Raw genomic sequence first — 55,642 nt, 5'->3', positions numbered from 1 at the left:
ACCGCTGCGGTTGTGTGACCCGAGTGAGTGAAGCAAACAATAGTTGACCAACTACCTCATATGTGACGAAGTGGGCTGGAGGGCGAGGTGCGGACACCCACCGGGACCTTCGTCACGGCCTGCGCGCTCTCCGCGGCGCTCCTCCTCTCGGGCTGCGGCGGCAGCGGTGGCGACGGCGACGCCGCGGGCGCCGACGGGGCACTCTTCCTCCAATCGGCCGCGGCCCAGGGGCCGAACCCCTTCACGGACTCCACGGCCACCACGACGGCTACCCCGTCCCCCACCTCCCGAACGCCGGAGACGGCCGCCCGGGCGGCGCCGTCCGGGTCTCCGCCGGCCTGAGCGGCCTGCGCTCGCTCTCCGGCGGAACACCCGGCCTGTACGGCGGCATCGAGTGAGCCGGCAGCCGCGACGTCGCCCGGCGGATCGGCCACCTCACCCGTGACGGGGCCAGGACGCGCGCCTTCGCCCGGTTCGCGGGCGTCTCCCCGGCGTCCGTCCCGGACCATCCGCGTGGACTGACCCCGGTCGTGCTGAGCGCCGACACCAGGGTCACCAACCACGGCTACCGGGTCGGCCGGGCGCCGGCTATCAGGCCGTCCTCCAGGCGGGCACCGCCGTCCTGGTCGACGACGGGGGCGTGCCGCGCGTCCGGTGCGCCTGCGGCAACCCGCTTCGCCCGCCGGTGGCGATGCTCGGCACGTCGGCCGTCAAGGGCACCCCTTGGCCCGGCCGCCGGCCCGGCCAGGTCGTCGTCGTTGCCCTCGCCGCGCAGGCGATCACCGGCTTCACGATGGTCGACGTCGCCACCCGCACCTGGATCGAACGGCGCACCGGCCACGACGTACACCGCGACCGGGCCCTGCCGCCACCGGTCTGGGCGACGTCCCCTCGGTGCCGACGCCGGAGCCGCGTCCGAGCCGCCGCCCTCGTCCCGCGAGAGTCCGGCGTCTCCGCGGACCTGGACAGCAGGTCCCCCTGGAGAGTGAGCTCCCCGAGTGACATGAGCCCCCCCGGTCACCGTCACGGACGCACCGCCGGCCGGCGGCACCGGCCCGCTGCCCGACGAACCGTCCCCCGAAGACCCCCGCGGCCCCGAGGTCGGCCCCGACACCGTGCCGGACCGTCCCGATCTGCCCGACGGAGCCGGGCTGATTCCCGACGACCCGGCCGCCGACAGCATCCTCGGCAGCCCCACGGACGTCTTAGGTGACTGCGGGCCGGTTCGGCGGAGCGGCCCGTAGACTCAGCACATCCGGTCGAAGAACCGGACGAATCCTGGCAAGGTGGGCCCATGGCTGATCGGGGAGCGAGCGCCCTGTCACTCCCGGACGACTGGCCCGCCCACCCGGACCGGATCCTCGCGCTCAACCGGATGGGCAGCTTCGACTGGGATCTGGACACCGGCCTGATGCAGATGGACGCCCAGGCCCACGAGGTCTTCGACGTGCGCCCCGACGAGTACGACGACCACCCCGAGACCCTCTCCGAGCGCGTCCCGCCCGGCGAGGCCCGGCGCCTGGACACCGCGGTCACCCAGGCCCTCAAGGACGGCAGCGAGAACTACGGCACCTACTTCCGCATCCGCCGCCGCGACGGCTCCCTGCGCTGGACCCACACCCAGGGCTATATCCGGCGCGACGACACCGGACGGCCCCGCCGCATCATCGGCATCGTCCGGGACGCCACCCAGGAACTCGCCGAGAGCGAGGCCCGCAGCGACCAGGCCGCCCAGGACGCGGCCCGCCGGCAGCAGACCAGCGTCGTCGAACTCACCACGGCCGCCCTCGCCCACGCCCGCACCGTCCAGGACGTCATCGACGTCCTCAAGGACACCCACGGCCTCACCCACCTGGGCGCCACCAGCCTCGTCATGGGCCTGGTCGAGGCCGGCCGCATCCGCCTGGTCGCCGAGGGCCCCTCGGACAGCTTCGTGCCCGGCACCCGCATCACCCGGATCGACGAGCCCTACCCGATGAGCGAGGTCGTACGGACTCTCGGCCCCTGCTTCATCGAGTCGCCGGAGGAGTTCGCCGAGCGCTACCCGATCCTCTGGCCGCACATCACCGACCTGAACATCACCTCGGCCGCCTATCTGCCGCTCATCGTCCAGGCCCGGCCGATCGGCGCGATGGGCCTGCTCTACAGCGACCGGCGCGGCTTCACCCCCGAGGAGCGCAACATCCTCGTCGCCCTCGGCAGCAGCATCGCGCAGAGCCTCCAGCGGGCCATGTTCTACGAGCAGGAGATGGACCTCGCGCAGGGCCTCCAGCAGGCCATGCTGCCCCGGACCATCCCGAGCGTGCCCGGGGCCGACGTCGCCGTCCGCTACCGCGCCGCCACACTCGGCGGCTCCGTCGGCCGTGACATCGGCGGCGACTGGTACGACCTGATCCCGCTGCCCGGCGGCCGGGTCGGCGCCGTCATCGGCGACGTCCAGGGCCACGACACGCACGCGGCCGCCGTCATGGGCCAGTTGCGCATCGTGCTGCGCGCCTACGCCGCCGAGGGACACCCCCCGGCGACCGTGATGGCCCGGGCCTCCGTCTTCCTGCACGAACTCGACACCGACCGCTCCGCGACCTGCCTCTACGCGGAGGCCGATCTGTCCACCGGCGTGCTCCAGATGGTCCGGGCCGGCCACCTCGATCCGCTCGTGCGGCACACCGACGGCTCCTGCCGCCGCGTCACCGTCCCGGGCGGTCTGCCGCTCGGCCTGTCCGCCGAGTTCGGCCGCCTCGACTACCCGGTGGGCACCGTGGAGCTGGACCCGGGCGAGACCCTGCTGCTGTGCACCGACGGCCTGGTGGAGCAGCCCGGCGCCGACCTCGACGACGGTATGCGCACCCTCACCGCGCTCGTCACCACCGGCCCCGACGACGTGCGGGACCTCGCCGACCGGCTCATCGACGTGGCCGCCGAACGCGGCGGCGACGACGACGTGGCGCTGCTCCTGCTGCGCCGGCGCGGCCCGGACGGCCCGCGGTCCGGCCTCCGCCTCCAACGGCATGTCGCGCCCGGCGATCCGGCGGCCCTGGCCGACGCCCGGCACATGATCCGCACCGCGGTCGGCGTCTGGGGAGCCGGGGACCGCGCCGACGAGATCGAACTGGTCGCCGACGAGCTGATCACCAACGTCCTGATGCACACCGAGGGCTCCGCGATCGTCACCCTGCGGGCCCTCACCGGCTCCGATCTCCGGCTGCGCGTCGAGGTCGAGGACTCCTCCAGTGCCCTGCCGCGCCGCCGCGAGGCGGGCGAGTCGGGCGTCTCCGGCCGGGGCCTGCTGCTGGTCGAGCTGCTCACCGACGTGTGGGGCGTGGAGGCACGCGGCGGCGGCAAGGCCGTGTGGTGCGAGTTCGTGGTGCCCGGCCCCGACTAGGGTCCTTCTGGTGGATCTCCGCAGCGTCGCGCCGCCCGGCACGCACGCTCGCCGCACGGTGTGCAGGGCCAGGTGGCTCCGCCACATGACCCTGCACACCGCACGCCGATCGCACGCACCGAACGCCGCTCCTTCTCCTGCGGAGATCCACCAGAAGGACCCTGACCCCACGTGGCACTCTGGACCTATGCCGGAACTCCCCGAGGTCGAGGCGCTCAAGGACTTCCTCACCGAGCACCTCGTCGGCCACGAGATCGTACGGGTGCTGCCCGTCGCGATCAGCGTCCTGAAGACGTACGACCCGCCCCTGTCCGCGCTGGAGGGCCACGAGGTCGCCGCCGTACGCCGGTACGGCAAGTTCCTCGACGTCGGGACCGCGGACGGTCCGCACTTCGTGACGCATCTGGCCCGTGCCGGCTGGCTGCACTGGAAGGACCGCCTCCCCGACGGCCCGCCCCGCCCCGGCAAGGGCCCCCTCGCGCTGCGCGTCGCCCTGGAGACCGGCGCCGGCTTCGACCTGACCGAGGCCGGAACCCAAAAGCGGCTCGCGGTGTACGTCGTCCGGGACCCGCAGGAGGTCCAGGGCATCGAGCGGCTCGGCCCGGACCCGCTGGCCGACGACTTCGACGAGCGGCGCTTCACGGAACTGCTGGCCGGTGAACGGCGGCAGCTCAAGGGCGCGTTGCGCGACCAGAGTCTGATCGCGGGCGTGGGCAACGCCTACAGCGACGAGATCCTGCACGCGGCGAAGATGTCGCCCTTCAAACTGGCCGCCTCGCTGAGCGAGGAGGAGACCGGGCGGTTGTACGCGGCTCTGCGCGACACGCTCACCGAGGCGGTCGAACGCTCCCGGGGCGTGGCGGCCGGCCGGCTGAAGGCCGAGAAGAGGAGCGGCCTGCGCGTGCACGGCCGCACCGGCGAGCCCTGCCCGGTGTGCGGCGACACCGTCCGCGAGGTGTCCTTCAGCGACTCATCGCTCCAGTACTGCCCGACCTGCCAGACGGGCGGCAAACCGCTGGCGGACCGCAGGATGTCCCGGCTGCTGAAGTGACCCGTGCTCGCCCTCACCGGAGCGGACGCGACGGGTGGGATGCTGTTGCTCCACCGCGGCATCCCGGAGGCCAGGTCCAGCTGGGCCGGCACGCCCGTGCGGAACTGGCCGGGCAGCCGGCGCTGCTGGATGCCGGCGGGACAGACGGGGCGCACGGGGCGCCCGGCGACAGGGGGGACGGACGACACGCCCTTCGCGGACCGGCCTATTGCGGCTGGAGTCTCACCAGGACCTCTCCGGACGCCGCGCGGACCTCGTAGCGGGCGGTCTCGTCGGGATGCATGGAGGAACTGGCCATCATCGTGCTGGGGTGGGTGTCGTGCCCGGGCCCGTGCCAGCTGGTCGCGGTCTCCTCGGTGCCGTCACGGCCGACGATGACCAGGTGGCAGGGGCGGGGACCGGCGGCGTCCTTCACCTTCAGTTCGACCTGGCTGCCCGAGGCCTTGTCCTCGACCGTGACCTGGGCCCAGACACCCGACCGCGCGTCGGTCGCCGCGATCCGCACCTGCTCCTCGGCGCTGCCCTGCGCCATCATCGCGACGCCGGGTACCGACACGGCGAGCGCCACCGACGCGGCCAGGGCGAACAGCATCCGCCTGCGCCCGGCCCGGCGCCGCGTCGCCACCTCGGCCAGCAGCCGGTCCAGCATGCGCGGACCGGGCTGCGCCATCGGATGCACGAACCGCGGCGTCGCCCGCCGGTACAGCATCAACTGCCGTGTCGTCGGGCCGAATTCCGTCACCTCTGCGGCGCACCGAGGGCACTCCATGAGGTGGTCCTCGAAGCGGAAGGCCTCCGCCTCGTCCAGCACGCCGAGCGCGTAGGCGCCGACGTCGCGATGCCTTTCCAGGGACCTCATGCCGAATCCTCGTGCCGTTGGGTGCGGGTGGGGTTACTCCTTGCTCCCACCGGTACGGACCAGGCAGCGGAATCACTCAAGCCGGTGACACAATCGCAACCAAAGGATTCGGAGCGCTCCGGCCCGCGGATTGGTCCGGGGCCGCAGAAATCTAAAAAAGATGGATGGCGAGGTGTCCCAGCGGCAGTCCGAGCTGCCAGGCGGGCGTCCAGACCTTCGGCCCCTCGTCCTCCCCGACCACCGGAGCGCCGCCCGGCACCGCGTTCAGGTCGGGCGCGAGCAGCTCCGTCTCCTGGAGCCAGCGCCACGCCTCCTCCGCCAGGTCCAGGTCCGGCGCGGGCCGGCCCGACTCCGCGGCCCCGGCGGCGAGCTCGGCCAGCCGAACGCGCACCCACTCCTGCCACGGCTGGTCGTACGCCGTCAGTGACAGCCACGTCTCCAGCTGCGTGACGACCCGGATGCCGGACAGCTCCCCCTCGGTGTCGGAGAGGAAGATGGTCAGCGCCAGGGCGTCCCGCCCCGCGCGGAACTCGAAGGACGTCGGCGGCATCAGATCGCCGGTCCGCAGCAGTTCGTCGGCGATGTACTCGGCGTACAACCACGCCATGGGGACGGTCAGTTCGCCGCCGCCGTCCGTGCTCTCGTGACCTCTGTGCAGCATCCCTTCCTGCCTTCCTCCGGTACGTGCGCGTTGCCCGACACCGGGCCCCGGGGCGCTGACGGCCCCATCCGGAACACGGATGGGAACAGCCGATTACTCAACCGGGGTCTTCAGCAAGGCGCTTTACGGAGGCTTGACTCAGCCATTGGTTTCAGCGCAGGTCGGTGGCGTATCCCGGAAGCACCCGGCGCAGGGCGCGCAGCGCGTAGTACGCGCGGGACTTCACGGTACCGGGCGGGATGCCGAGGGTCGCCGCGGCTTCCGCCACACTCGCCCCCTGGAAGTACACGAGCACCAGGACTTCACGGTGTTCCGGAGTGAGTGTCTTCACAGCCTGGCGGACATCGAGCATCGCCGCGGCCCGCTCGGCGTGGTCGGAGATGACCCGCGCGTTCTCCAGCACCGCGTCGCCGACCTCGGCCGGTCGGGCCTGCCGGGCTCGCCGGGCGTCGATCGCGAGCCGCCGCGCGACGGTCATCAGCCAGGGCCGTACGGACTCGAAGTCGTCGGCGCGCAGCGCCTCGGGGTGCTGCCAGGCACGCACCAGCGTCTCCTGGACCAGGTCCTCCGCGCGCTGCCGGTCCCCGTCGCAGAGTCGGAGCAGGAGCGCGAAGAGGGGCCGGCCGTGCTCCCGCTGCAGTGCGGCGAGCTCGTGCTCGGCGGTCGTCCCGTTCGTGAGAGTGGATCCGGCCGTCATGGCCGTATGCCACCGCAGGGCGCAGCCGGGGGGACAGGGCACGTACACGCCTGTGCGGCGGACGGTCGATCGCGTCGACGAACGGTTCGACGAACGGTCACGGCCGCCCGCCGGCCGCCCGCCGGACGGGCTAATGAGCGTGTCGGAGCCGCGTGGGGCGCGGCGAGCCTTCTTTCCTGTTTGTGCGTAAATACGACAACAACGCCCACAGTGGGGTGAATGCATGATCGCACGCAGTCGACAGGTGGCCCTGGCCCTGACCGTCGCCCTCGCCGCAGGTGCCGCCTGCCAGGCCCGCAGCCACGAACCGACCGGCCACGGACGCCCGGCCCCGTCCGCGGTCGGACCCCGCGGCTTCACACTGGTCGCCTCCGGTGACGTCATCCCGCACAGCTCGATCATCGACCGGGCCCGCTTCGACGCCGGCGGCACCGGCTACGACTTCCGGCCGATGCTCGCGGGGATCCGCTCCGTCGTCTCCCGCGCCGACGTGGCCCTGTGCCACATGGAGACCGTGTACGGCGCGGACGGCGACTACACCGGCTACCCCACCTTCAAGTCCCCGCCGGAGGTGGCCCGGGCCCTCGCCGCAACCGGCTACGACGGCTGCTCCACCGCCTCCAACCACACCCTCGACGACGGCGCCGACGGCATCAGCCGCACCCTCGACGCCCTGGACCGCGCGGGCGTACGGCACGCCGGCTCGGCACGCGCCGAGGAGGAGGCGCGCGCGGTGACGATCCTCCAGGCGGGACCGGCCAAGATCGCGCACCTCGCCTACACCTACGGCACCAACGGCGTCCCGTTCCCGGACGGACAGCCCTGGGCCGTGAACCTCATCGACGAGGCCAAGATCCTCGCGGACGCCCGGGCCGCGCGCCGGGCCGGCGCCGACGTGGTCGTCGTCTCCCTGCACTGGGGCACCGAGTGGCAGGACGCCCCCGATGAACAGCAGCTGACCCTGGCCCGGAGGCTCACCGCCGCACGCGGCGAGGGACGCCCCGACATCGACCTGATCCTCGGCACCCACGCGCACGTCCCGCAGGCCTACGAGAAGGTCAACGGCACCTGGGTGATCTACGGCATGGGCGACCAGATCGCCGCCGAGATGACCAACCACCAGGGCGCCCGGGACCCGCGCGGCAACCAGTCCACCCTCGGCCGCTTCACCTTCGCCCCGCCCGCACGGCCGGGTGGCCGCTGGGAGGTGACGAAGGCCGAGTTCGTCCCGCAGCTGTTCGACGTCGACGCCGGCCGGGTCGTCAACCTCAACCGGGCGATCGCCCAGGGCGCCGGCGTACAGGCCGACCGCGACCGCATCCGCGACGTCGTGCTCAGCCGGGGCGCGGCCGAGGACGGCCTGGTGATGGGGGAGTAGGCCCGGAGAGCCGGCCGGTCAGCGCCGCGCCAGCTCCGAGCGCCGGTAGGAGTACGCGAAGTAGACCACGAGCCCCAGCGCGAACCAGACGGCGAACCGCGCCCAGGTCTGCCACTGGAGGAAGGTGATGAGCCAGATCGAGAAGACGATGCCCACCGCCGGCACGACCGGCATCCACGGCGTACGGAACGTGCGCGGCAGGTCCGGCTGCCGGTGGCGCAGCACGATCACCGCCGCGCAGACCACCACGAACGCCAGCAGGATCCCGATGTTCGTCAGCTCGGCCGCCTCGCCGATCGGCAGGAACCCGGCGATGGCGGCCGACGCGAACCCCACGATCCAGGTGACACGCGTGGGCACGTGCCGCGTCGGGTGCGTCTTCGCGAACCACTTGGGCAGCAGCCCGTCACGGGACATCGAGAACCAGACACGGGTCACGCCCAGCATGAACGTGAACATGACAGTGAGGATGCCGATGATCGCGCCCACCGCGATGATGTCCGCCAGCCCGCCCAGCCCCACCGACTTGAACGCCGTCGAGAAGCCGCTCTCCTTGTCGATGTCCTTGTAGTCCTGCATGCCCGTCAGCACCAGGCAGGCCGCCACGTACAGGACCATCGAGATGACGAGCGAGTAGATGATCGCCTTCGGCATGTGCCGCTGCGCGTCCTTGGACTCCTCGGCAGCCGTCGACATGGCGTCGTAGCCGAAGACCGCGAAGAACACCGTCGCCGCGCCTGTGAACGCCCCGCCGACCCCGTACGGGAAGAACGGGTTGTAGTTCGCCGTGTCGATGTGGAACACGCCGACCCCGATCACCAGCAGCACGACCAGGACCTTCAGCACCACCACGACCGTCTCGAAGCGGGCCGCGTTCTTGATGCCGAGGTTCAGCAGGTAGGCGATCAGCAGGCACAGCAGCGCCGCGAACAGATCGACTCTGTGCCCGTCGCCGGTGCCGGGCGCGCCCAGCATCCAGTTCGGCAGGTCGGCGCCCATCTCGCCGACCAGGAAGCTGAAGTAGCCGGAGATGCCGATCGCGACCACCGCCACGATCGCCGTGTACTCCAGCAGCAGGTCCCAGCCGATGAACCAGCCCGCGAGCTCGCCGAGCACCGCGTAGCCGTAGGTGTAGGCGGAACCGGCCTTCGGGATGAGCCCGGCGAACTCGGCGTAGGACAGGGCGGCCGCGGCACTCGCGACGCCCGCGATGAGGAAGGAGACGAGCACGGCCGGACCCGCCGTACCGTTGGCCACGGTTCCCGCGAGGGTGAAGATGCCCGCGCCGATGATGCCGCCCACCCCGATGGCGGTCAGCTGCCACAGCCCCAGGGACCGTTCCAGCTGGGTGCCCTTGCCGGCTTCCGTCTCCTCGATCTGCTCGATGGATTTGCGACGGAGAATCCCCTGACCCATCCGGAGCCCGGCCATGCGCCTCACCTCTTCGCGATCGGCAAACGGCTGATGGCGGATCATGATGGCCCAGGTGTCCCAGCGACGGAAGACGCCGCGCAAGGTCCCGGTCGCCTCACGGGGCCACGGCGTAGCTCAGGTCGTGCGCGACGAGGGACACGGGCTTCAGACGCAGCCACACCGTTCCGCGCTGCGCCGGATCGTCGTACAGGTAGTGCACGAAGCGCTCGTCCCACCGCTCCTCGTCCGCGCCCAGATAGCGGACGAGCTTGCGCCGGCCCCGCTCGACGTCGAACGGCAGGAGCTCGACCCGGCCCCGCGCGATCACCTGCCGGACCAGCCCGGTCGCCAGATCGCACTCGTCCACGACCAGCGCGACCCCGGGATCGGCCCGCACCCGGTCGAAGAGGCGGGCCCAGGGCCCGGTCAGCACCCAGAAGGCGCCCTCCTCCCACAGGAACCAGACGGGCCGGACCGTCGGCCCGTTGGTGGCGAGGCGCGCGGTGAGCGGCTTGCACAGAAAGGCGTCCACGTCGAAGGCAACAGAAGTCACCGCAGCATCCTCCGGCCCACCTGAACTCGTGTACACCGACCAGAGTCCTAGGTCCCGGTCCCTGATATGCCGGCAAGGGCCTAGGGAACCACGGTCACAGGCCACCGCCCCGCCTTCACCAGCCGCACCGCCACCGACCCCACGATCCGGTGGCCCGCCTGTTCGGACGCGCCCACGACCACCGCGTCCGCCGTGAGTTCGTCCGCCGCCTTCACCAGGCCGTTGTACGGGTCGCCGCGGAAGGTGTGGAACTCCCAGCGGACCTCGAACAGCCCCTTGAGCCGCTCGGCCGCGTCCCGGATCTGCGCCACCAGGTCCTCGGCGATCTCATCGGTCGTCTCGGCCACCGGCGCCCCGAGCGCCGCGCCCGCCGCCAGTACCGGCTGCACGTACACCGCGGCGAGCAGGGCATGCTGGCGCCGGGCCAGGCCGGCGGCGTAGGCCGCGGCGCGCAGGGACGAGTCGGAGCCGTCCACTCCGACCACGATCACCTTCGGGCCGTCCGTGCCCCGTTCGAACTGATGGGAGTGCTGTTCCGTCACCCTGCGAGGCTATCGAAGGCCACGGGTGAGGACCTGAGGAGGGAGCGCGGCTTCCTGAGCCGGGTCCCGAGGGCTTCGCGGTCCTCTTCGGCACCCCTGGGCAAGGCCGCCGTCACCTACCGCGTCGAGGCCGGCGTGTGCCAGGCCGGCGGCGACCCGGTGGGCGACCGGGAGGCCGGGCCGCACGCGATCGCCCTCCGGCAGGACGTGGCCCGCCGGCACGCCTGGGTGCCCGCCGTGACGGGCACCTCCGAGGAAGGCGCCCGCGCCTTCGTCCGCGCCGGGCTCGGTGCGCTCCAGCTCGGTGACGAGGCGATGCTGCACATCCTCGACTTCGACCTCGACGGCGGCGGCATGCGCGTCACCCGCCAGGCCGCCGACCGCGTCCGCCGCACGGCGCCACCTGCCGCGTCCGCCGCCACTCCACCCTGAGCGAGGAGGAGATGCGGCAGATCGTCGAACGGGCCGACGCCTGGCGGGGCACCGAGACCGAACGGCTTCTCCATGGCCCTGGACCGGCTCGGCGACCCGGCTGCCTCCTCGTTTCGCCAGTCCTTGGTGCCTGGGGCAGGGACTGCGTCTCCCTGGACCTGATGCGCCGCGACCGCACCGCCTCCCACGGCGTCATGGAGTTCATGGTCGCCGAACTGAGCCACGCCGCACTGAAACTGGGCGTGCGCAGCATCTCGCTGAACTTCGCCGTCTTCCGCTCCGGCAAGTTGTGGGGAAGAGGAAGAGGGCACTCGAAGGGCGGACAGCGGCCCGCCACCACGGAGGGGCTGCCGTCACTGGCGGTGCTCGGCCTCGTCGGAGGGGACGGGACCGAGCCCGCCGACCTGTCCGGCCTGGTCGGCGTCCGGCACCGCGAGCTCGACCGGTTGACCGCCGCCGGCACCGACCCCTGCCCGGTGGGCGTACCGGCCCGCACCCACACCCTCGCCGAGGTCGGGCAAGGCCAACAGCGACATCGGCGACCACATCACCGCCACCGGCCAGGCCGGCGTCAGCGGCAAGAGCGAGCAGGCCGTCTTCGTCACCTCCTGGCAGTTCACCGGCACGTGCCTGCGCTCCTCTGTCCGGCAAACGGGACTGACGACCCGACAGACCTGCCGTTCCCCCTGGCGCGCCGCCGCTGACCCTTCTGCTTGGGCCGTTCGAGGGAAAACGTGCCGCCGCACCGGTGTTGTACCGGTGCGTCGGCCTTCCACCGGGCGACTGATGAGTCATGAAGAAGGATCAGTTGCTCACCCGGCGCGGGCTGTTGATCGCGGGCACCGGCGCCGTGGGAGCGGCCGCCACGGCCGGTGTGCTCACTGCGGTCACCGGGACCGGACCAGACGGCTCCGTCCCGGCCGCGGGCGCCCAGGCCCGCCGCCCGCCCAGTGGCTCCTACCGCCTCCAGCCCATCACCGGTTACGGCCCGCCACGCGCCGCGCCCCGCCGGACGCTGGTACGCCGCGAACCGCTGCTGAGCTTCTCCGGCCGCGGCCGCACCATGGTGCTGACCTTCGACGACGGCCCCGACCCCCGCTACACCCCGGACATCCTGGACATCCTGGCCGAGTACGACGTGCGCGCCATGTTCTTCGTGTGCGGGGAAAAGGCCGCAGACAGCAAGGGGTTGCTGGCCCGGATGGCCGACGAGGGTCATGTCGTCGGAAACCACACCTGGTCCCACCCGCTGCTCACCCGTCTCACCCGCCGGCAGATCCGCTCCCAGATGGCACGCACATGCGACGTCATCGAGGAGGCCTACGGCGAGCGCCCCGAGTGGTTCCGTGCCCCCTACGGCGTCTGGAACCGCGCCGCCTTCCAACTGGGCGCCGAACTCGGCATGGAACCCCTCGCCTGGACGCTCGACACCCTCGACTGGACCGCCCCCGGCACCCGGTCCATCGTCAATCGGGTCGAGAACGGCGCCGCCCCCGGTGTCGTGCTGCTCGCGCACGACGCCGGGGGCGACCGCTCGCAGAGCGTGTGGGCCCTGCGGCGCTATCTGCCCGAACTGCTGGACTCCGGCTACCACGTCACCGTGCCCCGGCGGCACTACGCGTGAGACATGCCGTCGGGCCTTCGCCCGCCCGGCCGGGAGCGCTCAGCGCACCTCGACCAGGCGGGCGAAGGCGACGACGTTGCCCTCGTAGCCGTTCTGCTGGGAGAAACCGCCGCCGCAGGTGATGACCCGCAGCTCCGCCGCGCCCTTGGAGGCGTAGACACGGTCGCCGGGGAAGTTGTTCTTCTCGAACACCTCGACGCCGTAGATCTCGAACACGACGGTCTTTCCGTCCTGCCGGGCGACCTCGACGCGGTTTCCCTTCTTCAGGGCCCCGAGCCCGTAGAACACGGCGGGGCCCTGCTGGTTGTCGACATGGCCGACGACGACCGCGGTGCCCTTCTCGCCGGGAGTGACGGCACCGGTGAACCAGCCGGCCAGGTTCGGGTCCTCCGGGGGCGGTGCGCCGACCCAGCCGTCCGCGTCCAGGCCCACGGGAATGATCGGCGCGTCGACCTGGATCGCCGGGATCCTGACCCGGTCCGGGAGGGCATAGGGGAGGGGCTTGTCGGCCCCGGCGAAGCTCCCACCGGGCACGCGGCTGTCCGCCGCGGCCGCGGTCGCCGGCTGCGGCGGGCCCTCGTCGAATTCCCCCGAACCATTCCGGATGAGCGCGAGGCCTGTCAGCAGAACCAGCGCTATCACGCCCCACGGGGCGCGCTTCTTCCGCCGCGCCTCCTCTTCCGCCTCGGCCAGCTCGGACGCAGACATGGGCCATCCCCTCTCGACGCGGCCGTCGCCGTGTCGTTCGCGCATATCAGAACGCTAAGTGCGGCGCGCGAAAGAGGCGACGGGGCAGGAGCGAACGGGTGGCCCCGGAGTTGTGGGGGGTGGTCCAGGGCTGTCAGGGGTGGTGGTCCGGGGCCATGAGGTGCGCCATCCGAGTTGCCGCCGCGAGGAATTTTCTGACGGCCTGTGACCTGCGGCGATATCCGGTTCCGCGGTCATCCCGCGGTGCCTTCTCTCACCAGGACGGACCATTCCCGAAATGCGCGGCCGGGCAAGGCAACTGACTGTCTTTCTGGGAGGCGCTTTCTCGCCGATCGACCGGGGACGGGTCCCGGGGCGTCTTCCGCGGAGGTTCACATGCGTAACACTCGTGCCCTGGCGGTCGCCGGCGCCGCGGTCGCCGCCCTCGGCCTCTCCGCCCCCGCGGCCGCTGCCTGGGACACACCCAGCAACATCGTCGCCCAGCCCAGCATGATCGCCCGCGGCGGCCAGCTGACCATCACGGTCGACGGCTGCCGCAACGGTGGCACGGCAACGTCCAACGCCTTCTCGCCGACCAGGCTCTCGCCCGTCCACGGCACACGGGAGACGGCGAAGGGCACCGCCACCATCAACAGCAACGCCCGCCCGGGGCCGTACGACATCACGGTCACGTGCGACGGCCGGAGCCTGACCAAGCCCCAGGCCTTCACCGTCATCGGCGGTGTCCGCGGCGGTATCGGCGGCAGCAGCACGACCGGTGCGACCCCGACCGACATGGCCATCGGCGGTGGGCTCGTGGCCGCGGCGCTCGTCGGCGGCGGGGTGTTCTGGATGCGCCGCCGCGCCGAGCGGCGCGTCTGACGCCTCGTTCCCCGCCCCTTCGACGAGCCGCCTCGCACGTGAACGGTCTTCGCCCCGGATCCCTCGACGGATCCGGGGCGAAGACCTGCGCGATGCGTCGGGCCGGTCAGGTGGCGTCCTCGTCGGTACGGCGGCGCGCGAAGTGGTACGCCGTGCCCAGCGCGCCGGCGATGAGCGCCGCGCCGAGGCCGATCTCCTTGAGGTCGAAACCGGCGAGGGTGCCGCCCTCTCCCGCGTGCACGCCCTTCGACGGGTGTCGGTGGTGGTCCCCCGGGTAATGCGTGGGGTGGTGCGTCGGGCGGCCGCCGGCGATGGTCAGGCGCGCGGTGCCGCTCGACTCGTCACAGACGAACTCCACGTCGTACACGGCGCCGGGCTTGGCGTCCCAGTCGACCCTGGCCGTCGCCGACGACTTCTCCCGCGGGATGGCGACCAAGTCGAAGACCGGTGACGAGACCGCCGCCTCCCCCCGGCACGCCTTGTTGCGCTCCACCCACAGCGTGACCTGGTCGCCCGCCGCGACGGTGGAGGGCTCGACGCTGAAGCCGAAGTCGGTCTGGAGGGCCGCGTCGGCGGCCGGCACGCAGGAGGTGAGGGCGCCGGCGCCCAGCAGTACGGCCGAGGCCGAAGCGACGCATATCGCGCGCATGGTGAATCCTCCGGGTCCCCGAGGAGCAGCCGCGGACCTGTTCCGCTCACGTCACAAATGCACCTCGATGCCCGAAACGCTAAGAACGGGCGCGCGGCGGCGCGATCGCAGTAGCGCGAATGGGGCACGCGTGTGGGCCGTCAGGGGGAACCTCGTTGACGCGGACGGGGGACAGCGACGGTGTGTCGCTCGCCCCCGGCCCGGTTCCGTGGTGCGGGTGCCGTCAGCCCCCGGCGCCCGGGAAGAGGTTCAGGAACGGGTCCGCCGAGGCGGTCACGCCCCTGCTGTAGGGCGAGTCGAAGTCCCAGATCAGGAACAGCAGGAAGGCGATCAGTGCCGAGAACAGCCCGGCGAGCACCAGTTCACGCGTCGTCCTGCGGATCTGCAGGGCGAAGATCATCCCGATGGTGACGACGGCTCCGGCGATCAGCCCGAACCACACCACGCCCGGCATGGTCTCCCCGGTCGACTCCGCCCGGGCGATCCGGGCCTGGCTGGCCGCGGTCACCTGGTCGAGGAGCGGCTGGTAGGCCTGGGCCTCGAAGTCCGTCTTCGGTTCGTAGTCGGTGACGTCCTGGCGGACGCGCTCGAAGAGCTCAGCGCCGCGCTCGGTGACCTGGCCCTTGTCGGCCATGGTGTCCCACTCGGTGGTGACGACGTGGCTCACATACGTGTGGATGTCGTCCCGGATGCGGTCGCGTTCGTCGTCCGGGTAGACCCGGACCCGCTCCGAGATCTCGTACAGCGCGGTGGCCTCCGCCTGGACGTGGTCCTGGGCGGCGCTGCGCCCCTCCCACACACCGGCGATCGCCAGACCCAGGACGATGGCGTACACCACGCCGATCCACATCGTCATGTACTCGATGACGTCCGGGGTCTCGCTGGGGTCCTCGTCGTCGGACGCCGTGCGGTGGCGTACGAAGGTGATGACGACCACCACGACACATGCGGCCAGCATCGCGAGGGTGAGAACAAGCCATTCCGGCAAGAGATGCCTCCAGAGCTTCAGGGATCAGCGCGCGCGCAGCGCGGCGACGGCGACCACCGCGGGCACCGTGACGAGCAGGACGAAGGTGAGCGGCGACATGCTGTTGCTCGCCGGTCGTGGCCGAGGCGCGGCGCGGTACCGCGGGTAGCGCACGGGCGTCGCGGACGGACGCGGGGTGGGCTTCGCCGACGGCTTCGGCGCCGGGGCAGGGGGCGGGGGAGGCACCGGCCTGGGGGCCGGGCGGGGCGGTGGCGCCGGGCGTTGAGCGGGAGGCGGAGGCGGAGGCGGAGGTGGCGGCTCCGGTCTGGCCGTGGGGGTCGGTTTCGGGGGCGAGGGCGAGGGCGGCGGTGGTGTCGGCGTCGGGGGCGTCGGAGTCGGCTTCGGCGGCGGTGGTGTCGGCGTCGGTGGTGTCGGCGTCGGTGTGGGCGTGGGGGGCGGTGTGGGTGTCGGGCACGGCGGCTTGGTCGGACAGGTCCTGATTCCGGCGATCGCCACCGCCTCCGTTCCGTCCGGCCCCGTCGAGGCGTACGCACAGGCGTCGGCCACCGCCACTCCGGCCGGTGCGCCGACCAGCGCCCAGGTCAGCGTCGCCACCGCCAAGGCCCTTGCGGCGAGGGCGGATTGAGTCGATAGGGGTCCATGCACGACGAAGATCATGAGCCTTGTCCCGCCGGGACGCGCCGAAGCGCAAGGGGATTGCCCCGAAAGAGGGATATCCGGGTGCTTCAGGTTTGCCGGGCGGCCTTGATGGTGGCGCCCGCAAGCTTTCGACGCGTACCCGTGTGCGGTGGCGAGCGGCGGCCGTCACAGGTTCCGGAAAGAAATTTGGCCGGTCGTTGAACACAATCAGGGCTCCGGTGCGTACTCATGGCCGTGCGGCGGCGCAGCAGGGCGCTGCAACACCCTTGCGATTATGGGGAGTTGACGATGAAGACCTCCTGGCGGAGCGCCTCACTCGTGGCGAGCGCCGCGGCGGTCCTGGCGCTGACGACGGCGTGCGGTCAGGACAGCCCTCCGGCGGCCAGCCAGAACGTGGGTGCCACGGCGGCGCCCGGGGACTACGGAAGCATCGGCACCGGGAACGGAGTGGGCGGCACCGCGGGCGGCCAGCAGGCCTCGCCGAGCCCCTCCAGCCCGTCAAACCCCGCGGGCAAGCTGTCCGTCGCCACCGCCGAGGAGGTCGGCAAGGTGGTGACCGACAGTCTGGGGCTCACTCTGTACCGGTTCGACCAGGACACCGAGCAGCCGCCCAAGTCGAACTGCGACGGCGACTGCGCCAAGACCTGGCCGCCCGTGCCCGCGGACGACGCGGAGGCCGGCGAGGGCATCGACAAGTCGCTGCTCGGCTCGGTCACCCGGGCCGACGGCACCAAGCAGCTGACCGTCGGCGGCTGGCCGGCCTACCGCTACGCCAAGGACGTCAACGCCGGTGACGTCAAGGGCCAGGGCGTCGGCGGCAAGTGGTACGCGCTGGCCCCCGACGGCAAGAAGGCGCAGGGGGGCGGGGCCGGCGGCGCGGGGGCTGAGGGGGCCGAGGCGCTGCCCGGGCTGTCCACCCGCAACGACCCCAAGCTCGGCGAGATCGTCGTCGACAAGAACGGCATGACCGTCTACCGGTTCAAGAAGGACGAGGCCTGGCCCAAGCCCGTCTCCAACTGCACCGGCGAGTGCCTGGTGAAGTGGCCGCTCGTGGAGCCCGTCGACTACGCCGACACCAAGGGCATCCAGGAGAAGGGCTACATGATCTTCGACCGGACCGACGGCGAGGGCAAGCAGCAGACGATCAACTGCTCGCCGATCTACACCTTCGCCGGTGACAAGGCTCCCGGCGACACCAACGGCCAGGGCGTCGGCGGCACCTGGTACGCCGTGCGGCCCGACGGGAAGCTGGTCGGCGCGTCGGAGAAGTAGAGAAACCTCCCCAGGGTTGATCGTCTCGTCCACCCGACGGAGCCGACCCGGTCCGCCCCTCCGTGGCTCACGGAGGGGCGGACCGTTTTGCCGTCCTTCACCTGAACTCATCGAATTCTGACGCTCTTCCCCTTCCGCTCCGGAACTCTCCGGAATGCCTCGGACACTGTTCGTCATATGTTCGAAGGGCATGCGCGCGGGTATCAATTCGGCACGTGCCGCAGGCAGTGACCGGGAACGGATGGTCAATTTCCGTTTCGGGTCGCTCCATTGGCGGGCGATCAGTAGCCTCTGCTCGAACACCGGATCGCCTACGCCTTGGAGAGATAGATGGAGCGTCCCGCCTGGGCCCCACGGAGCATCGACATCTCGGTGCCCAGCGTCTCCCGGATGTACGACTACTACCTGGGCGGATCGCACAACTTCGAGGTCGACCGGGAAGCGGCCCGCAGGGCCATGGAGTTCATGCCGGGGCTCCCCAAGATCATGCAGGCGAACCGGGCGTTCATGCGCCGCGCGGTGCGCTACGCGGCCGAGCAGGGCATCAGCCAGTTCCTGGACATCGGTTCCGGTATCCCCACCTTCGGCAATGTGCACGAGGCGGCCCGGGCCGCCCGCCCCGGCGCGCGCGTGGTGTACGTCGACCACGACCCGGTGGCCGTGGCGCACAGCCAGGCGGTCCTCGAGGGCGACGACGACGCGGACATCGTGGCCGCGGACCTCCGCAAGCCCCAGGAGATCCTGCGCAGCCCCGAGGTGGAGCGGCTGATCGACCTGAATCAGCCAGTGGCGTTGCTCCTCGTTGCCATACTGCACTTCGTGGAAGACGAGGACGACCCGTACGGGGCGGTGGCCGAGCTGGGCGAGGCGCTGGCGCCCGGCAGCCTGCTCGTGCTCACCCACGCCTCGTACGAGGGGATACCGCTGCCGCCGGAGCGGGCCGGTGGTGCGGTGAACGTGTATCAGGACATCCGCAACCCGCTGATCATGCGCTCGCGCGAGGAGATCGCGCGGTTCTTCAAGGGGTACGACATGGTGGAACCCGGACTGGTGGCGATGCCGCGCTGGCGGCCCGACACCGCACCGGAGGACGAGGATCCGTATGCGTTCTCCGGTTTCGCGGGCGTGGGGCGTACGGCGTGATCGCGGAACCGGACGGGCCGGAGGACAGACTCCGCCGGTTCGCGACGATCTGGAGCCGGGCCGTCTTCCCGGTGACCTCGACGTCGTCGACCCGGCCGGAGTTCGAGGAGCAACTGCTGCCGCTGGCACGGCGGTTGAGTGAGGCATTGCTGGCCCGGGCCTTCGACGCCGACGAGGGCAGGGCGGTGGGCACCGCCCTCGTGGACGCGCACTGCACCGACCCGGAGGCGCTCAGCCGCACGCTGGACTGCGTGGACGCCTACCTGGTCCTGTACTGCGGCGGCGACGGCGACCAGGAGGGCCTGCGGGCGCGTTCCGCACGCCTCCAGCACGCGATGGCCGCCGGCTTCGCGCGGGCGCTGCGCGAACGGACCCTGGCCGAGCAGGAGGCCATCGCCCAGGCCGCCCTCCAGGCGCAGGGCGTGGTGGCGCAGGCCCTGCACGCGACCGAGGCCCGTTTCCGCGCGGTCTTCGAGGGCGCGGCCATAGGCATCGGCATGGCCGACCTCGAGGGCAACATTCTCCAGGTCAACGGCGCGTTGCTGCGCATGTTCGGGGTCTCCGAGCAGACGATGCGCGGCCGCAACGTCATGGAGTGGACCCACCCCGACGACGCGCCGCAGACCTGGCGGCTCTACGACGAACTCGTGAGCGGCGAGCGTGAGCACTACCACGTGGAGAAGGCGTTCTACCGCCCTGACGGAACGGTCCTGTGGACCAATCTGACGGTCTCCCTGCTGCGGGACGCCGACGGCAGTCCGCAGTACCAGCTCGCGCTCATGGAGGACACCACCGAGCGGCGGCTGCTCAATCTGAGGCTGCGTTACGAGGCCACGCACGACGCGCTGACCGGGCTGCCGAACCGCACCTTCTTCTTCGAGCGCCTGGAGAAGGCACTGGGCGCAGGGAAAGGCCAGCGGTTCGGCCTCTGCTACCTGGATCTGGACGGCTTCAAGACCGTGAACGACAGCCTCGGCCACGCGGCCGGCGACCGGCTGCTGGTGGAGGTCGCCGACCGGCTCCAGTCCTGCGCCACCGCACCCGGCGAGATGGTCGCCCGGCTCGGTGGCGACGAGTTCGTGGCCCTGACCACGGGCCCCGACACCCAGCGCGAGGTCGACGAACTCGCCACGCGCATCATGAACGCGCTGCTCGCCCCGATCAGCGTCGACGGCCGGGAGCTGACCGTGCGCGGCAGCATCGGCATCGTCGAGGGCCCGGCCGGGGAGCGCAGCCCGGCGGAGGTGCTGCGCAGCGCCGACATCACCATGTACCGGGCCAAGTCGGCGGGCGGCAACCGCTTCGAACTCGCCGACCCGGAGGCGGACGCCCGCGCCATCACCCGGCACGGGCTGACCACGGCGCTGCCGACGGCCCTGGAGCGGGGCGAGTTCTTCATCGAGTACCAGCCGCTGGTCCATCTCGGCGACGGCAGTGTGCGCGGTGCGGAGGCCCTGGTGCGCTGGCTGCACCCGCAGCACGGTGTGCTCGGCCCGGACCGGTTCATCCCGCTCGCCGAACACACGGGGCTGATCGTGCCGCTGGGCCGCTGGGTCCTGGAGCAGTCGGTACGTCAGGCCCGCGAGTGGCGGGAACTGCACGGTGGTGTGGAGGCCGTGGGCCCGCTGCGGATCAACGTCAACCTCTCGCCCTGCCAGCTGACCCACCCCGGCCTGGTCCAGGACACCGTCGACATCCTGGAACGCACGGGCGTCGAACCGGACGCGCTCTGCCTGGAAGTCACGGAGTCGGCGCTGATCGGCGCGGACGACGACCTGCTGAAGCCGCTGCGCCGCTTGGCGGAGATGGGCGTCGACATCGCCCTCGACGACTTCGGTACCGGCTACTCCAACCTCGCCAACCTGCGCCGCCTGCCGGTCAGCATCCTCAAGCTGGACCGCTCCTTCACGCAGAGCATGCAGCAGTTCCCGGCCGACCCCGTGGACCTCAAGATCGTCGAGGGGATCGTCTCACTCGCCCACAGCCTGGACCTCGCGGTCACCGTGGAGGGCGTCGAGACGGGGGCCCAGGCCGAACAACTCCGCATACTGGGCTGCGACACCGCCCAGGGCTGGTACTACGCCCGCCCGGGCCCGCCGGAGAGGCTGCACGAACTGGCACTGGCGGACGCGACGGGCTGACGCTCCCGGATGGCCGCTGCGCGGAGCCGGGTCAGGTGCCCAACCCGCGCAGCAGCAGCGCGAGACCGCCCAGGAACTCCCGGTCCGCACTGACCTTCCGGGCGTGGCGGGCGGTCTCGGTCATGTGGGGAAAGGCGTCGGGCGGCAGCTCGGTGATGGCGACCGTGCCCTCGCCGGACAGGGGCCCGAGGTGCTCCAGCTGGATGGCGCCGATGACGTACCCGAGCAGGCCCCGCAGCGCGACCACCCGCCGGTCGCCGTCGAATCCCGCCTCCGTGAGCACGCCGAGCACGGATTCCGACCAGCGCAGCCCGGCAAGGGACCGGTGCCGGTGGGCGACGGTCAGGGGCACGATCTCCGGATGGGCGGCGACGGCGTCGCGCAGCCGCCGCACCAGCACCTCGACGCGGTCGTGCCAGGGCGCCTCGGGGCCGGGCGGCACGGTGTCCACGGTCCCGAGCACCAGGTCGACGACGAGCCTTTCCAATTCCTCCCGGTCGTCCACGTACCGGTAGAGCGCCATCGTGCTCATACCGAGTTCCTTCGCGACCGAGCGCATGGACAACCCGGCAAGCCCGTCGCGGTCGATCACGGCGAGGGCGGCCGAGGCGAGCTGGGCCTGGCTGAGAGAGCGAGGGCGTGGCATGACGACGTTCAGCGTACGTCATACGCCTACCTTGTTAGGTGTACGGCATACGCCTACACTCGATAGGAGTACGCCGTACACCTAAGGAGGAGCACGCTCATGCTCATGCGCATGCCCGCGCGGCCGATACGGTCGGGCTCCACCGTCGCCGACCGCCACCTGGTCACCGTCTCCGGCGACCCCGTCGCCGTCCCGGATCCCGAGCGCCTGGTCCACCTCCAGTTCCGGCGGTTCGCCGGGTGCCCGGTGTGTCATCTGCACCTGCGGTCGGTGGTCCGCAGACACGCGGAGATCGAGGCCGCCGGCATCCGTGAGGTCGTGGTCTTCCACTCGCCCGCCGAGGAGTTGCGCCGGCACACCGCCGACCTGCCCTTCGCGGTCGTCGCCGACCCCGACAAGCGGCTGTACGTCGAGTTCGGCGTCGAGTCGGCTCCCCGTGCGCTGCTGAGCCCGCGCGCCTGGGGGCCGGTCGTCCGGGCGGTGCTGCGCGGCGGGTGGGAGGTCCTCCGCGGCCGGGAGCGGCTCCCCGCGACCAGCCAGCCCGGCGGCCGGCTCGGTCTGCCCGCCGACTTCCTGATCGGCCCCGGCGGCCGTGTCCTCGCGGCCAAGTACGGCGAGCACGTCTACGACCAGTGGCCGGTCGACGAACTCCTGCACCTGGCGTCCTCCCACGGGCCGACCGCCGACCACCCCCCGGCCCAGTAGCCCAGCCGCACGCCAGGCGGCCCCGCAGGCGCCGGCCTGCCACGGGCACCTCACCGCTCCAGCAGCATCCGCTGCAACTCCCGCGCCGCCCGGGGCGGAGCCACGTCGCTGCGGTGGGCCAGTGCGATGGTCCGGTGCAGACCGGGGCGGGCCAGGGGAGTCACCCGCAGCCCGCGGCCGGACCGCGCGGCCACCATGCGCGGTACGACGGCCAGGCCCAGCCCGGCCCGCACGAACCCCAGCACCGCGTCCATCTCCCCGCCCTCCACCGCGAAGTCCGGCTCGAACCCCTCCGCGCGGCATGCCGCCACGGTCAGTTCGCGCAGGTCGTAGCCGTGCCGGAACATCACCAGGCGCTCGCCCTCCAGGTCGGCGACGCGTACGGTGCGCCGGCCCCGGCCGGGTCGCGGCGCGTCCGGGGAGGAGACCACGACCAGGTCCTCGCGCAGCAGTTCCACCGTGGTCAGCGCCGGGGACGGCGTCGGCAGGGGCAGCACGACCAGGGCGAGATCCAGGGCGCCGCGTGCCAGCTCCCGCACCAGGTCGTGCGAACCGCCCTCCTCGATCAGCAGCTGGATGCCCGGGTAGCGGTCGTGGAAGGCGCGCAGCACGTCCGGCAGCAGGCCCGTGCACAGGCTGGGCGTGGCACCGAGCCGCACTCGCCCCCGCCGCAGCTGCACCAGCTCCAGCACCTCGTGCCGGGCCGTGTCCGCGTCCGCCAGGATGCGCCGGGCCAGGGGGAGCAGGGCCTCCCCGGCGTCCGTGAGCGTGATGTTGCCGCGTGCCCGCAGGAACAGATCCGCGCCCAGCTCCCGCTCCAGCGCCTTGATCTGCTGCGACAGTGACGGCTGCGCGACATGGACCAGATCGGCGGCCCGGGTGAAGTGCCGGGTCTCGGCGACGGCCACGAAGTACTGGAGCTGCTGGAACTGCATACTCGTACGATAGCCCCGGCCTATGGAATCAAGCTGGACCATGTCTTGGACCGATCGGCTCGGCGTCCGTAGCGTGCTGTGCCATGGCTCTGGCAACGCGGACGGAACGACGGCCGTCCATGGCACGCACCGTGTGGGACTCCACCCTCGGCAAGAAGACCGTGATGGCGGTCAGCGGGCTGATCATGCTGCTGTACCTGGTCGTCCACATGATCGGGAACCTGAAGATCTTCTTCGGGGCCGGCGAGTTCAATGCGTACGGGCACTGGCTGCGCACCGTCGGCGAGCCGTTCATGCACTACGAGTGGACGCTGTGGCTGGTCCGGATCGTGCTGGTGGCCGCCGTCGTCGCCCACGCCGTGTCCGCGTACCAGCTCAGCCGCCGCGACATCAGGGCACGGCCCAGCAAGTACGTGCACAAGAGGCCACGGGCGAGCTACGCGACGCGGACCATGCGGTGGGGCGGGATCATCCTCGGGCTGTTCATCGTCTGGCACATCCTGGACATCACGACCGGCACCGTGCACCCCGGCTTCGAGCCCGGCCACCCGTACCAGAACGTCGTGGACACCTTCTCCACCTGGTACGGCAACGTCATCTACATCGTCGCGATGCTCGCGCTCGGCCTGCACGTCCGGCACGGTTTCTGGAGCGCCGCCCAGACCCTCGGCGCCGGCAGCCGCACCCGCGACCGTGCCCTGAAGGCCGTCGCCGACGTCCTCGCGCTGCTGCTCACGGCCGGGTTCATCGCCGTACCCGTGGGCGTCATGACCGGAGTGGTGAGCTGACATGACCTACACCGACTACACGACCGGTGAACCGGTCACCGACACCAAGGCCCCGAAGGGCCCCGTCCACGAGCGCTGGGACAAGCGCCGCTTCGAGGCCAAGCTGGTCAACCCCGCCAACCGGCGCAAGCACACCGTCATCGTCGTCGGCACCGGCCTCGCCGGCGGCTCCGCCGGGGCCACCCTCGCCGAACAGGGCTACCACGTCGTCCAGTTCTGCTACCAGGACTCCCCGCGCCGCGCCCACTCCATCGCCGCGCAGGGCGGCATCAACGCCGCGAAGAACTACCGCAACGACGGCGACTCCATCCACCGCCTGTTCTACGACACAGTCAAGGGCGGCGACTTCCGGGCCCGCGAGTCCAACGTCCACCGGCTCGCGCAGATCTCCGTCGAGATCATCGACCAGTGCGTGGCGCAGGGCGTGCCGTTCGCCCGCGAGTACGGCGGCCTGCTGGACACCCGCTCCTTCGGCGGCGTCCAGGTGTCGCGGACCTTCTACGCCCGTGGCCAGACGGGACAGCAGCTGCTGCTCGGCGCCTACCAGGCCCTCAGCCGGCAGATCGCCGCGGGGAACATCGAGATGCACCCGCGTACGGAAATGCTCGACCTGATCGTCGTCGACGGGCGGGCGCGCGGGATCGTGGCGCGGGATCTCATCACCGGCAAGATCGACACATACTTCGCGGACGCCGTCGTACTCGCCAGCGGCGGCTACGGCAACGTCTTCTACCTGTCGACGAACGCCATGAACTCCAACGCCACCGCCATCTGGCGGGCGCACCGGCGAGGCGCCTACTTCGCCAACCCCTGCTTCACCCAGATCCACCCCACCTGCATCCCGCGCACCGGCGACCACCAGTCCAAGCTGACGCTGATGAGCGAGTCGCTGCGCAACGACGGCCGCATCTGGGTGCCGAAGGCCAAGGGCGACGACCGCCCGCCGAACGAGATCCCCGAGGACGAGCGCGACTACTACCTGGAGCGCATCTACCCGTCCTTCGGCAACCTGGTGCCGCGTGACATCGCCTCCCGCGCCGCGAAGAACGTCTGCGACGAGGGCAGGGGCGTCGGCCCCGGCGGCCAGGGCGTCTACCTCGACTTCGCCGACGCCATCGAGCGCATGGGCCGCAAGGCCGTCGAGGCCAAGTACGGCAACCTCTTCGACATGTACCAGCGGATCACCGACGAGGATCCGTACCAGGTACCGATGCGGATCTACCCCGCCGTGCACTACACGATGGGCGGCCTGTGGGTCGACTACGACCTCCAGACCACCGTCCCCGGCCTGTTCGCGATCGGCGAGGCCAACTTCTCCGACCACGGGGCCAACCGGCTCGGCGCCTCCGCGCTGATGCAGGGACTCGCCGACGGGTACTTCGTGCTCCCGGCGACCATCAACGACTACCTCGCCCGCAATCCGCACAAGGACCAGGTCGACGCCGCCCACCCGGTCGTCCAGGAGGTGCTGGCCGAGACCGAGGACCGGATCAACCTGCTGCTGTCCGTCGACGGCGACCGCACGCCAGACTCCTTCCACCGCGAGGTCGGCGAGCTCATGTGGGAGTTCTGCGGCATGGCCCGCACCGACTCGGGGCTGCGCAAGGCGCTGGAGCGCATCCCGCAGATACGTGAGGAGTTCTGGCGACGCGTCAAGGTGCCTGGCACCGGGGAGGAGTTCAACCAGTCGCTGGAGAAGGCCAACCGCGTCGTCGACTACCTGGAGCTGGCCGAGCTGATGTGCCTCGACGCGCTGCACCGCGGCGAGTCCTGCGGCGGCCACTTCCGCGAGGAGTCCCAGACGCCCGACGGCGAGGCCGACCGGAAGGACGAGGAGTTCGCGTACGCGGCGGCCTGGGAGTTCACCGGCACCGGCGAGGCTCCGACCCTGCACAAGGAAGACCTGGTCTTCGAGTACGTCCACCCCACCCAGCGGAGCTACGCATGAAGCTCACCCTGCGCGTCTGGCGGCAGAAGAACGCCGACGCCGAAGGCGCCATGTCCACCTACGAGGTGGACGGGATCTCCTCCGACATGTCCTTCCTGGAGATGCTCGACACCCTCAACGAGGAGCTCACCCTCAAGGGCGAGGACCCGGTCGCCTTCGACCACGACTGCCGCGAGGGCATCTGCGGTGCGTGCTCGCTCGTGATCAACGGCGATGCGCACGGGCCCGAGCGGACGACCACGTGCCAGCTGCACATGAGGTCGTTCAAGGACGGCGACACGATCGACATCGAGCCGTGGAGGGCGTCCGCCTTCCCGGTGATCAAGGACCTGGTCGTCGACCGTTCGGCCTTCGACCGGATCATCCAGGCCGGCGGGTACATCACCGCGCCGACGGGGGCGGCTCCCGAAGCGCACGCCACACCGGTGCCGAAGCCGGACGCCGACTTCGCCTTCGAACACGCCGAGTGCATCGGGTGCGGCGCGTGTGTCGCGGCGTGCCCGAACGGGGCGGCGATGCTGTTCACGTCCGCCAAGATCAACCATCTGAACGTGCTGCCGCAGGGGGCGCCCGAGCGCGAGACGCGGGTGCTGGACATGGTGGCGCAGATGGACGAGGAGGGCTTCGGCGGATGCACCCTCACGGGAGAGTGCGCCACGGCATGTCCCAAGGGCATCCCGCTCATGTCCATCACCGGCATGAACAAGGAGTGGCTGCGGGCCACGCGGAAGGTGAGCAAGCGGTAGAGCCGGGCAGGTAGAGCGTTCGCCGACTGGTGCGGACGGGCGGGGTCGGGTGGTGCTCACCGGCCCCGTCTCGCCTTTCCGGGCTCCTGGCATTCAACATCCCGGCATCCGCGCTCCTGGCACCGGTCACGCGAAGGTCAGGCGGCATGGGCACAACAGTGACGGCGGCATCGCTCGCCGCCCCCGGCCCGTGACCAGGAGAGAGCCATGACCGGCGTACTGACCGTCGACCGCCCCGCGCACCCCACGGCCCCCACCCGCTACACCGTCGCCCTCGCCCGGAACGAGGAGGACGTGCGTGCCGCCCAGCGGCTGCGGCACGACGTCTTCGCCGGGGAGCTGGGCGCCCTGCTGTCCGGCTCGCAGCCCGGGCTGGACGTCGACCCGTTCGACGCGTACTGCGACCACCTGCTCGTCCGTGAGCAGACGACCGGCCAGGTCGTCGGCACCTACCGGCTGCTGCCGCCGGAGCGCGCGGCGGTCGCCGGGCGGCTGTACTCCGAGAGCGAGTTCGATCTGAGCTCCCTCGCCGGGATCCGGCCGGAGCTCGTCGAGGTCGGCCGCTCCTGTGTGCACCCCGGCCACCGCGACGGCGCGGTCATCAGCCTCATCTGGGCGGGTATCGCCCGCTACATGGTCGACCGGGGCCACGAGTGGCTCGCCGGCTGCTGCTCCGTCCCGCTCGCCGACGGCGGCACCCTGGCCTCCGCCACCTGGGACCGGGTGAACGCCAAGCACCTGTCGCCGCAGGAGTACCGCGTCCAGCCGCTGCTGCCGTGGGTCCCGGACCCGGCGCCCGCCGCCCGAGTCGAACTGCCCGCCCTGCTGCGCGGCTACCTGCGCCTCGGCGCCTGGGTGTGCGGCGAACCGGCCCACGACCCGGACTTCGGCGTCGCCGACCTGTACGTGCTGCTGCCGATGAGCCGGGTCAACCCGCGCTACCTGCGGCACTTCCTGTCCCTCGTACCCGCCTGATGAGTGCCTGGCTGCCCACCGCGCCCTGCACGCCGCAGGCCTGTGTCGAGGCGTCGGCGGGGGTGACGGCGCGGGCCGTGCCGCGTGCCGTACTGCGGCTCACCGGGGTCGTCCTGCTGCTGCTCGCGGGGATCGCGCTGTCGCCGCTCGGCTGGGGGTCCCCCCGCTTGCGGGGGAGGATACCGGCGTCCCTGGTCCGGCGGTGGTGCCGGTGGATAGTGCGGGCCGCAGGGGTCCGGGTCCGCATCACCGGCGCCGCCGCCCCCACCGGCGGACTGCTGCTGGTCGCCAACCACATCTCCTGGCTGGACATACCACTGCTCGCCGCCGTACGCCCTGCCCGGATGCTGGCCAAGACGGAGGTACGGCGGTGGCCCGTCGCCGGGCCGCTGGCCGCCCGCGGCGGCACCCTGTTCATCGACCGGGACCGGCTGCGGGCCCTCCCGGACACCGTCGCCCGTATCGCCCGGGCGCTGCGCGAGGGCGCCGCCGTCGTGGCCTTCCCCGAGGGCAGCACCTGGTGCGGCCGAGCCCAGGGCACCTTCCGCCGGGCCGTCTTCCAGGCCGCCCTCGACGCCGGGGTGCCGGTCCAGCCGGTCCGGATCCGCTACCGGCTCACCGGCGGAACCACCACCACCGCCCCCGCGTTCGTCGGCGAGGACACCCTGCTCGCCTCGCTGTGGCGGGTGGCGACGGCCCGCGACGTGGTCGCGGAGGTCGAGGTCCGCGCCCCCATCCCCCCGGGGACCCACTCCGACCGCCGCGCCCTGGCTCATTCCGCACAGCCAAAGGAGACGGCGGCGCCGGCGTGGACGCACACGGTGCTGGTGGCGTAGGGCGCCCGGTCTGGTGGTGGTGTCATGTCCGGCCGGGCGCGGGTCTGGTGGCCGGGTGGATCATCCCGGCGCTTCGGCGTAACCGACCGTGGCGGCGGTCCCTGCACGGGCGGTGATGGTCCGTCACGGCCGACGGTGGCGTGGGCGAGGGCGGTGTGCTGAGGCCGTTGGCCTCCGGCCGCCGGGCGGGGCCGGCCGTATGGGGGGCATGCTCGGTGATGGGGGCGTTGCCCTTCCGCCGGAGGCGCCCCGTTCCCGCCTGGCGGCAGGGGCGGGACGGTCGTTCCTCGACCGGCCTCAGCCACCCCCGGACAGCGCGCGGGCGAGATACGGCGCTGTCCTGCTCTGTTCCGAGCGTGCCACCGCCGTGGGCGGTCCAGCCGCCACGATCCGGCCGCCCGCGTCGCCGCCGCCCGGGCCGAGGTCGATGACCCAGTCCGCGCCCGCGACGACGGACATGTCGTGCTCGACGACGATCACGGTGTGCCCGGCCTCGACGAGGCCGTGCAGCTGGCGCATCAGGATGTCCACGTCGGCCGGGTGGAGACCGGTCGTGGGCTCGTCGAGGAGGTAGAGCGTGTGGCCGCGCCGGCCGCGCTGGAGTTCGCTCGCCAGTTTGATGCGCTGGGCCTCGCCGCCGGAGAGCTCGGTCGCGGGCTGGCCGAGGCGGAGGTAGCCCAGGCCCACGTCGAGCAGGGTGCCGAGGCTGCGGGCGACGGCCGGGGTGTCCGCGAAGAACTCCGCCGCGCTTTCCACCGTCAGATCCAGCACCTGCGCGATGTTCCGCCCCCGGTACGTCACCTCCAGCGTCTCCTGGTTGTAGCGGGCCCCGCCGCAGTCCGGGCAGGGCGCGTACGTGCTCGGCAGGAACAGCAGCTCCACACTGACGAACCCCTCGCCCTGGCAGGTCTCGCAGCGCCCGCCCGCCACATTGAAGGAGAACCGGCCGACGCCGAAGCCCCGTTCAAGCGCCCCGTCGGTGGCCGCGAACACCTTGCGCACGACGTCGAAGAGACCGGTGTACGTCGCGAGGTTCGAGCGCGGAGTGCGTCCGATCGGCTTCTGATCGACCGATACCAGCCTGCCCACCCCGGCCGTGTCCTCGGTGATCTCCCGGATGAGCGTGGACTTGCCGGAGCCGGACACCCCGGTGACCGCGGTGAACACGCCGAGCGGGAACTCGGCGGTCACGCCGCGCAGGTTGTGCCGGGTGACCGGGCCGGTCTTCAGCCACCCGCTCGGTTCGCGGACCTCGCGCGCAGGGGCGGGGGAGTGGTCGAACAGGTAGCGGGCCGTCGCCGACTCCTCGACGGCCGCCAGCCCGGCGACCGGGCCGCTGTGCAGCACCCGCCCGCCGTGCTCGCCCGCGTGCGGACCCACGTCGACCAGCCAGTCGGCCCCGCGGACCACATCGAGGTGGTGCTCCACCACGAACACCGAGTTTCCGGCAGCCTTCAACCGCTCCAGCACGACGAGCAGCGCCTCGGTGTCCGCCGGGTGCAGCCCGGCCGACGGCTCGTCGAGGACGTAGACCACACCGAACAGGCCGGAGCGCAGCTGCGTGGCGAGGCGCAGGCGTTGCAGCTCGCCCGCGGAGAGGGTGGGGGTGGACCGGTCGAGGCTGAGGTAGCCGAGGCCGAGTTCGACGATCGGCGCGATACGGGATGTGAGGTCGTCGGTGAGGACCCGGGCGGTCTCCGACGTTCCCTCCAGACCGGCGGCCAGCTCCACCAGCGGCAGTGCCGCCAGCTCGGCGATGGTCCGGCCGCCGAAGGTCACCGCCAGCGCCTCGGGCCGCAGTCGGCTGCCACCGCACGCCGGGCAGGGCGCGCTGGTGAGGAACCGCTCGGCCTTCGCCCGCAGGGTCGGGCTCCTGGAGTCCGAGAAGGTCTTCATCACGTACCGCCGGGCGCTCATGTACGTGCCCTGGTACGGCCGCTGGATCCGGTCCGCGTCCCGCACCGGGTGCACGGTGACCACCGGCTGCTCGTCCGTGAACAGGATCCACTCACGCTCGTCGGCGGGCAGCTCCCGCCACGGCCGGTCCACGTCGTACCCGAGTGCGTCGAGGACGTCCCGCAGGTTCTTGCCCTGCCAGGCGCCCGGCCACGCGGCGATCGCGCCCGCGCGGATCGACAGCGACGGGTCCGGGACCAGCAACTCCTCGCTCGTACGGTGGACCCGGCCGAGCCCGTGGCACTCCGGGCAGGCCCCGGCCGCCGTGTTGGGCGAGAAGGCGTCGGAGTCGAGGCGCTCGGCACCGGGCGGGTAGGTACCGGCCCGGGAGAACAGCATGCGCAGCGAGTTCGAGAGGTTGGTGACGGTGCCGACCGAGGAGCGTGAGGTGGGAGCCGCCCGGCGCTGCTGGAGCGAGACGGCCGGCGGCAGACCGCTGATCTCCCCGACCTTCGGCGCGCCCACCTGGTGGATCAGCCGGCGCGCGTACGGCGCGACCGACTCGAAGTAGCGCCGCTGCGCCTCCGCGTAGATCGTGCCGAACGCCAGCGACGACTTGCCCGAGCCGGACACGCCCGTGAACACGGCCAGCACGTCCCGGGGAATGTCGACGTCGACGCCCTGGAGATTGTGCTCGCGGGCGGCGCGGACACGGACGTACGGGTCGTGGGCCTGGTGGGGGTCGTGCATGGGCAACGACTCTAACCGGAGGTGATCGCGGCCAGCCGCCGGTAGGAGTCCAGCAGCGCCTCGCGGTCGTACGTGCTGGTGGTGACCAGGACCTCCTGTGCCCCCGTCTCCTTCAGCACCGTCTCCAACTCGTGCGCGACCTGCTCCTCGGTGCCGGCGATGTGGCCGGTGAGGCCGGCCTCGTAGAAGCCGCGTTCCTTGCCGGTCATGGTGAGCGCCTCTACCCGCTCGGCGGGCGGCAGGGGCGGGAAGGTGCCGTGTGTGCGGGAGTACGCCATCGCCCAGGCCTCCGGGACGAGCAGCCGCCGGGCCTCCTCGGGGGTCCCGGCCACCGCGACCGTGCCGGAGACGACCACGTACGGTTCGCTCGCCCAGGGCGAGGGGCGGAAGTGCTCGCGGTAGTGGTCGATGCCGCGCCGCATCTTCTCCCGGTTCCTGAAGTCGCCGATGACCATGGGCAGACCCGCGCGGGCCGCGATGCCGGCGCCCTCGCCCATGGCCAGGACGAACGGCGGCACGGCCAGCCCTTCGGCGGGACGGGCGTGCACCCCGGTGGGGGAGGTGCCCCGGAACCAGCCGAGCAGCTCCCGGAGCTGGGCCTCGAAGTCCTCGGCGTCCTCCTTGTCACGGCCCAGGGCCTTGCGCACCCCGTCCGTGAAGCCGACGGACCGGCCCAGGCCCATGTCGATCCGCCCGGGAAACAGCGACTCCAGCACTCCGAACTGCTCGGCCACGACCAGCGGCCGGTGGTTGGGCAGCATCACCCCGCCGGTGCCGACCCGGATCGTGCGCGTCGCGGCGGCGACGGCGGCCGCCAGCACGGTCGGCGCGGAACCGGCGACCCCGGGCACCCCGTGATGCTCCGAGACCCACAGCCGGTGGTACCCGAGCCCCTCCAGCTCCCCGGCCAGCCGCACGGTGTCGCGCAGCGCCTCGGGATGCGTGTGCCCCTCGCGGGTGCGGGAGCGGTCGAGGACGGAGAAACGGGTGGAGGCGATCGCGGAACTCACACCGGTTTCAACGCGTGACGGATCGTGGCATTCCCGCCGGTGCCGCCTCGCCGAAAACCCGGTGACCGCATCCCCGCACGTCAGGACAATGGAGCGGCACGGCCCGGCACCGCCGGGTACAGCGCGAGAAGAGGGGGGACCGGCCATGGCCGTCGCGAACATCCTGCTGTCCGGCATCGTCGGCTCGACCGCCTACGGCCTGGCCCATCAGGGCTCGGACATCGACCGCCTCGGCATGTTCGCCGCGCCCACCGAGGCTCTGCACGGGCTCCACACGCCGAAGGAGTCCCACGTCACCACGGCACCGGACCGCACCCTGCACGAGGCCGCCAAGTGGTGCCGACTCGCCCTCGGCGGCAATCCGACCGCCATGGAACTGGTGTGGCTCCCGGACGAGCTCTACGAGGTGCGTACCCCGCTGGGGGACGAACTGATCGGCATACGTACGTCGTTCCTGTGCGCGAAGCGCGTCCGGGACGCCTATCTCGGCTACGCCACCCAGCAGTTCCGCCGGCTCGAGAATCGCGGCGACGGCTCGTTCTCGGCGGACACCCGAAAACGCACCGCGAAGCACGCCCGGCACCTGAAGCGGCTGTGCCACCAGGGCCTGGCGCTGTACACCACCGGCCGACTGGAGATCCGCGTCGAGAACCCCGAGGAGTACCACGCCTTCGGCGAGCGCGTCGCCGCCGACCCGGCGGCCGCGCTGCCCCTGCTCAGGCACTACGAGGCCGCCTTCGACGAGACGCCCACCGTGCTGCCCGAGCGGCCCGACGAGGCGGCCGTCGAGGCGTGGCTGCACCGCGTCCGCGGCCTCTTCTACACCGCGGGGACCGCGACGTCGTGCTCGTGCTCGCAGGCCTCGTCGATGCCGTAGGTGTCCCAGGCGGGGAACGGGTCGTCCACCGGCACGGGCTCGCCGGGCGCCATCAGGCAGTCGGTCAGGGCGGCGTGCAGAGCCGGGGCGTCCAGCCCTGTGCCGATGAGCACCAGCTCCTGCGCGAACGGGGTGTCCCCGTCCCGGGCCGCGGAGGGCTCGAAGCGGGCGACGGAGCCGGCCTGTGACCACAGGCCCGTCACGTGCGGGCGACTCGCCAGGGTGAAGAAGCCCTTGGAGCGCAGGATCCGCCCGTACGTCCCGGCGTCCAGTTCCTCCGTGACGAACGTCCACAACCGCTCGGGGTGGAAGGGGAGTTCGGAGCGGAAAACGGTGGAGGAGATGCCGTACTCCTCGGTCTCCGGGACGTGGTCGCCATTGAGTTCCCGGACCCAGCCCGGCGCCTGCTGGGCGCGTTCCAGGTCGAACAGCCGGGTGCCGAGCACCTGGCGGAGGTCCACCCGGCCGTGCGTCGCCGGGACCAGCCGGGCGGCCGGGTTCAGCCGGGTCAGGGCCGCTCGCAGCCGGGCCGCCGTCTCCTCGTCGACCAGGTCGAGCTTGTTGAGGACCAGGACGTCGGCGAACTCGACCTGGTCGACGAGCAGATCGCTGACCGTGCGCTCGTCGTCCTCGTACGGGGCGAGACCCCGCTCGGCGAGGTCGTCGCCGCTCTCCAGCTCGGTGAGGAAGTTGGCCGCGTCCACGAGCGTGACCATGGTGTCCAGCAGAGCCACGTCGTCGAGGGTGGCGCCGTCGTCACGGGCGAAGGCGAAGGTGGCCGCGACGGGCATCGGCTCGGAGATCCCGGACGACTCGATGAGGAGATGGTCGAACCGGCCCTCGCGGGCCAGCCGGTCCACCTCGTCCAGCAGGTCGTCGCGGAGCGTGCAGCAGATGCAGCCGTTGGTCATCTCGACCAGGCGTTCCTCGGTCCGCGACAGGGCGGCCTCGCCGCCGCGTACCAGGGCCGCGTCGATGTTGACCTCGCTCATGTCGTTGACGATGACGGCGACACGCAGCCCCTCGCGGTTGGCGAGGACATGGTTGAGCAGGGTGGTCTTGCCCGCCCCGAGGAATCCGGAGAGCACGGTGACGGGCAGCCGTTCGTACGACACGGTGTCAGCCCTCGGGGCGCAGCAGCCCGCGCTCGTAGGCCTTGACCAGGTTCTGCGGTACGAGATGACGGACGCCGTCGACGGTGACCGGGACCAGCGTCGGTGTGGCGGCCTTCCACTGGGCGCGACGGTGACGGGTGTTGCTGCGGGACATCTTCCGCTTCGGGACAGCCATGGGACTCCTCCTCGGTGGACGGGCACCGAGGACGCTACATGAAAATGGAACCCATTAACAATTGCGTCCCCGGTGCCAGGACACCGATGCCCCGGTCCGGTGCGTCAGTCGTCGGCGCCCACGAGCATCCGCACCTCGAACTCCTCGTGTGCGGTGCTGTCCTCGGCCGGACCCTTGTCCAGCACCGTGCCGAGCCAGCCCAGCAGGAAGCCGAGCGGGATGGAGACGATGCCGGGGTTCTGGAGCGGGAACCAGGCGAAGTCGACCTCCGGGTAGAAAGAGGCCGGGGCGGAGGAGACGACGGGGGAGAACACGGCGAGCAGGACGGAGCTGAGCAGCCCGCCGTAGAGGCTGAGCAGTGCTCCCTTCGCCGTGAAGCGCCGCCAGAAGAGGGTGTAGATGATCGTCGGCAGGATCGCGGAGGCCGCGATGGCGAAGGCGAGGAACGCCAGCGTCGCGGTGTTCGCCCCCCAGGCGACCAGGGCCAGCAGAATGCCGAGGATGCCGATGACCGCCCCGGACAGCCGGGCGACGGTCAGCTCCTCCGTCTCGCTCGCCCGGCCCTTGCGGATCACCTCGCTGTACAGGTCGTGCGCGAGGGACGAGGCCGCGGCCAGGGTGAGACCCACCGCCACGGCGAGCAGGGTCAGATATGCCAGGCACGTGAGCAGCGCGGTGAGGACACTGCCGCCCAGCTCGTGCGCGAGCAGCAGGACGGAGGCGTTGCCGGTGCGGTCCGTGCTCTCGATGGTGTCCCGGCCGAGGAGCGCGGTGGCGCCGAGGCCGAGGATGCCGGCCCCGAAGCAGACCGCGCCGACCAGGCCGATGGCCCACACGACGGAGCGGCGCAGGACGCTGCTGCTGCGCGGGGCGAGCAGCCGCATCAGCACGTGCGGAAGGGCGGCGAGACCGAGGACGATGGCCAGTTCCAGGCTGAGGAAGTCCAGCTTGTTGCTGACGGTGCCGCCGTAGCGCAGCCCGGGTTCGAGGAACGTCAGACCCGTTCCGCTGCGGTCGGCCGCCCTCTCGAGCAGCGCGTTGGGGTTCCAGTCGAAGCGGTACAGCACCCAGCCCGCGGTGAACAGCACGCCCGCGATCAGCATCACGGCCTTGATGATCTGGATGACCGTCGCTCCGGGCATGCCCCCGAGGGAGGCGTACAGGATCACGAAGGTACCGATCACGGCCACGCACAGGGTGCGGGTGGTGGCGCTCGGCGCGCCGGTGAACTGTGTCAGCAGGGCGACGCTGCCGACGAGTTGGGCCACCAGGTAGAGGGTCGTGATGGCCAGGATGCAGACGGCCAGCGCCACCCGCACCGGCCGCTGCTGCCGGGGCAGGCGCAGCGCCACAGTGTCTCCCAGGGTGAACTTCCCGGTGCGTTGCAGGGGTTCGGCGATCAGCAGCAGCACCATCATCCAGGCGACGGTGGTGCCGCCGAGGTACATCAGTCCGTCGTAGCCGGTCAGGGCGACCAGTCCGGTGCTGCCCAGCAGGGTGGCGGCGGACAGGTAGTCGCCGCACATGGCGAGGCCGTTGCGCAACGGCGACATGGTGCGGTTGCCGAGGTAGAACTCGCTGATCTCGTCGCGCTGGGGCGCCGTCAGCAATGCCGTGAACAGGGTGATCACGACCACGGTCAGGAACAGTACGAACGTCAGCTGGAGGCTGCTGTCGTCGATGGCGGCGATCGTCACCACGTGCGGAACCCCCTCGTACCGTGCTGGAGGGGCTGCCCGGCTCCTTGGGGCGGCGCCGCCGAGCGGGCGCGGCGGTTGTCGTTCTCGTGCTGCCGGGACCGCAGGCCGCGGGCGAGCGGGTCGACCCGGGTGCGCATGTGCCGGACGTAGCACCACGCGGTCACACCCATGATGACGAACTGCCCGAGACCGAGGGTGAGTCCGATCGTGAGGTGGCCGAACAGTGGCTGGTTCATCACCGCGGGCACAAAACTCGACAACAGCACATACAGCAGGAATCCGCCGACGGACACGATCGTCGCCCGGGTGCCGAACCGGCGCTGCGCGCGACGCAGAGAGTGGAATTCGGGATGGTCGGATATACGAGACGGCGGAGCGTGTTCGATGTGCGGAAGCGGGAATGTGGGAGTGTCATCCCGTCGCGGTGGAAATTCGGGCACAGGCGCACCTTCTTCGCTGCTTCGTGCCCCGCACTCGACCCCTTCGAATCAGTGGTCTCGTCCGGCTTTCGAGCAGGGTGAAGGGACGCCGGACGCACTGTGGGGGTGCGGGCTCTGTGGGGGTCTCGTGAAACCGGAAAACTCGCTGTTCGGATTCACGCGGACGGCCTCGGGGTTCTGTGTGGAGATCCCCGACCAGCCCCGGCCACGGGTGGTGGCGAAGCTGAATGCGGAGTATGTCAGTGCGACGCTTGAGCCATCAACTGCGTGGACCAATTGATCGCTGTACGTGGCTCGTTCACGCCACAGTCGAAGGCTTGGCGATACTGTGACGGCCTGCGGGAAAGGGGCGGCCGACGAATAGTACGGACCACTTCTTCGGCCAGGCTGTCTCAGAGCGCACCGCGCCGTCGGACAGCCCGGCCGACCTGGTCAGAAGCGGGCGCCGACGGCGGTGCCGGACCGGGGGACGAGGAACGTCGGCGCCTTCGGCAGCGAGCCGTCCGCCGCCCGGGCGCCGGTGAGCGGACCCGGGTCGGTGCTCAGGACCGAGGCAGCGTTCCAGGTTCCGCCGATGTTCCAGGAGTTGCCGTCGGTGACGGTCCCGGACCCGACCGCCGCCGGGCGCTGGTCCGCGACGGAGAGGTTGCCGGTGAGCCTGGCGGTCCCGCCCGAGACGTCGGCGTCGAAGCCCGTACCGGCGTTGCCGTACGTGGAGTTGCGACTCAGGGCGAGGGAGCCCGGGTTGCCGTTGTCGGTCAAGCCGTGCTTGGCGTTCTTGAACGAGACGCTGTTGCGTACCGTGTGGGCCACGGCCGGGGCCGGACTGCCCCCGCCGAGTTTGAAGCCGTTCCCGTCGCCCGCGAAGTCGGGGAAGTTCCAGCGGTTGAAGCCGTTGCCGTACGCCACCGTGTTCTCGATCGTGATCGGTGAGGTGAACTTCCAGGCGTCGAAGCCGTCGTCGACGTTGTTCCACAGCCGGGCGCCACGCACCACGTTGCCCGAACCGCTGCCCTCCTTGACGGCCAGGCCGTCGGCGCTTTCGCCGTTCTTGCGGGGGTCGCGGTTGCCGTGACTGTCCAGGTTCAGGATCTGGTTGTCGCTGGAGGCGCCCTGGAGCTGGAAGCCGGACTCGTAGTTGTCGTGCGTGCTCAGGCGAGCGAAGACATTGCTGTTGCAGCCGTCGCAGTACACGCCGTACGGGCCGTTGACGATCTCCAGACCCGAGATCCGCCAGTGCGACGCCTCCATGTGGATCGCCCCGCGCTCGGCACGCGGGATGCTGCCGCCGACCGAGGTGTGGCTGGCGGGCAGTTTCTCCCCGTCGACGACCACACGCTCGCCCTGGTGGGGCGAGAGGGTGAGGGGCTGGGACGCGGTCCCCGAGGTGGTGATCGTGATGTTGTCCGTGAGGGCGTACGTCCCGCCGCGCACGCTGATGGTGTCGCCGGGCCTCGCCAGGTCCACCGCCCGCTGGATGGTCCTCAGCGGCCGGGCGAGCGTGCCGGGTGCGGAGTCGTCCCCGTTCGGCGCCACGACCAGGGTCGTCCCCGCGGCGGCCGCCGGCCCCACCGGACCGGCCAGCGCCATGGCCATTGCGGCCCCCGTCATCGCCACCGACCAGATCGCTGCGTTGCGCATACATTCTCCTGCCTGTGCCCGCTTGGATGTCGCAGAGCAGTGGCCGCCCGGGGGGTGAAGGTTGCCGGGGTACGGGACGGGGGCAGGAGCGCGGGCGTGCAGGCCGCAGCCAGGCTGTCGGGCGTCGGCGGGGGCGCGGCGGGTGGGCAGGTCCCTTTCCTGGGGCCTGGGGGCGGGCTTCGGGGGCGGCCCTTGTTCCTACGGACCGAAAGCCGGGCAGGGGGCTGGCCGCTCGGGTGGCGGGCTGGCTGTGGGTGAGGCCCCGTTCCTGTGGGCTGGGGCCTGGGGCCTGGGGGACGGAGTGGGGCGATGAACCGGCTCCCCGGGTATGGTCCCGAGTTCCCGGGGGCCGGGAGCCGGGCAGGGGGCTGGCCGCTCGGGTGGCGGGCCGGGCGTGGGCACGGCCCCCTGGTCCTGCGGACCGGGGCCCGGGCATGGGGCGGGGCGACGGATCGGCTCCGGGCGTGGCCCCGCGTTGCCGCGGACCGGGAGCCGGGCAGGCGGTCGGCGGCTCGGGTGGCGGGCCGGGCATGGGCGCGGCCCGCGTTCCCGCGGGCCGGGACCCGCGCAGCGGACTCGCCGCCGCGCCCCCGGCGCACGTGCGGCCGGCCTGCCCGGGGCGGACGACGGGAACCGGCTGGACACCCCCTAGGGTGGCCAGCGTGAATGACGATCGCAGCAAGGCCCCGCTGGCCGTGTTCGACCTGGACAACACCCTCGCCGACACCGCGCACCGGCAGCTGTTCCTGGAGCGCAGGCCGCGGGACTGGGACGGCTTCTTCTCGGCGGCACCGCAGGACCCGCCGCTGCCGGAGGGCATCGCGCTGGTCAAGGAGAGCGCGCGGGAGTGCGAGATCGTCTATCTCACCGGACGACCGGAGCGCTGCCGGCGCGACACGCTCGACTGGCTCGCCGCTCAGGAGCTGCCCGAGGGGCGGGTGTACATGCGGCGCGACGCCGATCGCCGGCCCGCCCGGTTCACCAAGCTGGAGATCCTCCGGCGGCTCGCCCGCACGCGCGAGGTCCGTGTCCTCGTGGACGACGACGAACTGGTCTGCGACGACGCCCGCCGCGCCGGCTTCACGGTCGTACGGGCCGACTGGGCGGCCAGGTCCGCCGAGTTGAAGGTGGCGCAGGAGCGGGAAGGGCGCACCTGAGAGCAGGAGTTCGCGGAGTGTTTACCTCCGCCGGGCATCTCCTGCCAGGAACCAGGACGTACGGGCGCACTCGTGCGCGGACATACGGGGGATGCCATGAAGGGAAGTCGTAGGGGCGTGCTCGCGGCGGCGGCGCTCGTCGGCGCCGTGCTGCTCACCGGCTGCGCGGAGCCCGACCGGAGCGAGATCGTCACCTGGACCGACGAACACGGCCGGGCCTGCACGGGCGTGGCGATCGTCGACTCGGAGGACGGCGACCGGGAGGTGAGCAGTATCGACTGCGACTACCCGCCGGAGGGCGAGCAGCCGGGTCGTTCCACCTCGGCACCCCTGCCGGACTGAGCCGGCCGTTCGGAGGACGCCGGACTACTCGGACTCCTCCAGCCGGAAGCCCACCTTGAGCCCCACCTGCCAGTGCGCGATCCGCCCGTCCTCGAGCTGTCCGCGCACCTGCGTCACCTCGAACCAGTCCAGGTTGCGCAGGGTCGCCGAGGCCCGGTCGATGCCGTTGCGGATGGCCTGGTCGACGCCGTCGGGGGAGGTGCCGACGATCTCCGTGACCCGGTAGGTGTGGTTCGTCATGCCGCTGCTCCTGATTCTGTGACGGGTGTGCCGCGCGTCACTCCACCGTGCCCCATGCGGCGGCGAAGCGCGAGACGTCGTCTCCCGCCCGCCGCCGTCCAGGGGCTCCGCGGTGTCAGCGCGCCACGCTCAGCGACAGCGCGAACCGGCCCGCGCCGTCCGTCCACCAGTGGGCCAGGTCCAGCCCCGCCGCGAACAGTTCGGTGCGCACACCCTCCTGCCGGAACTTCGCCGACACCTCGGTGCGCAGCTCCTCGCCCGCCGCGAAGTCGACGGCGAGGTCGAGCGCCGGCACCTTCACGGTCTGCGCCGTACGGGAGCGCAGCCGCATCTCGATCCACTCGTGCTCGGCGTCCCACTGGGCCACGTGGTCGAACGCGGCTGGATCGAAGCCGGCGCCGAGCTCGCGGTTGATCACGGTGAGCACGTTCTTGTTGAACGCGGCCGTCACCCCTGCCGCGTCGTCGTACGCCCGGACCAGCACCTCCTCGTCCTTGACCAGGTCCGTGCCCAGCAGCAGGGCGTCGCCCGGGGTGAGCAGGGCGCGTACGGAGGCCAGGAACGCGGCACGCTCGGCGGGCAGCAGGTTACCGATCGTCCCGCCGAGGAACGCCACCAGCCGGGGCCCCGGCGTGCCGGGCAGCGTCAGTTCCGCGGTGAAGTCGGCGATCAGCGCGTGCACGTCGAGCCCCGGCCGCTCGGCGGCGAGCGCCTGCCCGGCCTGGGTGAGGGCGCTCTCGCTGACGTCGACGGGAACGTAGGTGTGCAGGTCCGTCAGCGCGTCGAGCAGATGCCGCGTCTTCTCCGAGGAGCCGGAGCCGAGCTCGACCAGGGTGCGGGCCCGGGTCGCCGCGGCGATGTCGCCGGAGCGGGCGAGGAGGATCTCCCGTTCGGCGCGCGTCGGGTAGTACTCGGGCAGTTCGGTGATCTTCTCGAACAGGTCGCTGCCGTGCGCGTCGTAGAACCACTTCGGCGGCAGCGTCTTGGGGCGGCCGGTCAGACCCCGGTGGACGTCGGCACGCAGCGCGGCCTCCGTGGCGTCCTCGGGCAGCGTGCGGGTGAGGCGGAACGGGCTCACGTACGGGGCTCCTTGGGGAGTGCGGGCACGAAGGCGTCGGTCGGCTCCTTGAGCGGCGTGAGCAGCACGTCCGTGCGGCTCGCCGCCAGCAGGGTGCGGTCGGGCACCTCCTGCCATTGCGGATCGTCGTCGTAGGGCTCGGAGGCCACGACGGTGCCGCCGCCGGGCCGGGTGAGATACCAGAGGGTGTCGCCCCAGGCGGTCGCGGTGATGGTGTCGCCGTCGGTGAGCAGGAGGTTGAGCCGGGAACCGGGGGCCGCGGCGGCCACCTCCAGGACCGTGTCGGCCAGCGCCTGGCCCTGCTCGTCGCCGCTCCTCAGCCGGGCCAGGACCAGGGCCCACACGAGCGCCGAGTCGTTGCGGGCCTCCAGCGACAGCAGGTCCTCCGGCGGCAGGGTGCGGGACACCGGCGCGAGCGAGCCGGGCCAGCCCTTGACCGCCCCGTTGTGGCTGAACAGCCAGGTCCCCGCGGCGAACGGCGCCGCCGCGGCCTCCGCGTCCGCCCCCGACAGCGTCGCGTCCCGTACCGCGGCGAGCAGTGCGGTGGATCGTACGACCCGGGCGAGATCGGCGAACGACAGGTCCGCCCAGATCGGCCCGGCCCGGCGGTAGCGGGCCGGCACCGGGTCGCCCTCGGCGTACCAGCCGACGCCGAAACCGTCGGCGTTGACCGTCCCGTACCGCTGCCGGCGGGGCGCCCACGACTGCCGGTACAGGCCGTGCGGGGGCTCCACGAGAAGCCGGCCGAGCGGCTCCTCCGGCCCCACGTACGCCACATGACGGCACATCAGACGTCCTCCGAGCGGGCCGTGCGGAACCCGGAGAAGATCTGCCGCCGGATCGGGTGGTCCCAGTTGCGGAACGTGCCCCGGCAGGCCACCGCGTCCACGGCGAACGAACCGCCGCGCAGCACCTTGTAGTCGGACCCGAAGAAGACCTCCGAGTACTCCTTGTACGGGAACGCCCTGAAGCCCGGATAGGGCAGGAAGTCGCTCGCCGTCCACTCCCACACGTCGCCGATCAACTGCCGTACGCCGAGCGGCGACTCGCCGGCCGGGTAGCTCCCGGCGGGCGCCGGACGCAGATGCCGCTGGCCCAGGTTGGCGTGCTCCGGGCCCGGGTCGGCGTCGCCCCAGGGGTAGCGCATGGAGCGGTCGCCGGCCGGGTCGTACCGGGCCGCCTTCTCCCACTCGGCCTCCGTGGGCAGCCGGCGTCCCGCCCAGCGGGCGTAGGCGTCGGCCTCGTACCAGCACACGTGCAGCACCGGCTCGTCCGGCGGGACGACCTCGGTGACGCCGAAGCGCCGCCGCAGCCACTGCCTGCCGTCCCGCCGCCAGAACAGCGGGGCCGAGATGGAGTTCCGGCGGATGTGGGCCCAGCCGTCCGTTGTCCACCAGCGCGGGTCGTCGTAGCCGCCGTCCTCGATGAACGCCTGGTACGCGCCGTTCGTCACCGGCGTGGTGTCGATCCGGAAGGGCGCCACCTCGCGCCGGTGCGCGGGCCGTTCGTTGTCCAGGGCCCACGGCTCGTCGGAGGTGCCCATCGTGAACGGGCCGCCCGGGACGAGGACTTCGGACGGGCCGGTGAAAAGCGGCACCGGCTCCGGGTCGGGCGCGGTCAGCGCCTGCGGGCCCCGGCGGAGCTGATGCGTGATCAGCATGGTCTCGTCGTGCTGCTGTTCGTGCTGCGCGATCATCCCGAAGGCGAACCCGGCCTCCGTCAGCCGCGTCCCGTGGAACACGGCCTTCTCCAGCACGTCCAGCGCGCGGCCACGCACATCGGCCGCGTACGTACGCGCCTCGGCGGGTGACAGCAGGGGCAGTTTCGGCCGCTCGGCCCGCGGGTGCTCGAACGCGTCGTAGAGGCCGTCGATCTCGGGCCGTATCGCCTCGTGCCCGGCGACGGCCCGCAGCAGCCACTGCTCCTCCTGGTTGCCGATGTGCGCCAGGTCCCACACCAGCGGCGACATCAGAGGCGAGTGCTGCGCGGTCAGGTCGGGGTCCTCGACGCAGCTCGTCAGCAGGGTGGTGCGGTCCCGGGCGACGACCAGCGAGGCGACCGCGCGCTCGCGGAGAACCTCCGGGTCGGCGGTACCGGTGTCGACGGCGGGGCTGGTGTCGGTCATGGGCGCAGGTCCTTCCCGTGGGCGCGACCGTCCGTGCCGCGCTGTCCGTCGAGCAGGTCGTCGGCGGGGCAGCGGCCCCGGACGACGTAGTGGTCCAGGTAGGCCGCGACGGCGTCCGTGACGTCGGGGGCGGCGCCGAGCCGGGGCAGGGCGTCCAGCGCGGCCGTGAAGCACGTGACGGCCACCTCGCGCAGCTCGGCGTCGGCCAGCCCGCTCCTGGCCGCGTCGAGCCACAGCGGGTTGTGCGGCGCGGGCAGCCCCAGCGTCCGCTCGGCCAGCGGTTTCACGGCCCGGTAGGCGGTCTCGGCGGTCTCCGGGTCGTCGAACAGCGCCGCCACCACGGCCAGCGGCACGATCCAGCCGTCGTCGCCGGGCTGCGCGTCGATCATGCGCAGTTCGAGGTGGCCGCGCGGCCTGACCGGCGGGAACAGCGTCGTGACGTGGTAGTCCAGATCCTCCCGCGTGGGCGGCCGGGGGACGCCCGTGCGGATCCACTCCCGGAAGGTGAGGCCCTCCGGGACGTCCCAGGGCCCGCCGTCGCGCCGTACGCACATCACGGGCGAGTCCAGCACGTGCCGGGTCCAGGCGCCGCGCGGGTCGGCGTCCAGCGGCGGTCCGCCCGCCCGGCCGGGGCCGATCCGGGTCCACACCAGCTGCCGGGTGGACAGCCAGCCGGTCGGCCGGTGGCCGGCGAGCGGGGAGTTGGCGAACGCGGCCACCAGGACCGGGCCCAGATGGTGGGCCAGCCACCAGCGCCGCACATGGCCGAGGGGCCCCGGCTCCTCGTGGCCGGCGTCCACGCACACCTGCACGGAGGCCGAGGTGCACATCATGGCGCGGCCAGAGGGGCCGGTGCGGTCGAGGCAGGTCTCCATGGCGTCGTAGCGCGGTTCGCGCAGGAACCGGCGGGGTTCGTGCCAGGGATCGTGGCCGAGGCCGACCAGCGTGAGGCCGTTCTCGCGCAGGACCGCGCGGACGGCGTCGAGGTCGGCGGAGACGGTGGCGATGACTTCCGTCAGCGAGGCGGCGGGGGGCGAGCTCAGCTCCAGCTGGCCGCCGGGCTCCACGGTGAGCGCCGACCTCAGGGACAGGGGCCGCAGTGCGGCGTAGGCGGTGTCAAGTCGTTCGGGTGTGACGGGGAGCTGCGGTGCGCGCAACTCGTGGACGAGCCATTCCACCTCGACGCCGAGGCGGCGCGGTGGGCCGGTCTTGAAGCAGATGCCGCGGACCAGGGCCTCGACATCGGCTTCGGACAGGGCGGGATGCGGCTCGGTACAGCCACCCGCCGGAGCAGTGGGCGCATCGGACATGTCGGGATCCTCCTGAGATTCCACCATGCCACCGGTCCGGGCTCTTCGGCGGCCCGGGCCGGGATCACTCGTCCCACCCAAGTCCCTCGTGTCGCTCGGCACAAGGGGGCGAACCAGGGCGTTCCGGGCCGGTCATCCGGGTGGGCCGGGGATTTCCCGGCAGTTTCCCCGGTGTTCTCCCGTGGCGAAAACTCGATTGCACCACGCGGTCGGCATCACCCACGATGCCTGCGTGAGCGCGACAGGACCGGCCGCGCGGCACGCGGTCACGGCGCACACGGGGGTGGCGCCGTGAGCGCGCGTCTGCGCGGTATCGCACAGCAGACCGATCAGATCGTGGGCGGGCGGCGCGCGAGGGCACGCGCATGTACGGTCCGGTGCCGGTGCCCTCCGCTCGGGTGACGGAAACGCTGATCGAGGTCACGGGCGAGAGCAACGTGGAGACGGCCGCCGCCCACGGCTACCGGCATCTGGTGCCGGGCGCCCGGGGAGGCGGCGTCATGTGGTGCGGGGCGCCTTCGAGAAGGCCTTCAGCTCCAGCCGTAGCGCTCCCGCAGCCGGTGCCTGACGAGGTTGAACCGCATACGGTCCAGGGCGCAGGCCTCCCGGCGCATGCCGTCCTCGTGCAGGCGCAGGACGCGGTCCACATCGACCCACGACTCGCGGCCGGACCGGTCCCACGGTCCGCTGCCGATCGGCACCCACTCACGGTCTCCGTCGTGCCGCTTGCTGGACAACTGCACGGCGAGGAACGTCCCCGCCGGCTCGCGGGCGACCACGAGCACCGGGCGGTCCTTGCCGCGCCCGTCGTTCTCCTCGTAGGGCACCCACGTCCAGACGATCTCGCCGGGGTCGGGGTCACCGTCGTGCGCGGGCGAGTACTCGGTGCGCACCCGGCCCACCTCGCGCGGATCGGCCTGGACGGTGGCGGAGGGGCCGGAGCGGCCCGGAACGTTCTCATCGGTAAACGCTGTCACGGGGGCACCCTAGGGGGTGTCCGCCCTGCGGGACCGCGTACGGTCGCTCAGGCGGCAGCGGAACGTTCCGTTACCGGCGGCGCCGGCCACTTCTCGTGCCAGCGCAGCTCCGCCTCCAACTGCGCGGCCACCTGCACCAGAAGCGGTTCGCTGTGCGCCGGGCCGAGCAGCTGGGCCCCGACGGGCAGACCGTCCGCCGTGAAACCGGCGGGCACGTTGACGCCCGGCCAGCCGAGCACGTTCCACGGCCAGGCGTACGGGCAGGCGGCGATCATCGCCCGGTCCGTGGCGAAACCGCTGAGTTCCAGCAGGGCGCCGATCCGGGGCGGGGGAGCGGCGGTGGTGGGGGCGAGGACGACGTCGTACGAGGCGAAGAACCCGCCGATACGGCGGTGCAGGACGGTCTCCGCCCGCCGGGCCGCCCGCAGCGGTGCCCCGCCGAGCAGCCGGCCCAGCCGGGCCGCGTCCCGGGTGCGCCGGTCCAGCAGCGCCGGGAAGGGCGCCTCGGCCACCCGCTCGGCGATACCGGCCGTCGCGCGCGGCACGAAGGTCAGCCCGATCTGCCCGTACGGCGGGTCCGCCTCCTCGACCGTGTGCCCCAACGCCGCGAGCCGGTCGGCGAGTTCGACGATCCGGGTCCGCACCTCCGGCCGGAGCCGCGCGGGTACGGCCGTGAACGGCGGCTTGAGGGCGAGCGCGATGCGCAGCCGCCCGGGGTCGCGGCCGACCGCCGCCGACGCGTCGACTGCGGGAGGCCGGTGCGGGTCCTGCGCGTGGTTGCCGCTCGCCGCGTCCAGCAGCAGGGCCGCGTCGGCGACCGTACGGGCCAGGGTGCCGTTGACGGTGATGCCCTGGAAGGACTCGCCGCGCGGCCAGGTGGAGACGCGGCCGCGCTGCGGCTTGATGCCGACCAGATGGGTCCACGCGGCCGGGATCCGCACCGACCCGGCGCCGTCCGAGCCCAGCGCGGCGGGCACCAGACCGGCGGCGACCGCGGCGGCCGAGCCGCCCGAGGAACCACCGGGCGTATGGGCCGTACTCCACGGGTTGCGGGTCGCGCCGAAGGCCGGCCCCTCCGTGAAGGGCCACTGCCCGAACTCGCAGGTGTTGGTCTTGCCGACGATCACGGCCCCGGCCGCCCGCAGCCGCCGAACCGCCTCGCCGTCCTCGGCGACCGGCGGGAACTCCCCGCAGCAGCCGAAGGCGGTCGGCTCGCCGGCCACGTCCATGTCGTCCTTCACCGCCACGGGCACCCCGAGCAGCGGCCTCCGTACACCCGCGGCCAGGTCCCGGTCGGCGGCCTCGGCCTCGGCGAGCGCCGCCTCGGCCCGGACGATCCGGAAAGCGTTGATGCTGCCCTGCGTCGCCTCGATCCGCGCCAGAGCCCGCTCGACCAGGGCTCGGGACGTCACATCCCCGGCGGCCAGCGCACGGGCGGTCTCCGCCAGGCCTGCGTCACGGTCGAGCGTCATACGGACACCTCCGGAAGCAACCTCTCTACTGAACGGTAACGTCCGATGGCCGGTGATGGAACGCCGACGACAGGAAGTGGACATTTGCCCACCGGCCACATCTTCCTCACTGGGCTCATCTGCTCCTGTTCAAACCATTGACGCCTCTCTGCCTCGCCCTTACTTTCTGAGCCCTCACTTCTGATCGAGTTGCCGAACTGTGTTCGGTATATCGATCCCCGTGTCTCAGGGAGAGCCGCCCGTGACCTCACACCCCGTCGCCCCGTCCCGCCGTACGCTGCTGCGCGCGCTGGCCGCCCTGCCCGCCTCGGCGGTGCTGCTGGGCGAGGCGCCCGGACTGCTCGGCAGCGCCCTGGCCGCCGCACCCCCGAACGGCTCGGCCACGCGCTACACGATCGTGCCGTTCCTCAACAGCAACGACGGCACGGTCAACGTCTACCAGTCGGACGACGCCACCGACTTCCGGCTGCTGCGCTCCTCCGCGTACACGCCGCCGGCGGGCCGGATCCGCGACGCGAGCGTCATCAGACACACCGACGGCTACTACTACGTCACCTACACCACGCGCACCTGGCAGGACACCAGCAGGACCATCGGCTTCGCCCGCAGCTCCGACCGCGTCAACTGGACGTTCCTGTACGACTACACCGTCCCCGTCGCCAACCTCTCCCGCGCCTGGGCGCCCGAGTGGTTCGTCGACAGCGACGGCAGCGTCAACGTCATCGTGTCCTGCTCCACCACGAACGACCAGTGGATCTTCACGCCGTACCTGCTCAGGGCCACGAACTCCGCTCTGACTGCCTGGAGTTCACCCGTGGCACTCGCGGGCATCGGGGCCAACCACATCGACACGTTCATCGTGAAGATCGGCTCGACGTACCACGCCTTCCCGAAGAACGAGACGACGAAGTACATCGAGTACGCCACCGCCTCGAACCTCACCGGCCCGTACGCGATCCGCAGGACGGGCGACTGGGCGGGCTGGGGCAGCTACCGCGAGGGGCCGGCGCTGGTACAGCTCGACAACGGCGGCTGGCGCATCTTCTTCGACGGCTACGGCGACGGCAACTACTACTACAGCGACAGCTACGACACCTTCGCCACCTGGACGGCACCGGCCGCGCTGCCCGGGATCTCCGGCACGGCACGCCACTTCACGGTCGTCAAGGAAACGGTCTCAGGCGGCCCGAGCCTGCCCCGGAACACCACCCGCTCCTTCCGGTCGGCCAACTACTCGACCCGCTACTGGCAGCAGCAGTCCTCGCTCCTCAACCTGCCCGTCGTCAGCGGCTCCAGTACCACCGCCGAGAAGCAGGCCGCTACCTTCACGGTCGTCGCCGGCCTGGCCGACGGCAGCGGCTACTCCTTCCGCGACGCTGCCGGAAACTACCTGCGCCACTGGGACTTCCGCGCCCGCTTCGACCCGAACGACGGCACGAGCACGTTCGCCAAGGACGCCACGTTCATCCTCCGGACCGGCACGGCGTCGGGCTCCGTCCGCTTCGAGTCGTACAACTACCCCGGGTACTACCTGCGCCACTACGCGTACCAGCTCCGCGTGGAACGGGCCAACGGAACGGACTTGTTCCGGCAGGACAGCTCGTTCGTGCCGGTGACGGCCTGGGGCTGACCTGCACCCTTGCTGACCTGGGTAGTTGTGCTTATCGATACGGAGTTCGTCCCTCCAGTTACCTCGAATCCCCGGGAGTTCCCGGCAAGGTGTGCATTGGTTGTGCACTGGGTGAGGCGGGGTGAGGGCTTGCCAGGAGGCCGTCGTGCCATGGCCGGTGCGGCGGCCGAGCCTGACCATCCGACGGCTGCGGCCCCCGCAAGCTCGTGGGTCAAGGCGGGGTACGCGTATCGCGGAGCCACGCGAGGGCTGAGTGGCTTCACCGGCCGACACGCGCCACATCACGCATGAGTGAGTGCGATTAGAAGAGGCTGGCGACGACTCGCTTGAGGTTGCCCGAGGGAGGGGGGGAGCGGTGCTGTTGGTTCGGCAACGCGGTTTCGAGGTTCTGGCCCCGCCTCGGCCGGGAGGTCGCCATCGCCGGCGTCGGCAACATCGGCCAGGCGGTGGACAACGTCCCGGGGCTTACCACCGTGGCCGTACCCTGCGGCAGCTCGGGCTCCGAGCGACGGAGCTCGCGTTGTCCGACGACGACGCCTCGCGGATCGTACCGGTCTCCACGAGCGTTGTTCTACGGGGCAACACACCCGTTGTCAGGCACGTGCGTCCGCACGGCTCACCATGCGGGGTCGTGATGGCAGAGCGGTGCCCTGACATGCTCGCGCGTCACCGGCTGAGCTCCCGTCGGGCGGACGCTTGTGCGCGTCCGGGCGCGTGCCCGCTCGGAGCGAGCGTCAGGCAAGCGCCGCCGTAGCCGCTACGGAGGCATTTCGGGCCCCGGGCTTCGTGTTCGGTCGTGGCGACGACCGGACCCGGGAGCTCGGGTGGCCGTCCGCAGGCTGTTACTACCGGACGTACTAACGGCAGTGGTACGCACCGAAGTTGTACCAAGGGCCTCCGCTCGTTGCGTCGCTTTGCGTGCGGCACAGTGGATGCCGTGCCCCACCGATGGCCCAGTAGGGCGGCTGCCGGTCGCGGTCGCGTTCACCCGTGGCCACCGCACATTTCCCGGGCATGCGGCCCGCCGCGTGAGCCGTGACGTGAAACATGTCCCGTCTCCGACCCCATCCCGACGGGACTGCTCACCGGCAGCCTCGTCCACGCGCGCGCCCGGTCCATACGCGCGACCTAGGAGATCCCCACATTGTCCAGCTGTTTCCTCTTCCTCCTCGGCAGTCACCGCAGCAACGGCAACAGGAAGGTGGTCGCGCTGCCGGTGCGTCGCGCAACTGCCCGCCGGCATCGAGCAGCAGTTGATCCTGGTCGCCGGGCTTCCGCTCCCCGGCTCAGCCCGGGATCCAGCCGCATTACCGCTGGGCGGCGCCACCACGCCACCTCCCGCGTGCGCGTCGCAGGGGGCGGAGAACGAGCCGGCAACCGCAGTCGGCCGTCGGAGCGTCGCTGTCCCGGGTCGACGGGCGATTGAAGGTCACCGGCCAGGCCGAGTACGCCGCCGACCTCAGTCAAGCTCGCACCGCCCCGGGCGAAAGTACCCCCGTCGTCGACGGCCTCGTCCACGCCGTCATCGTCGACAGCGGTATCGGGCTCGGCCGCATCACCGATATCGACACCCGTGCCGCCGAAGCCCAGCCCGGCGTCCTGACGGTGATCACCCACCGCAACGCGCCGAGGCTTCCGCCCTACGACGGACTCCGGCCGCCGGGCCGACGGCTGCGTGTCTTCCAGGACGACCGCGTCCGGTTCTTCGGCCAGCCCGTCGCGGTCGTCGTGGCCACCACACTGGAGGCCGCACAGCACGCCGCGAGCCTGGTGCAGCTCTCCTACGACGCCGAGAAGCCGTCGACCGAGCGGTGTCGCCAGCGGCAAGGCGTTGGACATCCCCTTCGCCACCACCTCGCCCAACACCCAGTTCCAGCTGTGGGCCCCCCACCAGCCAGCCGAACCAGCAGTGGCAGATCGCCCCGGCCGACAACGGCAACTTCACCATCGAGTCGCGCTTGAACGCCTACAACGTCGCCATCGACGCGAACTCCACCGCCGACGGTGCGAACATCGTGCAGTGGCCCACCACCGGCGCCACCAACCAGCAGTGGAAGCTGGTGAAGATCAACTGATTTTGATGCAGTGAGCTCCAGGGCGGGGCAGGACCGGACCTCGGCCTGCCCCGGCCCGTTCGCAGGGGCTCGTGTGAACAGGCGGGTTGGGGTTACTGACGGGCTGGCCGAGAGGTGCCAGTCGAAGGCGTCAAGCGCGGTCTTCCAGCGGCTGGTCCAGCGGGTCTGCCTCTGCCGGTCGGGTGCGTCGCGTCCACCACGGCCCTGCTGCTCTGGCGGGCCAGATCCGGCAAAGATCGTCGTCGGCACGGCGCTGCTCGCCTCGATCGTTGCCCTCGACGGCGACGGCTCCAAGACGTTCATCATCGTCACCTCCGCCTTCCTGCCGATCTACCTCCGCCTCGGCATGCGCCCTGTCGTCCTGACCTGCGTGACGGCCAACGGTGAGTCTGCCGTGGCAGCTCCCGGTAGATACAGGCGGTTGGCCGGCGTGGCTGCGCGGGCCGGCCGAGCCCCAGGCCACGGCGGGCGGTGCCTCAGTCTTGCCGTTCTCCTGTGCGTACCAGGCCGGTCTCGTAGGCGATGACGACCAGCTGGGCCCGGTCGCGGGCGCCGAGTTTGGCCATGGCCCGGTTGGCGTGGGTCTTGACGGTGACGGGCGTGACGAAGAGGCGTTCGGCGATCTCGTCGTTGGCCAGGCCGGAGCCCACCAGCGTCAGAACCTCCCGCTCCCGTGGGGTCAGGGTGGCCAGCCGCGTGGCGTCGACGAGGTCGCCGGGGGAGGGCTGGGCGAGGACACGGGAGATGAGGCCCTTGGTGGCTGCCGGGGAGAGCAGCGCCTCACCGGCGGCCACGAGACGGACGGCTTCGAGGAGCTGCGCCGGTTCGACGCCCTTGCCCAGGAAGCCGCTCGCGCCTGCCCGGAGGGCTTCGATGACGAGGTCGTCCTCCTCGAAGGTGGTCAGGACGAGGACCTTGACCCCGGCCAGATCCTCGTCCTGAGCGATGAGTCGCGTGGCCTCCATGCCGTTGACCTCGGGCATCCGGATGTCCATCACCACCACGTCGGCGCGCTCAGACCTGGCCAGTTGGACTGCCTCCCTCCCGTTGGAGGCTTCCGCGACGACATCCATGTCGGGCTGTGCGTCGATGAGCAGCCGGAAGGTGCCGCGGAGCAGGGCCTGGTCGTCGGCGAGCACGACGCGAATAGTCATGGGCGGTGGTTCCTCACGGGGTGTCAGGCAGTGGCGGAAGAGAGCGAGAGCGGCAGCTCGGCGACGACCTGGAAGCCGCCTTCGGGACGCGGGCCGGCGGTGACGGTGCCGCCGATGGCGGTGGCGCGCTCGTGCATGCCGATCAGTCCGTGGCCGCCGCCCGCGCCCTTCGGTGCGCCCGGGCGTCCGTCGTCCGTCACGGTGACCCGGAGTGAGTGCACACCGTAGTCCAGGACTACCGACGCGCGGGACGCGGACGCGTGCTTGTGCGTGTTGGTGAGGGCTTCCTGAATGATGCGGTAGGCGGTCAGGTCGGTTGCGGGCGCCAGCGGCGAGGGACCGCCTGTGTGGGTCACCGACACGGACAGCCCGCTCGCCTCGAACCCGCCGACGAGGATGTCGAGATCGGCCAGACGCGGGATGGGGGCCCGCGAGCCCGGCCCGTCGTCGGGCTGACGCAACAGGCCGACAGTGGCCCGCAGTTCGTCGAGCGCGGCGCGGCTGTTTTCCTTGATGTGGGCCAGTGCCTCGTAAGCATGATCGGGGTTGGCGCGCATGAGGTGGTGCGCCACACCGGCTTGGGCGTTGACCAGGGTGATGTGGTGGGCGACGACGTCGTGTAGGTCGCGTGCGATGCGCACGCGTTCCTCGGTGACCCGGCGCTTGGCCTCCACTTCCTGCATGCGCTCGGCGCGCTCCACTCGTGCCCGGGCCGCCGCGAGGTTCTCACGGCGGCTGCGGACGGCGCGGCCCAGCGCGGTGGCCGCGATCGCGAAGTCCAACCGCAGCAGGCTGGCCCCCGCCGCCACGGACTCCGCATGCGTGGCGGCAAAGACACCAGTGATCGCTACGGCCGCAGCCAGCCCGGCAGCCCACGCGGTGCGTCGGCTGCCGAGGGCGGCGAGGGTGTACAGGGCGATCAGGCTCGCCGCCGGGGTCGGCGCGATGTGCGGGGCGACGGCCATCAGCGTGAGGTCGCCCGCCACCGTGAACAGGGCGACCCCCAGCGGCCAGCGGCTGCGGAAGGCCAACGGCATGCATGACAGCGCTGTCCACACGACCTCGTGCCAACGCGGCTCCTGCCAGCCGTCCTGAGCGGCGGCGGTCGCCGCCGCGGCGATCACGACCAGGGGTACCGCGGGCAGAGCGTCTGTGATCCGGTCGTGACGGGCCAGCCACTGTCGCCACACCATGGGCAGTTCCATTCCCTCACTCTAGGCAGCGTCGGCCGGTGGAAGGCGAGGCCATCCCGCCTACCACCGGCTCGCGCGCGATGTCGGTCCGTCGTGGTGACGGTCAGTTGGCCAGTCCGGTGGGCTCCGGCTCCCGCACGGGGTGCAGCGGGGGCGCGGGCTCGTCGGCGGGGCCTTCCACGGACACGTCGGGCAGCGCCCTGTCCAGCGTGCGGGGCAGCCACCAGTTGGCCCGGCCGCACAGGTGCATGAGCGCGGGGACGACGACCATGCGGATCAGCAGGGCGTCCACGGCGACGGCGACGGCGAGGCTGACGCCGAACTCGGAGATGACGCGCATGCCGCCGAACACGAAGGAGCCGAAGACGCAGACCATGATGGTGGCGGCGACGGCGATCACCTTGCCGGTCTCGGCCTGCCCGACCCGGACGGCGCGGTGGCTGTCGCCGGTGTGCGCCCATTCCTCGCGCATCCGGCTGACCAGGAAGACCTGGTAGTCCATGGACAGGCCGAACATGATGCCGACGACCAGGATCGGCACGAACGACTCGATCGGTCCGGCGGCACCGAGCCCGAGCGCTCCGGCGCCGAAGCCGTACTGGAAGACGACGACGATCGCGCCGAAGGCCACCCCGATGCTGAGGATGTTCAGCAACGCGCCGACCGCCGGGATGAGCAGGCTGCGGAAGGCGACGGTCAGCAGCAGGAAGCCGAGCGCGGCGATCACCAGCACGAAGATCGGAAGCTTGCCCATCAGGACCGACGCGAAGTCGTCGTTGCTCGCGGTGACACCACCGACGTAGACCTTCATCGACGTGCCCTGCTCCGCTTCGGCGATCACGTCGTCACGCAAGTGGTGGATGAGGTCGGAGGTGGCCGCCGACTGCGGGGAGGTGGTCGGGACGACCCGAATCACACCGATGGACTCTCCGTCCTTCATGGGCGCGGCGTTGGCACTGGCGACACCGTCGACCTGCTCGAGGGCGGTGACCAGCTTCGCCTCGGCGGCCTTGTCGGCGGCGGTGGGAGCCTGGACGGCGAGGACGAGCGGCCCGTTGAATCCGGGGCCGAAGCCGTCCGCGATCATGTCGTACGCCTGACGATTCGTCGAGGTCGTCGGCAGATTGCCGTCGTCGGACGCACCCAGGCGCAGCGACAGGGTCGGCAGCGCGAGCGCCGCGAGCACGGCCAGTGCTACGACACCCACCGTCTTGGGCCGGGCTTGGACGCGCTCGGCCCACCGGCTCCACAGCCCGGTACGCCCGGAGGACCCGCGGCTCGCCTGCCCGGCCATGTCGCGGCGTTCCTTCTTGCTGAGGACGCGCGGGCCGATCATGCCGAGGAGCGCGGGAAGCAGGGTGATGGCGGCCAGCACGGTCAGGACGACGGTGACGGCCGCGCCGATGGCCATGCCGTTGATGATGCCGACGTTCAGGGTGAGCATGCCCAGCAGCGCGACGACGACGGTCAGCCCGGCGAACACCACAGCCCGGCCGGAGGTGTTGAGGGCCTTCACGATCGAATCGGCGACACCCATGCCCACCATCAGGTTGCTGCGGTGGCGGTTGACGATGAAGAGCGCGTAGTCGATGCCCACGCCCAAACCGATCAGCGAACCCAGGGTCAGCGTGGTGTCGGAGAGCGTGATGACGTGGCTGAGCAGCATGACCGCGACCGCGGAGGTGCCCACCCCGACGATGGCCGTGATGATCGGCAGCGCCGCCACCCAGACGGCGCGGAAGACGAACAGCAGCACGATGAAGGCGAGGACGATGCCCATGGCGTCGGCGACCGCGTTCGGCTCGGGGCTGACGGTGAACGCCTGCCCGTTCAGCGCGATGTGCAGGGCCCCCGACTCCCGGGCGGTGGCGAGTTCCTTCACATGGTCGACCTGGGTGTCCTCCACATCCCGGTCGAACGCGACCGAGGCGTAGGCTGTCTGGCCGTCCGTGCTGATCTGCTCCTTGCCGGCCGGCGTGTAAGGGCTGGTCACCGCGGCGACACCCGGTGCCTCGGCTATCTCCCTCAGGGTCTGGGTCATCGCCTGCTTGGCGGCGGGCGCGGTGACCTCGCCGCCGTTCACCTGCCAGACCACTCGGCCGCTCTTGCCCGCTGCACTGTTGGAGGCTTGCTGGAGCAGTGCCGTCGCCTTGGCCGAGTCGGTCTCCTGCGAGGTCGGGCTGTTGCCGAAGGCGCTACCGGCCGCACCGACGCCGGCGCCGAGAGCGAGCAACAGGCCCACCCAGACCAGGACGACGGCGAGCCGGTGTCGGTGGCACCAGCGGGCGAGAGGGGACATCAACGTGCCTTTCGAGGGGACTGCCATGTGCGTGCGGGCCGACGATCTCGGCCCACTCGAACACTCGCACTCGTCCGGTCTCTCGTCGTTGGCCGTACGCAGACTCTTTCGTCTACTGCGATCGCAGCAGACAGGGCGGGGGCAGCCTGCCGTCGATGGCCCCGATCGGACCTGCGCCGTACGCGCCCAGCTGGAAACCTCGGGCGCGGCACCTGCTGCGCCTAAGACACCATCTCATTTGGTGAGTCGGCGGTAGCAGATGAGGGTGCAGGCGATGCTGGTGAAGGCGAGGAAGTGCTCGGCTTTGCGTTCGTAGCGGCGGTGGAGTCGACGGCATCCGGCGAGCCAGGACATCGTGCGTTCGATGGTCCAGCGGTGGCGGCCCAGGCGGGTGGAGGACTCGATGCCTTTTCG

The 55,642-nt window shown here is 71.6% G+C and carries 53 protein-coding genes and 3 pseudogenes; 25 read left to right on the top strand and 31 right to left on the bottom strand.

Annotated features, from left to right (window positions below; all coding sequences use genetic code 11):
* Positions 1-87 precede the first annotated feature (87 nt).
* The 4 genes and pseudogenes from ACZ6TU_RS17540 to ACZ6TU_RS17525 all read left to right on the top strand — a co-directional run bounded on the left by ACZ6TU_RS17540 (position 88) and on the right by ACZ6TU_RS17525 (position 4,433).
* Positions 88-342, top strand: a complete 255-nt coding sequence (locus ACZ6TU_RS17540) for a hypothetical protein (protein WP_467671021.1) — start codon at positions 88-90, stop codon at positions 340-342.
* A gap of 83 nt (positions 343-425) precedes the next feature.
* Positions 426-1,213, top strand: a pseudogene (locus tag ACZ6TU_RS17535) (DUF6777 domain-containing protein).
* 81 nt (positions 1,214-1,294) lie between these two features.
* Complete coding sequence (locus tag ACZ6TU_RS17530; RefSeq protein WP_469549299.1) at positions 1,295-3,382, top strand: SpoIIE family protein phosphatase; 2,088 nt, start codon at positions 1,295-1,297, stop codon at positions 3,380-3,382.
* Between the two features lie 187 nt (positions 3,383-3,569).
* Positions 3,570-4,433, top strand: a complete 864-nt coding sequence (locus ACZ6TU_RS17525; protein WP_469549296.1) for an Fpg/Nei family DNA glycosylase — start codon at positions 3,570-3,572, stop codon at positions 4,431-4,433.
* A 205-nt stretch (positions 4,434-4,638) separates the two neighbouring features.
* On the opposite strand, the gene ACZ6TU_RS17520 is transcribed toward ACZ6TU_RS17525, so the two are convergent.
* The 3 genes from ACZ6TU_RS17520 to ACZ6TU_RS17510 all read right to left on the bottom strand — a co-directional run bounded on the left by ACZ6TU_RS17520 (position 4,639) and on the right by ACZ6TU_RS17510 (position 6,650).
* Complete coding sequence (locus ACZ6TU_RS17520; RefSeq protein ID WP_467671027.1) at positions 4,639-5,292, bottom strand: zf-HC2 domain-containing protein; 654 nt, start codon at positions 5,290-5,292, stop codon at positions 4,639-4,641.
* 151 nt (positions 5,293-5,443) lie between these two features.
* A complete protein-coding gene (locus ACZ6TU_RS17515; RefSeq protein WP_467671029.1) occupies positions 5,444-5,953 on the bottom strand; it encodes a hypothetical protein in 510 nt (169 codons plus the stop codon).
* A 151-nt stretch (positions 5,954-6,104) separates the two neighbouring features.
* On the bottom strand, positions 6,105-6,650 hold the full coding sequence (locus ACZ6TU_RS17510; RefSeq protein WP_467671031.1) for a sigma-70 family RNA polymerase sigma factor: 546 nt from the start codon (positions 6,648-6,650) through the stop codon (positions 6,105-6,107).
* A gap of 223 nt (positions 6,651-6,873) precedes the next feature.
* On the opposite strand from ACZ6TU_RS17510, the gene ACZ6TU_RS17505 reads away from it, so the two are divergent.
* The gene (locus ACZ6TU_RS17505; RefSeq protein ID WP_467671033.1) at positions 6,874-8,028 is read left to right on the top strand and encodes a CapA family protein; all 1,155 of its coding nucleotides are present in this window, start codon (positions 6,874-6,876) and stop codon (positions 8,026-8,028) included.
* 18 nt (positions 8,029-8,046) lie between these two features.
* On the opposite strand, the gene ACZ6TU_RS17500 is transcribed toward ACZ6TU_RS17505, so the two are convergent.
* The 3 genes from ACZ6TU_RS17500 to ACZ6TU_RS17490 all read right to left on the bottom strand — a co-directional run bounded on the left by ACZ6TU_RS17500 (position 8,047) and on the right by ACZ6TU_RS17490 (position 10,536).
* Entirely contained in the window at positions 8,047-9,459 is a 1,413-nt protein-coding gene (locus ACZ6TU_RS17500) for an amino acid permease (RefSeq protein WP_469549293.1), read from the bottom strand.
* Positions 9,460-9,556: 97 nt separating this feature from the next.
* Positions 9,557-9,994 (bottom strand): pyridoxamine 5'-phosphate oxidase family protein, encoded by a 438-nt coding sequence (locus ACZ6TU_RS17495; RefSeq protein WP_469549290.1) that lies wholly within the window; start codon positions 9,992-9,994, stop codon positions 9,557-9,559.
* Positions 9,995-10,074: 80 nt separating this feature from the next.
* The gene (locus ACZ6TU_RS17490; RefSeq protein WP_469549287.1) at positions 10,075-10,536 is read right to left on the bottom strand and encodes a universal stress protein; all 462 of its coding nucleotides are present in this window, start codon (positions 10,534-10,536) and stop codon (positions 10,075-10,077) included.
* Here ACZ6TU_RS17490 and ACZ6TU_RS17485 point away from each other — a divergent pair.
* Entirely contained in the window at positions 10,516-10,968 is a 453-nt protein-coding gene (locus ACZ6TU_RS17485; protein ID WP_469549285.1) for a phosphatidylglycerol lysyltransferase domain-containing protein, read from the top strand. The two genes, ACZ6TU_RS17490 and ACZ6TU_RS17485, sit on opposite strands and share 21 nt — an antisense overlap.
* An 11-nt stretch (positions 10,969-10,979) precedes the next feature.
* A pseudogene (locus tag ACZ6TU_RS17480) lies at positions 10,980-11,192 on the top strand (phosphatidylglycerol lysyltransferase domain-containing protein); the annotation flags it as partial.
* A 129-nt stretch (positions 11,193-11,321) separates the two neighbouring features.
* Here ACZ6TU_RS17480 and ACZ6TU_RS17475 read toward each other — a convergent pair.
* Positions 11,322-11,594, bottom strand: a complete 273-nt coding sequence (locus ACZ6TU_RS17475) for a hypothetical protein (RefSeq protein WP_467671520.1) — start codon at positions 11,592-11,594, stop codon at positions 11,322-11,324.
* 167 nt (positions 11,595-11,761) lie between these two features.
* Here ACZ6TU_RS17475 and ACZ6TU_RS17470 point away from each other — a divergent pair, with 167 nt between their 5' ends.
* Positions 11,762-12,592 (top strand): polysaccharide deacetylase family protein, encoded by an 831-nt coding sequence (locus tag ACZ6TU_RS17470; protein WP_467671040.1) that lies wholly within the window; start codon positions 11,762-11,764, stop codon positions 12,590-12,592.
* A gap of 39 nt (positions 12,593-12,631) precedes the next feature.
* On the opposite strand, the gene ACZ6TU_RS17465 is transcribed toward ACZ6TU_RS17470, so the two are convergent.
* Positions 12,632-13,300, bottom strand: coding sequence for a class F sortase (locus ACZ6TU_RS17465; protein WP_469549282.1), 669 nt, complete (start codon positions 13,298-13,300; stop codon positions 12,632-12,634).
* A gap of 375 nt (positions 13,301-13,675) precedes the next feature.
* Between ACZ6TU_RS17465 and ACZ6TU_RS17460 the strand changes: the two genes are divergently transcribed.
* Positions 13,676-14,161 carry a hypothetical protein gene (locus ACZ6TU_RS17460; RefSeq protein WP_467671044.1) on the top strand — a complete coding sequence of 162 codons (486 nt, stop codon included), beginning with the start codon at positions 13,676-13,678 and terminating at the stop codon, positions 14,159-14,161.
* Positions 14,162-14,267: 106 nt separating this feature from the next.
* Here ACZ6TU_RS17460 and ACZ6TU_RS17455 read toward each other — a convergent pair whose 3' ends face one another.
* The 3 genes from ACZ6TU_RS17455 to ACZ6TU_RS17445 all read right to left on the bottom strand — a co-directional run bounded on the left by ACZ6TU_RS17455 (position 14,268) and on the right by ACZ6TU_RS17445 (position 15,951).
* Positions 14,268-14,810, bottom strand: coding sequence for a hypothetical protein (locus ACZ6TU_RS17455; RefSeq protein ID WP_467671046.1), 543 nt, complete (start codon positions 14,808-14,810; stop codon positions 14,268-14,270).
* A 223-nt stretch (positions 14,811-15,033) separates the two neighbouring features.
* On the bottom strand, positions 15,034-15,798 hold the full coding sequence (locus tag ACZ6TU_RS17450) for a bestrophin-like domain (RefSeq protein WP_469549278.1): 765 nt from the start codon (positions 15,796-15,798) through the stop codon (positions 15,034-15,036).
* 24 nt (positions 15,799-15,822) lie between these two features.
* On the bottom strand, positions 15,823-15,951 hold the full coding sequence (locus ACZ6TU_RS17445) for a hypothetical protein (protein ID WP_269085495.1): 129 nt from the start codon (positions 15,949-15,951) through the stop codon (positions 15,823-15,825).
* Positions 15,952-16,108: 157 nt separating this feature from the next.
* Here ACZ6TU_RS17445 and ACZ6TU_RS17440 point away from each other — a divergent pair, with 157 nt between their 5' ends.
* From ACZ6TU_RS17440 to ACZ6TU_RS17425, 4 genes are all read left to right on the top strand, one after another.
* Positions 16,109-16,423, top strand: a complete 315-nt coding sequence (locus ACZ6TU_RS17440) for a hypothetical protein (RefSeq protein WP_467671050.1) — start codon at positions 16,109-16,111, stop codon at positions 16,421-16,423.
* Positions 16,424-16,725: 302 nt separating this feature from the next.
* On the top strand, positions 16,726-17,709 hold the full coding sequence (locus ACZ6TU_RS17435; protein ID WP_467671052.1) for an SCO0930 family lipoprotein: 984 nt from the start codon (positions 16,726-16,728) through the stop codon (positions 17,707-17,709).
* A gap of 330 nt (positions 17,710-18,039) precedes the next feature.
* Positions 18,040-18,852 carry an SAM-dependent methyltransferase gene (locus ACZ6TU_RS17430; RefSeq protein ID WP_467671054.1) on the top strand — a complete coding sequence of 271 codons (813 nt, stop codon included), beginning with the start codon at positions 18,040-18,042 and terminating at the stop codon, positions 18,850-18,852.
* Positions 18,849-20,993 carry a putative bifunctional diguanylate cyclase/phosphodiesterase gene (locus ACZ6TU_RS17425; protein ID WP_469549273.1) on the top strand — a complete coding sequence of 715 codons (2,145 nt, stop codon included), beginning with the start codon at positions 18,849-18,851 and terminating at the stop codon, positions 20,991-20,993. Before ACZ6TU_RS17430 ends, ACZ6TU_RS17425 begins: the two co-directional genes overlap by 4 nt.
* Before the next feature lie 31 nt (positions 20,994-21,024).
* Here the strand turns inward: ACZ6TU_RS17425 and ACZ6TU_RS17420 are convergent, their stop codons facing one another.
* Positions 21,025-21,639, bottom strand: coding sequence for a TetR/AcrR family transcriptional regulator (locus tag ACZ6TU_RS17420; RefSeq protein WP_467671058.1), 615 nt, complete (start codon positions 21,637-21,639; stop codon positions 21,025-21,027).
* A 99-nt stretch (positions 21,640-21,738) separates the two neighbouring features.
* Between ACZ6TU_RS17420 and ACZ6TU_RS17415 the strand changes: the two genes are divergently transcribed.
* Positions 21,739-22,344, top strand: a complete 606-nt coding sequence (locus ACZ6TU_RS17415; RefSeq protein WP_467671060.1) for a peroxiredoxin-like family protein — start codon at positions 21,739-21,741, stop codon at positions 22,342-22,344.
* A gap of 50 nt (positions 22,345-22,394) precedes the next feature.
* Here ACZ6TU_RS17415 and ACZ6TU_RS17410 read toward each other — a convergent pair whose 3' ends face one another.
* Positions 22,395-23,279 (bottom strand): LysR family transcriptional regulator, encoded by an 885-nt coding sequence (locus ACZ6TU_RS17410; protein ID WP_467671061.1) that lies wholly within the window; start codon positions 23,277-23,279, stop codon positions 22,395-22,397.
* A 119-nt stretch (positions 23,280-23,398) separates the two neighbouring features.
* Between ACZ6TU_RS17410 and ACZ6TU_RS17405 the strand changes: the two genes are divergently transcribed.
* The 5 genes from ACZ6TU_RS17405 (at position 23,399) to ACZ6TU_RS17385 (ending at position 28,572) form a co-directional block, all read left to right on the top strand.
* Positions 23,399-24,067 carry a succinate dehydrogenase gene (locus ACZ6TU_RS17405; protein WP_469549267.1) on the top strand — a complete coding sequence of 223 codons (669 nt, stop codon included), beginning with the start codon at positions 23,399-23,401 and terminating at the stop codon, positions 24,065-24,067.
* A gap of 1 nt (position 24,068) precedes the next feature.
* Positions 24,069-26,015: a fumarate reductase/succinate dehydrogenase flavoprotein subunit gene (locus ACZ6TU_RS17400; protein WP_467671064.1), complete on the top strand. Its 1,947-nt coding sequence runs from the start codon at positions 24,069-24,071 to the stop codon at positions 26,013-26,015.
* Positions 26,012-26,761 (top strand): succinate dehydrogenase/fumarate reductase iron-sulfur subunit, encoded by a 750-nt coding sequence (locus tag ACZ6TU_RS17395; protein WP_467671066.1) that lies wholly within the window; start codon positions 26,012-26,014, stop codon positions 26,759-26,761. Before ACZ6TU_RS17400 ends, ACZ6TU_RS17395 begins: the two co-directional genes overlap by 4 nt.
* Before the next feature lie 207 nt (positions 26,762-26,968).
* Positions 26,969-27,736: a GNAT family N-acetyltransferase gene (locus tag ACZ6TU_RS17390; protein ID WP_469549263.1), complete on the top strand. Its 768-nt coding sequence runs from the start codon at positions 26,969-26,971 to the stop codon at positions 27,734-27,736.
* Entirely contained in the window at positions 27,736-28,572 is an 837-nt protein-coding gene (locus tag ACZ6TU_RS17385) for a lysophospholipid acyltransferase family protein (protein ID WP_469549261.1), read from the top strand. The genes ACZ6TU_RS17390 and ACZ6TU_RS17385 overlap by 1 nt, the downstream gene beginning before the upstream one ends.
* A gap of 297 nt (positions 28,573-28,869) precedes the next feature.
* Here ACZ6TU_RS17385 and ACZ6TU_RS17380 read toward each other — a convergent pair whose 3' ends face one another.
* Both ACZ6TU_RS17380 and ACZ6TU_RS17375 read right to left on the bottom strand, forming a co-directional pair.
* Entirely contained in the window at positions 28,870-31,218 is a 2,349-nt protein-coding gene (locus ACZ6TU_RS17380) for an ATP-binding cassette domain-containing protein (RefSeq protein WP_469549258.1), read from the bottom strand.
* An 11-nt stretch (positions 31,219-31,229) separates the two neighbouring features.
* Entirely contained in the window at positions 31,230-32,228 is a 999-nt protein-coding gene (locus ACZ6TU_RS17375; protein WP_467671073.1) for an LLM class flavin-dependent oxidoreductase, read from the bottom strand.
* A 145-nt stretch (positions 32,229-32,373) separates the two neighbouring features.
* Here ACZ6TU_RS17375 and ACZ6TU_RS17370 point away from each other — a divergent pair, with 145 nt between their 5' ends.
* Entirely contained in the window at positions 32,374-33,105 is a 732-nt protein-coding gene (locus ACZ6TU_RS17370) for a nucleotidyltransferase domain-containing protein (RefSeq protein ID WP_467671075.1), read from the top strand.
* On the opposite strand, the gene ACZ6TU_RS17365 is transcribed toward ACZ6TU_RS17370, so the two are convergent.
* From ACZ6TU_RS17365 to ACZ6TU_RS17345, 5 genes are all read right to left on the bottom strand, one after another.
* Positions 33,048-34,220 carry a GTP-binding protein gene (locus ACZ6TU_RS17365; RefSeq protein WP_469549254.1) on the bottom strand — a complete coding sequence of 391 codons (1,173 nt, stop codon included), beginning with the start codon at positions 34,218-34,220 and terminating at the stop codon, positions 33,048-33,050. The two genes, ACZ6TU_RS17370 and ACZ6TU_RS17365, sit on opposite strands and share 58 nt — an antisense overlap.
* 4 nt (positions 34,221-34,224) lie before the next feature.
* On the bottom strand, positions 34,225-34,395 hold the full coding sequence (rpmF, locus tag ACZ6TU_RS17360) for a 50S ribosomal protein L32 (RefSeq protein ID WP_010043581.1): 171 nt from the start codon (positions 34,393-34,395) through the stop codon (positions 34,225-34,227).
* A gap of 104 nt (positions 34,396-34,499) precedes the next feature.
* Positions 34,500-36,095 (bottom strand): solute symporter family protein, encoded by a 1,596-nt coding sequence (locus ACZ6TU_RS17355; RefSeq protein WP_467671078.1) that lies wholly within the window; start codon positions 36,093-36,095, stop codon positions 34,500-34,502.
* Positions 36,089-36,457: a DUF485 domain-containing protein gene (locus tag ACZ6TU_RS17350; RefSeq protein ID WP_469549872.1), complete on the bottom strand. Its 369-nt coding sequence runs from the start codon at positions 36,455-36,457 to the stop codon at positions 36,089-36,091. Before ACZ6TU_RS17350 ends, ACZ6TU_RS17355 begins: the two co-directional genes overlap by 7 nt.
* Positions 36,458-36,967: 510 nt before the next feature.
* Positions 36,968-38,176, bottom strand: a complete 1,209-nt coding sequence (locus tag ACZ6TU_RS17345) for a right-handed parallel beta-helix repeat-containing protein (protein WP_469549250.1) — start codon at positions 38,174-38,176, stop codon at positions 36,968-36,970.
* Positions 38,177-38,838: 662 nt separating this feature from the next.
* On the opposite strand from ACZ6TU_RS17345, the gene ACZ6TU_RS17340 reads away from it, so the two are divergent.
* Together ACZ6TU_RS17340 and ACZ6TU_RS17335 are read left to right on the top strand one after the other, a co-directional pair.
* A complete protein-coding gene (locus tag ACZ6TU_RS17340) occupies positions 38,839-39,333 on the top strand; it encodes a phosphatase domain-containing protein (RefSeq protein ID WP_467671084.1) in 495 nt (164 codons plus the stop codon).
* 96 nt (positions 39,334-39,429) lie between these two features.
* Complete coding sequence (locus tag ACZ6TU_RS17335) at positions 39,430-39,675, top strand: hypothetical protein (RefSeq protein WP_467671085.1); 246 nt, start codon at positions 39,430-39,432, stop codon at positions 39,673-39,675.
* 24 nt (positions 39,676-39,699) lie between these two features.
* Here the strand turns inward: ACZ6TU_RS17335 and ACZ6TU_RS17330 are convergent, their stop codons facing one another.
* From ACZ6TU_RS17330 to ACZ6TU_RS17300, 7 genes are all read right to left on the bottom strand, one after another.
* Positions 39,700-39,915 carry a dodecin gene (locus ACZ6TU_RS17330; protein ID WP_467671087.1) on the bottom strand — a complete coding sequence of 72 codons (216 nt, stop codon included), beginning with the start codon at positions 39,913-39,915 and terminating at the stop codon, positions 39,700-39,702.
* A gap of 115 nt (positions 39,916-40,030) precedes the next feature.
* Positions 40,031-40,993 (bottom strand): L-histidine N(alpha)-methyltransferase, encoded by a 963-nt coding sequence (egtD, locus tag ACZ6TU_RS17325; RefSeq protein ID WP_467671089.1) that lies wholly within the window; start codon positions 40,991-40,993, stop codon positions 40,031-40,033.
* Positions 40,990-41,781, bottom strand: coding sequence for an ergothioneine biosynthesis protein EgtC (gene egtC, locus ACZ6TU_RS17320; RefSeq protein ID WP_469549246.1), 792 nt, complete (start codon positions 41,779-41,781; stop codon positions 40,990-40,992). Before egtC ends, egtD begins: the two co-directional genes overlap by 4 nt.
* On the bottom strand, positions 41,781-43,118 hold the full coding sequence (gene egtB / locus ACZ6TU_RS17315) for an ergothioneine biosynthesis protein EgtB (RefSeq protein ID WP_469549244.1): 1,338 nt from the start codon (positions 43,116-43,118) through the stop codon (positions 41,781-41,783). The genes egtC and egtB overlap by 1 nt, the downstream gene beginning before the upstream one ends.
* Entirely contained in the window at positions 43,115-44,428 is a 1,314-nt protein-coding gene (gene egtA, locus ACZ6TU_RS17310) for an ergothioneine biosynthesis glutamate--cysteine ligase EgtA (protein ID WP_469549241.1), read from the bottom strand. The genes egtB and egtA overlap by 4 nt, the downstream gene beginning before the upstream one ends.
* 530 nt (positions 44,429-44,958) lie before the next feature.
* On the bottom strand, positions 44,959-45,405 hold the full coding sequence (locus tag ACZ6TU_RS17305) for a type II toxin-antitoxin system PemK/MazF family toxin (RefSeq protein WP_274821351.1): 447 nt from the start codon (positions 45,403-45,405) through the stop codon (positions 44,959-44,961).
* Between the two features lie 47 nt (positions 45,406-45,452).
* Positions 45,453-46,877 (bottom strand): amidase, encoded by a 1,425-nt coding sequence (locus ACZ6TU_RS17300; protein WP_467671097.1) that lies wholly within the window; start codon positions 46,875-46,877, stop codon positions 45,453-45,455.
* 241 nt (positions 46,878-47,118) lie between these two features.
* On the opposite strand from ACZ6TU_RS17300, the gene ACZ6TU_RS17295 reads away from it, so the two are divergent.
* From ACZ6TU_RS17295 to ACZ6TU_RS17285, 3 genes and pseudogenes are all read left to right on the top strand, one after another.
* Complete coding sequence (locus ACZ6TU_RS17295; RefSeq protein ID WP_469549238.1) at positions 47,119-48,507, top strand: glycoside hydrolase family 43 protein; 1,389 nt, start codon at positions 47,119-47,121, stop codon at positions 48,505-48,507.
* A gap of 1,401 nt (positions 48,508-49,908) precedes the next feature.
* Positions 49,909-50,316 (top strand): annotated as a pseudogene (locus ACZ6TU_RS17290) (xanthine dehydrogenase family protein molybdopterin-binding subunit); the annotation flags it as partial.
* Between the two features lie 149 nt (positions 50,317-50,465).
* Positions 50,466-50,582, top strand: coding sequence for an RICIN domain-containing protein (locus ACZ6TU_RS17285; protein ID WP_469549236.1), 117 nt, complete (start codon positions 50,466-50,468; stop codon positions 50,580-50,582).
* Positions 50,583-51,058: 476 nt separating this feature from the next.
* On the opposite strand, the gene ACZ6TU_RS17280 is transcribed toward ACZ6TU_RS17285, so the two are convergent.
* The 4 genes from ACZ6TU_RS17280 to ACZ6TU_RS17265 all read right to left on the bottom strand — a co-directional run.
* A complete protein-coding gene (locus ACZ6TU_RS17280; protein WP_467671105.1) occupies positions 51,059-51,736 on the bottom strand; it encodes a response regulator in 678 nt (225 codons plus the stop codon).
* 23 nt (positions 51,737-51,759) lie between these two features.
* Positions 51,760-52,941, bottom strand: a complete 1,182-nt coding sequence (locus tag ACZ6TU_RS17275) for a sensor histidine kinase (protein WP_467671107.1) — start codon at positions 52,939-52,941, stop codon at positions 51,760-51,762.
* Between the two features lie 91 nt (positions 52,942-53,032).
* Positions 53,033-55,228 (bottom strand): MMPL family transporter, encoded by a 2,196-nt coding sequence (locus ACZ6TU_RS17270; protein WP_469549233.1) that lies wholly within the window; start codon positions 55,226-55,228, stop codon positions 53,033-53,035.
* A gap of 234 nt (positions 55,229-55,462) precedes the next feature.
* Positions 55,463-55,642 (bottom strand): transposase (locus ACZ6TU_RS17265; protein ID WP_469549230.1); only part of this gene is annotated, 180 nt, incomplete at its 5' end.

It is taken from the genome of Streptomyces sp. NPDC052064 (assembly GCF_055585925.1).
Note: the sequence above shows the minus strand (reverse complement) of the source record. Positions and strands in the feature narration are given on the sequence as shown.

What these genes read in the sequence shown, in the direction of transcription:
- ACZ6TU_RS17530 (WP_469549299.1), top strand. Translation starts at nt 1,295, where the DNA reads ATGGCTGATCGGGGAGCGAGCGCCCTGTCACTCCCGGACGACTGGCCC.
- ACZ6TU_RS17525 (WP_469549296.1), top strand. Translation starts at nt 3,570, where the DNA reads ATGCCGGAACTCCCCGAGGTCGAGGCGCTCAAGGACTTCCTCACCGAG.
- ACZ6TU_RS17520 (WP_467671027.1), bottom strand. Translation starts at nt 5,292, where the DNA reads ATGAGGTCCCTGGAAAGGCATCGCGACGTCGGCGCCTACGCGCTCGGC.
- ACZ6TU_RS17515 (WP_467671029.1), bottom strand. Translation starts at nt 5,953, where the DNA reads ATGCTGCACAGAGGTCACGAGAGCACGGACGGCGGCGGCGAACTGACC.
- ACZ6TU_RS17510 (WP_467671031.1), bottom strand. Translation starts at nt 6,650, where the DNA reads ATGACGGCCGGATCCACTCTCACGAACGGGACGACCGCCGAGCACGAG.
- ACZ6TU_RS17505 (WP_467671033.1), top strand. Translation starts at nt 6,874, where the DNA reads ATGATCGCACGCAGTCGACAGGTGGCCCTGGCCCTGACCGTCGCCCTC.
- ACZ6TU_RS17500 (WP_469549293.1), bottom strand. Translation starts at nt 9,459, where the DNA reads ATGGCCGGGCTCCGGATGGGTCAGGGGATTCTCCGTCGCAAATCCATC.
- ACZ6TU_RS17485 (WP_469549285.1), top strand. Translation starts at nt 10,516, where the DNA reads ATGGGAGTGCTGTTCCGTCACCCTGCGAGGCTATCGAAGGCCACGGGT.
- ACZ6TU_RS17470 (WP_467671040.1), top strand. Translation starts at nt 11,762, where the DNA reads ATGAAGAAGGATCAGTTGCTCACCCGGCGCGGGCTGTTGATCGCGGGC.
- ACZ6TU_RS17465 (WP_469549282.1), bottom strand. Translation starts at nt 13,300, where the DNA reads ATGTCTGCGTCCGAGCTGGCCGAGGCGGAAGAGGAGGCGCGGCGGAAG.
- ACZ6TU_RS17460 (WP_467671044.1), top strand. Translation starts at nt 13,676, where the DNA reads ATGCGTAACACTCGTGCCCTGGCGGTCGCCGGCGCCGCGGTCGCCGCC.
- ACZ6TU_RS17455 (WP_467671046.1), bottom strand. Translation starts at nt 14,810, where the DNA reads ATGCGCGCGATATGCGTCGCTTCGGCCTCGGCCGTACTGCTGGGCGCC.
- ACZ6TU_RS17435 (WP_467671052.1), top strand. Translation starts at nt 16,726, where the DNA reads ATGAAGACCTCCTGGCGGAGCGCCTCACTCGTGGCGAGCGCCGCGGCG.
- ACZ6TU_RS17430 (WP_467671054.1), top strand. Translation starts at nt 18,040, where the DNA reads ATGGAGCGTCCCGCCTGGGCCCCACGGAGCATCGACATCTCGGTGCCC.
- ACZ6TU_RS17420 (WP_467671058.1), bottom strand. Translation starts at nt 21,639, where the DNA reads ATGCCACGCCCTCGCTCTCTCAGCCAGGCCCAGCTCGCCTCGGCCGCC.
- ACZ6TU_RS17415 (WP_467671060.1), top strand. Translation starts at nt 21,739, where the DNA reads ATGCTCATGCGCATGCCCGCGCGGCCGATACGGTCGGGCTCCACCGTC.
- ACZ6TU_RS17410 (WP_467671061.1), bottom strand. Translation starts at nt 23,279, where the DNA reads ATGCAGTTCCAGCAGCTCCAGTACTTCGTGGCCGTCGCCGAGACCCGG.
- ACZ6TU_RS17405 (WP_469549267.1), top strand. Translation starts at nt 23,399, where the DNA reads ATGGCACGCACCGTGTGGGACTCCACCCTCGGCAAGAAGACCGTGATG.
- ACZ6TU_RS17400 (WP_467671064.1), top strand. Translation starts at nt 24,069, where the DNA reads ATGACCTACACCGACTACACGACCGGTGAACCGGTCACCGACACCAAG.
- ACZ6TU_RS17395 (WP_467671066.1), top strand. Translation starts at nt 26,012, where the DNA reads ATGAAGCTCACCCTGCGCGTCTGGCGGCAGAAGAACGCCGACGCCGAA.
- ACZ6TU_RS17390 (WP_469549263.1), top strand. Translation starts at nt 26,969, where the DNA reads ATGACCGGCGTACTGACCGTCGACCGCCCCGCGCACCCCACGGCCCCC.
- ACZ6TU_RS17385 (WP_469549261.1), top strand. Translation starts at nt 27,736, where the DNA reads ATGAGTGCCTGGCTGCCCACCGCGCCCTGCACGCCGCAGGCCTGTGTC.
- ACZ6TU_RS17380 (WP_469549258.1), bottom strand. Translation starts at nt 31,218, where the DNA reads ATGCACGACCCCCACCAGGCCCACGACCCGTACGTCCGTGTCCGCGCC.
- ACZ6TU_RS17370 (WP_467671075.1), top strand. Translation starts at nt 32,374, where the DNA reads ATGGCCGTCGCGAACATCCTGCTGTCCGGCATCGTCGGCTCGACCGCC.
- rpmF (WP_010043581.1), bottom strand. Translation starts at nt 34,395, where the DNA reads ATGGCTGTCCCGAAGCGGAAGATGTCCCGCAGCAACACCCGTCACCGT.
- ACZ6TU_RS17345 (WP_469549250.1), bottom strand. Translation starts at nt 38,176, where the DNA reads ATGCGCAACGCAGCGATCTGGTCGGTGGCGATGACGGGGGCCGCAATG.
- ACZ6TU_RS17335 (WP_467671085.1), top strand. Translation starts at nt 39,430, where the DNA reads ATGAAGGGAAGTCGTAGGGGCGTGCTCGCGGCGGCGGCGCTCGTCGGC.
- ACZ6TU_RS17330 (WP_467671087.1), bottom strand. Translation starts at nt 39,915, where the DNA reads ATGACGAACCACACCTACCGGGTCACGGAGATCGTCGGCACCTCCCCC.
- egtC (WP_469549246.1), bottom strand. Translation starts at nt 41,781, where the DNA reads ATGTGCCGTCATGTGGCGTACGTGGGGCCGGAGGAGCCGCTCGGCCGG.
- egtB (WP_469549244.1), bottom strand. Translation starts at nt 43,118, where the DNA reads ATGACCGACACCAGCCCCGCCGTCGACACCGGTACCGCCGACCCGGAG.
- egtA (WP_469549241.1), bottom strand. Translation starts at nt 44,428, where the DNA reads ATGTCCGATGCGCCCACTGCTCCGGCGGGTGGCTGTACCGAGCCGCAT.
- ACZ6TU_RS17300 (WP_467671097.1), bottom strand. Translation starts at nt 46,877, where the DNA reads ATGACGCTCGACCGTGACGCAGGCCTGGCGGAGACCGCCCGTGCGCTG.
- ACZ6TU_RS17280 (WP_467671105.1), bottom strand. Translation starts at nt 51,736, where the DNA reads ATGACTATTCGCGTCGTGCTCGCCGACGACCAGGCCCTGCTCCGCGGC.
- ACZ6TU_RS17275 (WP_467671107.1), bottom strand. Translation starts at nt 52,941, where the DNA reads ATGGAACTGCCCATGGTGTGGCGACAGTGGCTGGCCCGTCACGACCGG.
- ACZ6TU_RS17270 (WP_469549233.1), bottom strand. Translation starts at nt 55,228, where the DNA reads ATGTCCCCTCTCGCCCGCTGGTGCCACCGACACCGGCTCGCCGTCGTC.